Origin of the sequence: Thermus brockianus (genome assembly GCF_021462505.1) — a bacterium.
In the GTDB taxonomy this organism is placed as follows: Bacteria; Deinococcota; Deinococci; order Deinococcales; family Thermaceae; genus Thermus; species Thermus hydrothermalis.
Genome location: NZ_JAKEDV010000002.1, coordinates 216,497 through 271,195 on the forward strand (window position 1 = coordinate 216,497; position 54,699 = coordinate 271,195).

At 67.5% G+C, this 54,699-nt stretch carries 53 protein-coding genes, 2 tRNA genes and 1 riboswitch (2 of these 56 only partly in view); of the genes, 32 read left to right on the top strand and 23 right to left on the bottom strand.

Annotation, left to right across the window (positions count from 1 at the left end; all coding sequences use genetic code 11):
- The 3 genes in view from LXN00_RS03300 to LXN00_RS03310 are tightly spaced (at most 12 nt apart) and all read left to right on the top strand, a layout consistent with a single transcriptional unit that may run on beyond the window.
- Nucleotides 1-1,164 carry the 3' portion of an ATP-dependent helicase gene (locus LXN00_RS03300; RefSeq protein ID WP_234504704.1) on the top strand. 918 nt of this gene lie to the left of the window's left edge, so only the last 1,164 of its 2,082 coding nucleotides appear in the window; its start codon lies off the left edge, out of view; the stop codon is at nt 1,162-1,164.
- A gap of 10 nt (nt 1,165-1,174) precedes the next feature.
- On the top strand, nt 1,175-1,888 hold the full coding sequence (locus tag LXN00_RS03305) for a hypothetical protein (protein WP_234504706.1): 714 nt from the start codon (nt 1,175-1,177) through the stop codon (nt 1,886-1,888).
- 12 nt (nt 1,889-1,900) lie between these two features.
- Nucleotides 1,901-2,659, top strand: a complete 759-nt coding sequence (locus LXN00_RS03310; RefSeq protein WP_234504709.1) for a LamB/YcsF family protein — start codon at nt 1,901-1,903, stop codon at nt 2,657-2,659.
- Between the two features lie 45 nt (nt 2,660-2,704).
- Here the strand turns inward: LXN00_RS03310 and LXN00_RS03315 are convergent.
- Nucleotides 2,705-2,798 (bottom strand) — tRNA-Ser (locus LXN00_RS03315).
- A 56-nt stretch (nt 2,799-2,854) separates the two neighbouring features.
- Here LXN00_RS03315 and LXN00_RS03320 point away from each other — a divergent pair.
- From LXN00_RS03320 to LXN00_RS03335, 4 genes are read left to right on the top strand one after another with little or no spacing between them, the layout of a single operon-like run.
- Nucleotides 2,855-5,326 (top strand): CBS domain-containing protein, encoded by a 2,472-nt coding sequence (locus LXN00_RS03320; RefSeq protein WP_234504719.1) that lies wholly within the window; start codon nt 2,855-2,857, stop codon nt 5,324-5,326.
- The gene (locus tag LXN00_RS03325) at nt 5,304-5,909 is read left to right on the top strand and encodes a site-2 protease family protein (protein ID WP_234504723.1); all 606 of its coding nucleotides are present in this window, start codon (nt 5,304-5,306) and stop codon (nt 5,907-5,909) included. Before LXN00_RS03320 ends, LXN00_RS03325 begins: the two co-directional genes overlap by 23 nt.
- Nucleotides 5,906-6,565 (top strand): site-2 protease family protein, encoded by a 660-nt coding sequence (locus LXN00_RS03330; protein WP_234504724.1) that lies wholly within the window; start codon nt 5,906-5,908, stop codon nt 6,563-6,565. Before LXN00_RS03325 ends, LXN00_RS03330 begins: the two co-directional genes overlap by 4 nt.
- Nucleotides 6,566-6,574: 9 nt before the next feature.
- Nucleotides 6,575-6,793 (top strand): hypothetical protein, encoded by a 219-nt coding sequence (locus LXN00_RS03335; protein ID WP_234504727.1) that lies wholly within the window; start codon nt 6,575-6,577, stop codon nt 6,791-6,793.
- On the opposite strand, the gene nfo is transcribed toward LXN00_RS03335, so the two are convergent.
- From nfo to ileS, 5 genes are read right to left on the bottom strand one after another with little or no spacing between them, the layout of a single operon-like run.
- Nucleotides 6,737-7,588 carry an endonuclease IV gene (nfo, locus tag LXN00_RS03340; RefSeq protein ID WP_234504729.1) on the bottom strand — a complete coding sequence of 284 codons (852 nt, stop codon included), beginning with the start codon at nt 7,586-7,588 and terminating at the stop codon, nt 6,737-6,739. The two genes, LXN00_RS03335 and nfo, sit on opposite strands and share 57 nt — an antisense overlap.
- Nucleotides 7,585-8,079: a septal ring lytic transglycosylase RlpA family protein gene (locus tag LXN00_RS03345; protein ID WP_234504731.1), complete on the bottom strand. Its 495-nt coding sequence runs from the start codon at nt 8,077-8,079 to the stop codon at nt 7,585-7,587. The genes nfo and LXN00_RS03345 overlap by 4 nt, the downstream gene beginning before the upstream one ends.
- Complete coding sequence (locus LXN00_RS03350; RefSeq protein ID WP_234504733.1) at nt 8,080-9,117, bottom strand: M24 family metallopeptidase; 1,038 nt, start codon at nt 9,115-9,117, stop codon at nt 8,080-8,082.
- A 15-nt stretch (nt 9,118-9,132) separates the two neighbouring features.
- On the bottom strand, nt 9,133-9,687 hold the full coding sequence (locus LXN00_RS03355; protein ID WP_234504735.1) for a Uma2 family endonuclease: 555 nt from the start codon (nt 9,685-9,687) through the stop codon (nt 9,133-9,135).
- A gap of 4 nt (nt 9,688-9,691) precedes the next feature.
- On the bottom strand, nt 9,692-12,823 hold the full coding sequence (gene ileS, locus LXN00_RS03360) for an isoleucine--tRNA ligase (protein ID WP_234504737.1): 3,132 nt from the start codon (nt 12,821-12,823) through the stop codon (nt 9,692-9,694).
- Between the two features lie 406 nt (nt 12,824-13,229).
- Here ileS and fsa point away from each other — a divergent pair, with 406 nt between their 5' ends.
- From fsa to pdxT, 8 genes are all read left to right on the top strand, one after another.
- Nucleotides 13,230-13,901, top strand: a complete 672-nt coding sequence (gene fsa, locus LXN00_RS03365) for a fructose-6-phosphate aldolase (RefSeq protein WP_234504740.1) — start codon at nt 13,230-13,232, stop codon at nt 13,899-13,901.
- Entirely contained in the window at nt 13,898-15,178 is a 1,281-nt protein-coding gene (gene rho / locus LXN00_RS03370; RefSeq protein WP_234504743.1) for a transcription termination factor Rho, read from the top strand. Before fsa ends, rho begins: the two co-directional genes overlap by 4 nt.
- 174 nt (nt 15,179-15,352) lie before the next feature.
- Nucleotides 15,353-16,483, top strand: coding sequence for a peptidoglycan DD-metalloendopeptidase family protein (locus LXN00_RS03375; protein WP_234504746.1), 1,131 nt, complete (start codon nt 15,353-15,355; stop codon nt 16,481-16,483).
- Between the two features lie 93 nt (nt 16,484-16,576).
- Complete coding sequence (gene pdxS, locus LXN00_RS03380) at nt 16,577-17,458, top strand: pyridoxal 5'-phosphate synthase lyase subunit PdxS (protein WP_234504749.1); 882 nt, start codon at nt 16,577-16,579, stop codon at nt 17,456-17,458.
- A 1-nt stretch (nt 17,459) separates the two neighbouring features.
- The gene (locus tag LXN00_RS03385; protein ID WP_326491122.1) at nt 17,460-17,819 is read left to right on the top strand and encodes an ArsR/SmtB family transcription factor; all 360 of its coding nucleotides are present in this window, start codon (nt 17,460-17,462) and stop codon (nt 17,817-17,819) included.
- A 31-nt stretch (nt 17,820-17,850) separates the two neighbouring features.
- Nucleotides 17,851-19,905 (top strand): heavy metal translocating P-type ATPase, encoded by a 2,055-nt coding sequence (locus LXN00_RS03390; protein WP_234504750.1) that lies wholly within the window; start codon nt 17,851-17,853, stop codon nt 19,903-19,905.
- Nucleotides 19,906-19,912: 7 nt separating this feature from the next.
- Nucleotides 19,913-21,151 carry a Na+/H+ antiporter NhaA gene (gene nhaA / locus LXN00_RS03395; RefSeq protein WP_234504752.1) on the top strand — a complete coding sequence of 413 codons (1,239 nt, stop codon included), beginning with the start codon at nt 19,913-19,915 and terminating at the stop codon, nt 21,149-21,151.
- Between the two features lie 7 nt (nt 21,152-21,158).
- Nucleotides 21,159-21,737, top strand: coding sequence for a pyridoxal 5'-phosphate synthase glutaminase subunit PdxT (pdxT, locus tag LXN00_RS03400; RefSeq protein WP_234504755.1), 579 nt, complete (start codon nt 21,159-21,161; stop codon nt 21,735-21,737).
- On the opposite strand, the gene asnS is transcribed toward pdxT, so the two are convergent.
- The 5 genes from asnS to hisS are packed head-to-tail and all read right to left on the bottom strand — an operon-like array spanning nt 21,734 to nt 27,787.
- Complete coding sequence (gene asnS, locus LXN00_RS03405; RefSeq protein ID WP_234504757.1) at nt 21,734-23,050, bottom strand: asparagine--tRNA ligase; 1,317 nt, start codon at nt 23,048-23,050, stop codon at nt 21,734-21,736. The genes pdxT and asnS overlap by 4 nt on opposite strands.
- Before the next feature lie 12 nt (nt 23,051-23,062).
- Entirely contained in the window at nt 23,063-23,875 is an 813-nt protein-coding gene (locus LXN00_RS03410; protein ID WP_234504759.1) for an HAD family hydrolase, read from the bottom strand.
- Nucleotides 23,875-24,768: a PhzF family phenazine biosynthesis protein gene (locus tag LXN00_RS03415; RefSeq protein WP_234504761.1), complete on the bottom strand. Its 894-nt coding sequence runs from the start codon at nt 24,766-24,768 to the stop codon at nt 23,875-23,877. The genes LXN00_RS03410 and LXN00_RS03415 overlap by 1 nt, the downstream gene beginning before the upstream one ends.
- Nucleotides 24,761-26,506 carry an aspartate--tRNA ligase gene (aspS, locus tag LXN00_RS03420; protein ID WP_234504763.1) on the bottom strand — a complete coding sequence of 582 codons (1,746 nt, stop codon included), beginning with the start codon at nt 26,504-26,506 and terminating at the stop codon, nt 24,761-24,763. The genes LXN00_RS03415 and aspS overlap by 8 nt, the downstream gene beginning before the upstream one ends.
- A 24-nt stretch (nt 26,507-26,530) precedes the next feature.
- Entirely contained in the window at nt 26,531-27,787 is a 1,257-nt protein-coding gene (hisS, locus tag LXN00_RS03425; protein WP_234504769.1) for a histidine--tRNA ligase, read from the bottom strand.
- A 47-nt stretch (nt 27,788-27,834) separates the two neighbouring features.
- Here hisS and LXN00_RS03430 point away from each other — a divergent pair, with 47 nt between their 5' ends.
- Entirely contained in the window at nt 27,835-28,164 is a 330-nt protein-coding gene (locus tag LXN00_RS03430) for a hypothetical protein (protein WP_234504770.1), read from the top strand.
- A 445-nt stretch (nt 28,165-28,609) separates the two neighbouring features.
- Here LXN00_RS03430 and LXN00_RS03435 read toward each other — a convergent pair whose 3' ends face one another.
- The 5 genes from LXN00_RS03435 to LXN00_RS03455 form a co-directional block, all read right to left on the bottom strand.
- Complete coding sequence (locus tag LXN00_RS03435) at nt 28,610-29,635, bottom strand: ABC transporter ATP-binding protein (RefSeq protein WP_234504785.1); 1,026 nt, start codon at nt 29,633-29,635, stop codon at nt 28,610-28,612.
- On the bottom strand, nt 29,605-30,282 hold the full coding sequence (modB, locus tag LXN00_RS03440) for a molybdate ABC transporter permease subunit (protein ID WP_234504797.1): 678 nt from the start codon (nt 30,280-30,282) through the stop codon (nt 29,605-29,607). The genes LXN00_RS03435 and modB overlap by 31 nt, the downstream gene beginning before the upstream one ends.
- Nucleotides 30,283-31,149, bottom strand: a complete 867-nt coding sequence (gene modA / locus LXN00_RS03445) for a molybdate ABC transporter substrate-binding protein (protein WP_234504802.1) — start codon at nt 31,147-31,149, stop codon at nt 30,283-30,285.
- Nucleotides 31,141-31,265: riboswitch (molybdenum cofactor riboswitch) on the bottom strand. (Overlaps the previous gene by 9 nt.)
- The gene (locus LXN00_RS03450; RefSeq protein ID WP_234504805.1) at nt 31,266-31,883 is read right to left on the bottom strand and encodes a uracil-DNA glycosylase; all 618 of its coding nucleotides are present in this window, start codon (nt 31,881-31,883) and stop codon (nt 31,266-31,268) included.
- Nucleotides 31,880-32,248, bottom strand: a complete 369-nt coding sequence (locus LXN00_RS03455; RefSeq protein WP_039458950.1) for a hypothetical protein — start codon at nt 32,246-32,248, stop codon at nt 31,880-31,882. The genes LXN00_RS03450 and LXN00_RS03455 overlap by 4 nt, the downstream gene beginning before the upstream one ends.
- A gap of 82 nt (nt 32,249-32,330) precedes the next feature.
- On the opposite strand from LXN00_RS03455, the gene LXN00_RS03460 reads away from it, so the two are divergent.
- From LXN00_RS03460 to murJ, 9 genes are all read left to right on the top strand, one after another.
- A complete protein-coding gene (locus LXN00_RS03460) occupies nt 32,331-33,389 on the top strand; it encodes a hypothetical protein (RefSeq protein ID WP_234504806.1) in 1,059 nt (352 codons plus the stop codon).
- 4 nt (nt 33,390-33,393) lie between these two features.
- The gene (locus LXN00_RS03465) at nt 33,394-33,990 is read left to right on the top strand and encodes a DUF3108 domain-containing protein (RefSeq protein WP_234504808.1); all 597 of its coding nucleotides are present in this window, start codon (nt 33,394-33,396) and stop codon (nt 33,988-33,990) included.
- A gap of 7 nt (nt 33,991-33,997) precedes the next feature.
- Nucleotides 33,998-35,236: a histidinol dehydrogenase gene (hisD, locus tag LXN00_RS03470; protein WP_234504810.1), complete on the top strand. Its 1,239-nt coding sequence runs from the start codon at nt 33,998-34,000 to the stop codon at nt 35,234-35,236.
- Nucleotides 35,233-36,030: a helical backbone metal receptor gene (locus LXN00_RS03475; protein WP_234504812.1), complete on the top strand. Its 798-nt coding sequence runs from the start codon at nt 35,233-35,235 to the stop codon at nt 36,028-36,030. The genes hisD and LXN00_RS03475 overlap by 4 nt, the downstream gene beginning before the upstream one ends.
- Nucleotides 36,031-36,536: 506 nt before the next feature.
- A complete protein-coding gene (locus LXN00_RS12710; RefSeq protein WP_326491123.1) occupies nt 36,537-37,403 on the top strand; it encodes a S8 family serine peptidase in 867 nt (288 codons plus the stop codon).
- 35 nt (nt 37,404-37,438) lie between these two features.
- Nucleotides 37,439-38,590, top strand: coding sequence for an LCP family protein (locus LXN00_RS03485; RefSeq protein WP_234504816.1), 1,152 nt, complete (start codon nt 37,439-37,441; stop codon nt 38,588-38,590).
- Between the two features lie 18 nt (nt 38,591-38,608).
- Nucleotides 38,609-38,696 (top strand) — tRNA-Leu (locus LXN00_RS03490).
- 30 nt (nt 38,697-38,726) lie between these two features.
- On the top strand, nt 38,727-39,809 hold the full coding sequence (locus tag LXN00_RS03495) for a hypothetical protein (protein WP_234504818.1): 1,083 nt from the start codon (nt 38,727-38,729) through the stop codon (nt 39,807-39,809).
- Entirely contained in the window at nt 39,799-41,286 is a 1,488-nt protein-coding gene (murJ, locus tag LXN00_RS03500; protein WP_234504820.1) for a murein biosynthesis integral membrane protein MurJ, read from the top strand. The genes LXN00_RS03495 and murJ overlap by 11 nt, the downstream gene beginning before the upstream one ends.
- Here the strand turns inward: murJ and LXN00_RS03505 are convergent.
- The 6 genes from LXN00_RS03505 to LXN00_RS03530 are packed head-to-tail and all read right to left on the bottom strand — an operon-like array spanning nt 41,234 to nt 47,601.
- A complete protein-coding gene (locus LXN00_RS03505) occupies nt 41,234-43,627 on the bottom strand; it encodes a tetratricopeptide repeat protein (RefSeq protein WP_234504824.1) in 2,394 nt (797 codons plus the stop codon). The genes murJ and LXN00_RS03505 overlap by 53 nt on opposite strands.
- Complete coding sequence (locus LXN00_RS03510) at nt 43,608-45,506, bottom strand: AMP-binding protein (protein ID WP_234504835.1); 1,899 nt, start codon at nt 45,504-45,506, stop codon at nt 43,608-43,610. The genes LXN00_RS03505 and LXN00_RS03510 overlap by 20 nt, the downstream gene beginning before the upstream one ends.
- The gene (locus LXN00_RS03515; protein WP_234504838.1) at nt 45,506-46,336 is read right to left on the bottom strand and encodes a serine/threonine-protein kinase; all 831 of its coding nucleotides are present in this window, start codon (nt 46,334-46,336) and stop codon (nt 45,506-45,508) included. Before LXN00_RS03515 ends, LXN00_RS03510 begins: the two co-directional genes overlap by 1 nt.
- Nucleotides 46,329-47,003, bottom strand: a complete 675-nt coding sequence (locus LXN00_RS03520; RefSeq protein ID WP_234504840.1) for a metal-dependent hydrolase — start codon at nt 47,001-47,003, stop codon at nt 46,329-46,331. The genes LXN00_RS03515 and LXN00_RS03520 overlap by 8 nt, the downstream gene beginning before the upstream one ends.
- Nucleotides 47,004-47,023: 20 nt before the next feature.
- Entirely contained in the window at nt 47,024-47,395 is a 372-nt protein-coding gene (locus LXN00_RS03525; protein WP_234504843.1) for a DUF3809 family protein, read from the bottom strand.
- Complete coding sequence (locus LXN00_RS03530) at nt 47,392-47,601, bottom strand: DUF3248 domain-containing protein (protein ID WP_234504846.1); 210 nt, start codon at nt 47,599-47,601, stop codon at nt 47,392-47,394. Before LXN00_RS03530 ends, LXN00_RS03525 begins: the two co-directional genes overlap by 4 nt.
- Before the next feature lie 115 nt (nt 47,602-47,716).
- On the opposite strand from LXN00_RS03530, the gene LXN00_RS03535 reads away from it, so the two are divergent.
- Together LXN00_RS03535 and LXN00_RS03540 are read left to right on the top strand one after the other, a co-directional pair.
- On the top strand, nt 47,717-49,429 hold the full coding sequence (locus tag LXN00_RS03535; protein ID WP_234504849.1) for an aldehyde ferredoxin oxidoreductase C-terminal domain-containing protein: 1,713 nt from the start codon (nt 47,717-47,719) through the stop codon (nt 49,427-49,429).
- A gap of 3 nt (nt 49,430-49,432) precedes the next feature.
- Nucleotides 49,433-49,852: a hypothetical protein gene (locus LXN00_RS03540; protein ID WP_234504852.1), complete on the top strand. Its 420-nt coding sequence runs from the start codon at nt 49,433-49,435 to the stop codon at nt 49,850-49,852.
- Here LXN00_RS03540 and LXN00_RS03545 read toward each other — a convergent pair.
- Entirely contained in the window at nt 49,800-50,945 is a 1,146-nt protein-coding gene (locus LXN00_RS03545; RefSeq protein ID WP_234504855.1) for a class I SAM-dependent rRNA methyltransferase, read from the bottom strand. The two genes, LXN00_RS03540 and LXN00_RS03545, sit on opposite strands and share 53 nt — an antisense overlap.
- 101 nt (nt 50,946-51,046) lie before the next feature.
- On the opposite strand from LXN00_RS03545, the gene LXN00_RS03550 reads away from it, so the two are divergent.
- The 5 genes in view from LXN00_RS03550 to LXN00_RS03570 are tightly spaced (at most 55 nt apart) and all read left to right on the top strand, a layout consistent with a single transcriptional unit that may run on beyond the window.
- Nucleotides 51,047-51,361, top strand: coding sequence for a V-type ATPase subunit subunit G family protein (locus tag LXN00_RS03550; protein WP_234504857.1), 315 nt, complete (start codon nt 51,047-51,049; stop codon nt 51,359-51,361).
- Nucleotides 51,358-53,316, top strand: a complete 1,959-nt coding sequence (locus LXN00_RS03555) for a V-type ATP synthase subunit I (protein WP_234504861.1) — start codon at nt 51,358-51,360, stop codon at nt 53,314-53,316. The genes LXN00_RS03550 and LXN00_RS03555 overlap by 4 nt, the downstream gene beginning before the upstream one ends.
- Nucleotides 53,317-53,329: 13 nt before the next feature.
- Nucleotides 53,330-53,629 carry a F0F1 ATP synthase subunit C gene (locus LXN00_RS03560; protein ID WP_003046223.1) on the top strand — a complete coding sequence of 100 codons (300 nt, stop codon included), beginning with the start codon at nt 53,330-53,332 and terminating at the stop codon, nt 53,627-53,629.
- 55 nt (nt 53,630-53,684) lie between these two features.
- Complete coding sequence (locus LXN00_RS03565) at nt 53,685-54,251, top strand: V-type ATP synthase subunit E (RefSeq protein WP_234504864.1); 567 nt, start codon at nt 53,685-53,687, stop codon at nt 54,249-54,251.
- 3 nt (nt 54,252-54,254) lie between these two features.
- Nucleotides 54,255-54,699: the start of a V-type ATPase subunit gene (locus LXN00_RS03570; RefSeq protein WP_234504866.1), read on the top strand. The gene runs 527 nt beyond the window's last position; the window shows 445 of its 972 coding nt (coding positions 1-445); it begins with the start codon at nt 54,255-54,257; its stop codon lies off the right edge, out of view.

Below are 54,699 nucleotides of genomic sequence, written 5' to 3' on the forward strand. Positions count from 1 at the left end.
ACCCTAAGGCCGGTGAAGCGGGGCGGGGAGCCCGTGCGGCTTTTCCGCGCCCAGGACGCCCGGGAGGAGGCCCGCTTCGTGGCCGAGGAGATCCTGCGCCTGGGACCCCCGTTTGACCGCATCGCCGTCCTCTACCGCACCAACGCCCAAAGCCGCCTCCTGGAGCAGGCCCTGGCGAGCCGGGGGGTGGGGGCGCGGGTGGTGGGGGGGGTGGGCTTCTTTGAGCGGGCGGAGGTGAAGGACCTCCTGGCCTACGCCCGCCTGGCCCTCAACCCCTTGGACAGCGTGAGCCTGAAGCGCATCCTGAACACCCCGCCCCGGGGCATCGGCCCCGCCACGGTGGAAAAGGTGGCCCGCCTGGCCCAGGAAAAGGGGCTTCCCCTCTTTGAGGCCCTGAGGGCGGCGGAAGGGGTCTTGGCCCGCCCCGAGCCCGTGCGCCACTTCGTGGCCCTCATGGAGGAGCTCATGGACCTGGCCTTTGGCCCGGCGGAGGCCTTTTTCCGCCACCTCCTCCTCGCCACCGACTACCCCGCCTACCTCAAGGAGGCCTACCCCGAGGACCACGAGGACCGCCTGGAGAACGTGGAGGAGCTTCTTAGGGCGGCCAAGGAGGCGGATAGCCTCATGGAATTCCTGGACAAGGTGGCCCTGACGGCCCGGGCGGAGGAGCCGGGGGAGGCGGAGGGGAAGGTCTCCCTCATGACGCTCCACAACGCCAAGGGCCTGGAGTTCCCCGTGGTCTTCCTGGTGGGGGTGGAGGAGGGGCTTCTGCCCCACCGGAACTCCTTGAACACCTTGGAGGGCTTGGAGGAGGAGCGCCGCCTCTTCTACGTGGGGGTTACCCGGGCCCAGGAAAGGCTTTACCTCTCCTACGCCGAGGAGCGGGAGGTCTATGGCCGCACGGAGGCCTCAAGGCCAAGCCGCTTCCTGGAGGAGGTGGAGGAAAGCCTTTACCAGGTGTACGACCCCTACCGGAACCCCAAGCCCGTCCCGCCCCCCCACCGGCCCAAGCCCGGGGCCTACAAGGGCGGGGAAAAGGTGGTCCACCCCCGGTTTGGGCCCGGGGTGGTGGTGGCGGCCATGGGGGACGAGGTGACGGTGCACTTTGAGGGGGTGGGGCTCAAGCGCCTTTCCCTCAAGTACGCCGACCTGCGCCCCGCCTAGGAGGTAGCCCGTGTGGCCCCCCTACCACAGGACCCGCCCCCTGGCCTTCCTCCACCGGGGGGATGCGGCCTTTTTTGACCCCTTGGTGGCCGAGGTGGTGTCCCTGCGCCTTCCCCTCTTCCCCTACCCCATGGAGGCGGAAAGGCCGTGGGAGCTTTTGCCCTGCCTCCTGCCCCTGGGTTTTGCCGGGATGGTCCTGGCGGAGGGGGTTTCCCCGCCGGAGGGGGTGCGCCTCGAGGCGGAGGCGGAGGAGGCGGGCCTGGTGGACCTGGTGGCGGTGGGGATGGGGGGGCTTTGGGGCCAGTACACGGAAGGGGTGGCCCTGGAGCGCTTGCTCTCCGCCCGCTTCCCGGGGGCCAAGGGGCTTTGGCTCGGCCCCTTGCGCCCTTCCTTGGCCCCTTTCCTCCGCCCCTTGGCCCAGGTTTCCGTGGCCGCCCCAAGCTTCGCCGAAGGGGACGCCTTCCTCGCCCGCCTGCCCCAAAGGGCCCGGGGGCACGTGGCCTTGAGGCGGGAAGAGGTGGAGGCCTTGGCCTTCAGGTCGGACCTCCTCCTTTACGCCGGGGGCGGGCTTCCCCTGGGGCTTCTCCAGCCCTTCCACGCCCTTTTGGCCCTGGTCCCCCTGGAACCCAAGGCTTTTGAGCGGGTCCAGGCGGTCTACGGCCGAGAGGACCTTTGGGCGGAGCGGGTGAAGGCGGTGTTGGCGGGGCTTGGCTACCCTCCCTGATAGGCTAAGGGCATGGCGGGTTGGGTGGACCTGAATGCGGATGCGGGGGAGTCCTACGGGGTCTACACCTACGGGCACGACCGGGAGCTTTTCCCCTTGGTGACCTCGGTGAACCTGGCTTGCGGCTTCCACGGGGGAAGCCCGAACCGCATGCGGGAGGCGGTGGCCCTGGCCAAGGCCCACGGGGTGGCGGTGGGGGCCCACCCCGGCTTTCCCGACCTGGTGGGCTTCGGCCGCCGGGATATGGCCCTAAGCCCCGAAGAGGTCTATGCCGACGTCCTCTACCAGACAGGGGCCCTTTACGCCTTCCTGCGGGCGGAAGGCCTTCCCCTGCACCACGTGAAGCCCCACGGGGCCCTTTACCTCAAGGCCTGCCGGGACCGGGAAACGGCCCGGGCCATCGCCGAGGCGGTGAAGGCCTTTGACCCGGGGCTTCCCCTGGTGGTCCTCCCCGGCACGGTCTACGAGGAGGAGGCGAGGCGGGCGGGGCTTAGGGTGGTCCTCGAGGCCTTCCCCGAGCGGGCTTACCTGAAAAACGGCCAGCTTGCCCCCCGATCCCTCCCCGGTTCCTGGATCACCGACCCTAAGGAGGCGGCCCGCCGGGCGGTGCGCATGGTCCTGGAGGGCAAGGTGGAGGCCCTGGACGGGGGAGAGGTTTCGGTGCGGGCCGACACCCTGTGCATCCACGGGGACAACCCCAACGCCCCCCAGGTGGCGCGGGCGGTGCGGGAGGCCTTGGAGGCGGAGGGCGTGGCGGTGCGGGCCTTTTGAGCGAGGGAATGGAGCTGAAAGCCCCGGCCCTTTGGCCGGGGTCTTTGGCGGAGAGGGCGGGATTCGAACCCGCGAGGCAGGTTTAAGCCCGCCTACACGATTTCCAGTCGTGTCCCTTCAGCCACTCGGGCACCTCTCCAAGTGCCGACCTTGAGTCTACCAAGGCCCATTCCCATCGTCAAGTAATCTTAGGACGTGCGGGTGGTGGTGGCCCACGAGAACCTGGACTTTGACGCCTTGGGCTCCATGGTCCTGGCGGGGAAGCTCTTCCCGGGAAGCGTCCTTGCCCTGGTGGGGGGCCTCGAGGGGCCCCTAAAGGACCTCGCCCCCCTTTTGGAGGACCGGCTGGACCTGGTTTCCGCCGCCGAGATCCCCTTGGACAAGGTGTCCGAGGTGGTCCTGGTGGACAACGCCCGCCCCGAGCGCATCGGCCCCTTTAGGGCCCTGGTGGGGAGGGTGCCCTTCCTCGTCTTTGACCACCACCCCAAGGCTCCCGGGGACGTGCCCGCCGTGGGGGGAAGGGTGGCGGCGGTGGGGGCCACGGTGAGCCTTCTCCTTCCCCTCCTCCTGGAAAGGGGGCTTGGCCTCACCCCCTTGGAGGCCACCTTGGCCTACGCCGGGGTGTGGGAGGACACGGGGGGGTTTAGCTTCCCCTCCACCACCCCCATGGATCTGGAGGCGGGCCGCCTTCTCCTGGAGATGGGGGCGGAGGCTTGGCGGGTGAGGGAGTGGGTCAGGCCCCACCTCTCCGAGGAGGCCCGGAGCGTGCTGAGGGCGCTCTTAAGGAGCGCCCGCGTGTTGGAGCGGGAGGGCTTCCGCCTCCTCCTCGCCGAGGCCAAGGAGGAGGGGTACGTGCCCGCCCTTGCCCCTTTGGCCCACACCCTCTTGGACCTCCACGAGGCGGACGGGGTGCTCCTGGTCCTCCGCCTGGGGCGGGAAACCCTGCTCATCGCCCGGAGCAAGTCCCGGCTGGACGTGGGCCGCTGGCTGGGGGAGGTGGGGGGTGGGGGGCATCCCCGGGCGGCCTTTGCCCGGGTGCGGGGGGTTAAGGGGGCGGTGCGGCGCCTCCTCCAAAGCCTTCCCCGCCACCTGGAGCCCGAGCCCACCCTAGAGGAGGCCATGACGGCCCCCGTGGAAACCCTGGCCCCCACCTCGGTGCGGGAGGCCCTCCGCACCCTGGAGGAAAGGGGCTACGGGGCCATGCCCGTGGTGGTGCCCGAGGGGGAAGGGGTGAGGGTCTTGGGCTTGGCCCGGCGGCGGGACCTGAAGAAGGCGGAGCGGCTGGGCCTTGGGGACCACCCCGTGGAGGGGTTTTTGGCCCGGGCGGTGGTCCTCCCCCCGAGGACGCCCCTTTCCCAGGTGGAGCATCACCTGAAGGAAGGGGGAGGGCGGGTGTTGGTGGGGGAACGGGTGGGGGAAGGGTGGCGGCTTCTTGGCATCTTCACCCGCACGGACCTCTACCGGAGGCGGCCCCTAGGGGAAAAGCCCCTGGGGGAGAGGATTTTGGAGGCCCTTCCCGAGGGGGCGAGGCGGGTCCTGGAGGCCCTAAGGGAGGCCTTTCCCCAGGGCCTTTACCTAGTGGGCGGGGCGGTGCGGGATGCCCTTTTGCTGCGCTCGGGGCCGGATATAGATGTGGTCCTGGAGCCGGGGGTTCGGGTGGAGGCGGTGGCCCGCTTCTTGGTGGAGCGTTTTGGGGGTAGCTTCTCCCTCCACTACGCCTTTGGCACCGGGCGGGTGCGGCTTCCCTTTGGCCTCGTGGTGGACCTGGCGGAAAGCCGGGAGGAGGTTTACCCGTTCCCCGGGGCGCTACCCAAGGTTCGCCCGGCCCCCATCGCCAAGGACCTGGAGCGGCGGGACTACACCGTGAACGCCATGGCCCTCTCCTTGGCCACCCGGGAGCTTTTGGACCCCTACGGGGGGCTAAAGGACCTCGAGGCCCGCCTCCTCCGCCCCCTCCACCCCCTTTCCTTCGTGGAGGACCCAAGCCGCATCGTCCGCGGGGCGCGCCTTGCGGCCCGGCTTTCCTTCCGCTTCGCCGAGGAGGCCCTAAAGGCCCTTCCCCCAGCCCTTCTCCCCGAGGTCTTGAAGACGGCGAGCCAAAGCCGCCTACGGGACGAGCTCCTTCTGACCCTGGAGGAAGACACCTTTTACCAGGCCCTGGCCCTCTTGGAGGGGTTGGGCGCCCTAAGGCCCCTGTACGGCCTAAGCCTCCCTCCAAAGGAGCCCTTCGCCCGGCTCAAGCCCCCTGAGGGGCCCCACCCCGAGCGCCTCCTCATAGAGGCGAGGCTTCTGGTCCTCCTCTTCTTTCAGGAAGACCCCCTGGCCCGGGCCCAGGCCCTTGGGCTTTCCCGGAGGCTTCGGGAGGGGCTTGCCCTCCTCCTGCGGGTTCGGCGGGGGGAGGAGGTGGAGCGGGAAGCCTTGGCCAACGAGCCCTTGCGAAGCGCCTTCCTCGCCCTTTTCCCCGAGCGGGAAGCGTGGCTTTTGGAAAGGCCCAGGACCCTTCGGGGCCGGGACCTCTTGGAGCTTGGCCTGAAACCGGGCCCCAAGGTGGGGGAGATCCTGCGCCGGGTGGCGGAGGCCCGGGCCCGGGGCGAGGTGAAGACCTTTGAGGAGGAGCTGGCCCTGGCCCGTAGACTGATAGGGGATGGGACTCTTTCCGCTCCTTAACGATCCGCCCGTTTTTGTTTTGGCCTTCCTCTTGGGGGCCTTGGGCCTCATGCTCCACAACCTGGCCCAGGCCTGGCTCGCCGACCGCTACGGGGAGGTGGCCCCCAGGCGCTACGGCTTCCTCTCCCTGGACCCCAGGGTCCACCTGGAGCCGTTGGGGCTTGTCCTTCTCGTCCTCCTGGGCTTCGGCTGGCCCCGCTTCGTGCCCACGGGGCTTCCTGGGCGGAAGGGGGCCTTGGTGGCCCTCATGGGGCCCTTGGGCTTCTTTGGGGCCGCCTTCCTCTATGGGCTCCTTTCCCGCTTCCTCCCTTACCCCTTTGGCGAAGGTTTCCTGGTGGGGGAGCGCCTCATGCTCCTCCACGCCGCCATCTACCTCTTCCCCGTGCCCCCCTTGGACGGGGCCAAGGCCCTTTACGCCGTGGGCGGGCCGGAAGCCCGGCGGTTTTTAGACCAGCTCGCCAGCTACGGGCCCTTGGGGTTTATCCTCGTTTTCTTGGTCCTCTCCTACACGGGGGTAACGGGGGCGGTGGTCCAGGGGCTTAGCGGGCTTCTCGGGGGCCTTTACCGGCTACTGGGTTTATGATCGCCCTCTTCCAGCAAGATCCCCTGGCCTTCTTGCTAGCCTTCGCCGCCTTGCTCTTTAGCCTTTCCCTCCACGAGTGGGGGCACGCCTACGCCGCCTTCCGCTTTGGGGACGATACCGCCAGGCGCTTGGGCCGCCTCAGCCTGAACCCCCTAAAGCACCTGGACCCCTTGGGTACGGCGCTCCTCTTTCTGGTGGGTTTTGGCTGGGCGAAGCCTGTGCCCGTCAACCCCTTAGCCTTCCGCACCTACCGGCTTGGCCTTTTCGCCGTTTCCGTGGCGGGGATTGTCCTGAACCTCCTCCTCGCCGTTCTCTTCGCCCTCTTGGTGCGGGGGCTTTATGCCGTGGACCCTTGGGCCGTGGCCCTGGCCTTCCGGGGGGAGGGGGGTGGGGCGGTGGGGGTGTTGGCGGTGGCCTTCTTCTACGCCAGCTCCGTCAACCTGGTCCTGGCGGTCTTCAACCTCCTGCCCATACCGCCCTTGGACGGCTCCAAGATCCTGCAAAGCCTCCTGCCCCTTTCCTGGCACCCCCTCTTTTGGCGGCTGGAGAGCTACGCCTGGCTTTCCTTTCTGCTCCTCCTCACCGTGCTTCGGGGCCCGGTGCAGGAGGTGTTGCGCCTTGCCCGCAGGGTGTTTTTCGGGTTTTTCTTTGGTTAGACTTTTCCCATGCGGACCTTAAGCCTCGTCCTGGTGGTCTTGGCGCTCCTTCTCCTTCTGCCCGCCCTCCTTCCCCTGCTGGGCTGGCTCAACTGGATGGTCCTCCCCTTGGCCCTCCTGGGGGCGGGGCTTGGGGTGCTCTCAGGGGAGGATAGGGCCTGGAAGCTTGGGCTACTGGTGGTGGCGGTTTCCGCCCTGCGCCTCCTCTTGGGCGGGGGCCTCCTCTAGCCAGGCGCGGAGGACCTTTAGGTTCCAGGCGTCCTCCTCTGGGCTTCTTGGGGTTTCCAGGACGAAAAGGCGGCCTTCTAGCCTGGGGTCCAGGAAAACCCCTTGGAGCCCTTCGCCGATTTTCCCCTGGAGGAGGTGGGCGTGGTGGTCTATGCGGCTTCCCAACTCCCCCACGGAGTCGTTCAGGTGGACCACGAGCACCCGCTCCAGGCCCACCGCCTGGTCCAAGGCGGTGAGGACCCCTGCGGGGTCCCCCTTCACGTCGTACCCGGCGGCGAAGGCGTGGCAAGTGTCCAGGCAGACCCCCATGGGGGTGTCGGCGATGAGCCAGGCGAGGTCTTCAAAGCGCGCCCCCACCTTTTCCCCGCCCCCGGCGGTGTTTTCCAGGAGGAGGGTGGGGCGGTCCTTGACCCCGGCCAGGCGGAGGGCCTTAAGCGCCCCTTCCTTCACCCGCCTGGGGTCCCCGGAGCTGGGGTGGACCACCACGTACTCAATTCCCAGGAGGCGGGCCTTTTCCAGGTCGTCCGCCAGGCTCATCACGCTCTTTTCCCATAGCTCCCCCTCGGCCCCCAGGTTGACCAGGTAGGAGGCGTGGATCACGGCGGGAAGGTCCGCCAACTCCTTGAGGGCCCGGAAGGCCTCCACTTCGCTTGGGGAGAGGGTACGGGTCTTCCAGCTCCTTGGGCTTTTGGCGAAGATCTGGAAGCAGGAAAGGCCCAAGGCCATGGCCTCCTCCACCGCCCCCGCCACACCCTTCTTCCCGGCGATGGAGAGGTGGAACCCGTAGCGCCTCACGGGAGCACCTCCAGCCTTACCCGGGTGGCGGACAGGGCCCCGATGGCCTTGGCGGCGGCATAGGAGAGGTCTATGATGTACCGGCCGCCAAAGGGCCCCCGGTCGTTGATGCGCACCACCACGCTCCGCCCGTTTTTGAGGTTGGTCACCCGCACCCTTGTGCCGAAGGGAAGGGTGGGGTGAGCGGCGGTGAGGGCGTGCATATCGTAGATTTCACCGCTTGCCGTGCGCTTGCCGTGGAAGCCGGGGCCGTACCATACGGCGAGGCCCTCTTGGTAGGGGCGGCCGGCGGGGGTGGTGGCCTCCTTAGGGCTTACCCGGAGCACCTGCCCCGGGTGGATGAGGTCCGAGGAGAGGCCGTTGAGGCGCTTAAGCTCCGCCACGCTTAGGCCGTGGGCCTTGGCGATGCGGAAGAGGGTGTCCCCCTTTTGGACCGTGTAGGTCTGGGCCAGGCTAACCCCGAGAAAGAGGAAGAAGGCCAGGGGGCGCACCTATACCTCCTGCCATCCCCGGGGGAAGCGGGAAAGGAGCTCCATGCCGTCCTCGGTGATGAGGACGAGCTCCTCAATCCGCACCCCACCCAGCCCCGGGAGGTAGACCCCGGGCTCCACCGTGACCACCATGCCGGGCTCCAGAACGTCCTCGGTATACGGGGAGAGGCTAGGCCCCTCGTGCACGGCAAGCCCCACCCCGTGCCCCAGGGAGTGGACGAAGTAGCGGTCCAGGCCGTACCGCCCAAGCTCCTCCCGGGCGAGGGCGTCCACCTCCTTGCCGGTGCGGCCGGGTTTTAGGGCCTCGAGGGCCCTTTCCAAGGCAGAAAGCACCGCCTGGAAGGCGGTCTTTAGCTCTCCCTCCACCTTCCCCAGGGCGAAGGTGCGGGTCATGTCCGAGTGGTACCCCGCCAGCTTGGCCCCGAGGTCCAAGGTGACGAGCTCGCCCGCCCTCAAGGGCTTTTCCGAGGCCCCAGCGTGGGGAAGCGCCCCCCGCACCCCCGAGGCCACGATGGGGGGGAAGGCCACGCCCTCCGCTCCCCGCCGCCTTAGGAAAAACTCTAGCTCCAAGGCCACCTCCCGCTCCTCCACCCCTGGCCTCAAGAGGGAGAGGGCGTGGGCCAAGGCCTCTTCCGCCAAGGCTTGGGCCTTCCGGATGGCCGCCACCTCCTCGGGGGTTTTCTTGAGGCGGAGGCGCTCCACCACCCCCTTGGTGGGCACCCATTCCGCCGGGGAGAGTTCCCGGAGGCGCTCCAGGGCAGCGTAGGGGAGGTGTTCCGCCTCAAAGCCCACCCGGCCCCTTAGGCCCTGAAAAAGCGCCTCCTTTTCCTCCCGCCGAAGAACCTTGGCGGGGATGCGGCTTTCCCGTCCCGCCTCGGGGTAGCGGGGGTCGGTGAGGAGGAAGGCCCCTTCCTCGGCGATGAGGACCTGGGCGTCTTCCGGGTGGGGGAAGCCCGAGAGGTAGCGGACGTTCTCCGGGCGGGTGACGTAGAGGGCGTCAAGCCCTAGGGGCTCTAGGAGGTTCCTGAGGTCCTGCACGGGGGTACTATACCATCACTCCCCCAAGCGCACGCCCTCGTACAGGGCGGCCACCTCGAGGGTCACCGGGGGGCAGGAAAGGGTGAGGGCGTCCCCCGGTCCCAGGGCCAGGTAACGGAAACCCCCTCCCTCGCGTAAGTAGGCCTCCAGGGCCACCCGTTCCGTGTGGACCAAGAGGTAGGCGGTTAGGCTCTGAAGGCGAAGGTAGTGCCAAAGCTTTTGCCCTCGGTCCAGCGCCTCCGTACTGGGCGAAAGGATTTCCACCAGGAGGCAAGGGGCTTCCTCGTAGAGGGGGGAGGAGGAGGGAGCGCAGACCACCATGAGGTCGGGGTAGAAGACGGTGTCCTCGGCGACCTTTAGCCTGCGGTCCGCTGCGCAAGCCTCGCACCCCTGGGCCAGGGCGGACGGGGCGAGCCGGAGGAGGAGGCGGGTGAGGAGTTGGTTGTGGGCCCGCCCGGCCCCGGCCATGGCCCAGAGGGAGCCTTCCACCAGATGGTGGCGCCAAGGACTTGCCTCTTCCAAGCGGAGGTAGGCCTCGAGGTCCAGCCCTTTGCGGGCGGGCCCGCCCATGGCCTCAGTTTACCCGCTCCAGGCTAAAGCGCGCCCTGCCCTCCTCGTCCGCCACCTCCGTGGTGTACCCGGGGAAAAGCCCCTCGCCGAACGCCCGGGCCAGGACCTCCTCGGCGATCCAGGCCCCGTGGCGCCTTAGAGCCTCTTGGTAGGGGCCTTCCGCCTCGTAGCCCACGCGGATGCGGTCGGAAACCTTTAGGCCCATTTCCTTGCGGGCCTGTTGCAGGTGGCGGATGAGGTCGCGGGCGAGGCCTTCCAGGCGAAGCGCCTCCGTCACCTCCACCCTAAGGGCCGCCACGTACCCCTCCTTTTCCAGGGCCTCGTACCCCTCGGGGGCCTGGGCCTCTAGGAGCACCTCCTCGGGCAGGAGGGTGAGGGTTTCGCCCTCCACCTCGAGGGGGATGGCCGCGCCCTTTAGGGCCAGGGCCGCCACCCGCTCTCCCTCCCGCTCCAGGGCTTCCCGGATCTTGGGGACAAGCCTGCCGTACTTGGGGCCCAGGGCCTTCAGGTTCGGGAGGACGCGGTAGGTGAGGACCTCCTCTCCCGGCTCCAGCACCCGCACCTCCTTGACGTTGAGCTCCTCGGCGATTTCCTCGGCGAAGTGCTTAAGGCCTTCCCGCTCCAAGGGGGTGGGGGCGGTGACGAGGAGGAGGGGAAGGGGAATGCGGGTCTTCACCCCGCTTCTCGCCCGGGCCGAGCGGGCAAGCTCCACCACCCGGATCACCGCCCGCATCTTGGCCACGAGCTCCCGGTCCCAAAGGGCCTCCTCCACCGGGGGCCAGTCCGTGAGGTGGACGCTCTCTTCCGCCCTCGGGTCCACGCTCCGGGCCAGGTTCTGCCAGAGCACCTCGGCGAGGTAAGGGGTGAAGGGGGCGGAGAGTTTGGCCACGGTGAGGAGGGCCTCGTAGAGGGTAGCGTAGGCCGCTTCCCGGTCCAGGGCGTCCTCGTTTTTCCAGAAGCGGCGCCGGTTCCGGCGCACGTACCACTGGGAGAGGTCCTCCACCACGAAGTCCCGGATGGCCCGGCTCGAGGTGGTGGGGTCGTAGGCCTCGAGGGCCTCCGTCACCCGGTGCTTGAGCTCTTGGAGCCGGGCCAAGAGCCAGCGGTCCATCTCGGGGCGGGCCGCGGGCGGGGGCGGGTTTCTGAGGTCCGGGCGGTCCAGGTTGGCGTAGGTGACGAAGAAGCTATACACGTTCCAAAGGGTGAGGAAGTAGTCCCGCACCGTTTCCCGCACCAGGTTGGGGCCGAAGCGCCGGTCGGCCTCGGGCGGGGCGGAAACGTAGATGTACCACCTGAGGGCGTCGGCCCCGAACTCCCTCAGGATGTCCCAGGGGTCCACCACGTTCCCCTTGGACTTGGACATCTTTTGCCCCTTCTCGTCCAGGATGAGGCCGTGGCAGATCACGTTCTTAAAGGCGATGGAGCCGAAGAGCATGACCCCGAGTTGGTGGAGGGAGTTGAACCAGCCCCTTGTCTGGTCAATGCCCTCGGAGATGAAGTCGGCGGGGAAGCTTTCCCGAAACTCCTCCTGGCCCTCAAAGGGGTAGTGCAAGGAGGCGAAGGGCATGGCCCCGGAGTCGTACCAGACGTCAATCACATAGGGCACCCGCCGCATGGTCCCCCCGCAGGCGCACCTGAGCTCCACCCGGTCCACGTGGGGCCGGTGGGGGTCAAAGGGCTCGGGAAGGGGGGTTGTGGCCCTCTCTCTGAGCTCCTGGAAGCTCCCGATGGCCTCCTCCTTGCCGCAGGTCTGGCAGACCCAGATGGGCAGGGGCGTCCCCCAGTAGCGGTTGCGGCTTAGGGCCCAGTCCACCAGGTTCCTGAGCCACTCCCCGTACCGCCCCTCCTTGATGTGGGGGGGCACCCAGTGGATCTCCTGGTTTTTCTTGAGGAGCTCCTCCTTGAAGAGGGTGTTGCGGATAAACCAGGTTTCCGTGGCGTAGTACATGAGGGGGGTGGAGCAGCGCCAGCAGTGGGGGTAGTTGTGCAGGTAGGGCTCCTCCTTAAAGAGGAGGCCCCGCCCCTTTAGGTCCTTGAGGATGGCCCGGTTGGCCTCGCGGAAGAAGAGGCCTTGGAAGGGCTCCACGAGAAGCCTCCCCTCCTCGTCCACGGTCTTGAGGAGGGGGAGGCCGTAGGCCCTGGCCGTTTCCAGGTCCTCGGCGCCGAAGGCGGGGGCTTGGTGAACGATGCCCGTGCCGTCCTCCCGGCTCACGTACTCCGCCAGGACCACGAAGTAGCCCTTGTCCAGCCCTTGGGGGTAAGGGGGGGTGTAGGCCAGGCCCTCCAGCTCCTTGCCCAAAAAGGTCTTGAGGACGGGGGCTTCCTCCCCGAGGAGCTTCCGGCCCAGGCCTTCTTCCAAAATAAGGACCTCCTCCCCCACCTGGAAGGCGGCGTAGGTGAACTGGGGGTGGACCGCCGCCGCCACGTTCCCGGGCAGGGTCCAGGGGGTGGTGGTCCAGACGAGGAGGCTTCCTTGGGAGAGGCCAAGCCGGGCGGGCTCCTTCAGGGGCAGGCGCACGTAGACGGAGGGGTCTTGGATCTCCTTGTAGCCCAGGGCCACCTCGTGGGAGGAGAGGGGGGTGCCGCAGCGGGGGCAGTAGGGCACCACCTTGTGGTCCCGGTAGAGGAGGCCCCGGTCAAAGAGGTTTTTTAAGCTCCACCAGATGCTCTCAATGTAGGTGGGTTGGAGGGTGGCGTAGGCGTTCTTCAGGTCCACCCAGTAGGCGATGCGCTCGGTGAAGGCCTCCCACTCCTTCTCGTAGGTGAAGACGGACTCCCGGCAGGCCTGGTTGAAGCGTTCAATGCCGTAGGCCTCAATCTCCCGCTTGCTTTTGAGGCCCAGCTTCTTCTCCACCTCCAGCTCCACGGGAAGCCCGTGGGTGTCCCAGCCCGCCCGGCGGGGCACGTAGTAGCCCCGCATGGTCTTGTAGCGGGGGAAGAGGTCCTTGTAGCTCCGGGCCTGGGCGTGGCCCACGTGGGGCATGCCGTTGGCGGTGGGGGGGCCTTCGTAAACGGTGTAGCGGGGGCCCCCTTTGCGTTTTTCCACGCTCTTCTCAAAGATCTTCTCCCGCTTCCAGAAGGCCAAAATCTCCTCTTCCAGCGCCGGAAAGTTGGGTTCGCCCACTTCCTTGAACATGCCCACCTCCTAAAAAGACGCCCGCGCCGTAAGGCGCGGACGAAAGCGCTAAGGCTTCCGCGGTACCACCGCGCTTCCTGAGGAAACCCTCAGGCCCTCGTTTGGGCGCTATCACGGGCGCCACCCGGCGGGCATTACTCGGGGCGTGCCCTTTCCTCCCGCGGCTCCGGGGTGATCTTCCCACCTTCCCGCACCACCGGGCTCCCACCGTCCCCGGCTCGCTTGGGGCTATTGGGAAGGGGTACTCTCCCCATCCTCGCCTTTACAACCTCTGCCCCCTGGGGTAAAATCCCCCACTGGCGGCTAAGGCCATGCTAGCAGCCTTTCCCCTCCCTTGACAACGCCCCGCAGAGGTCTGCTAGACTCAGGCTAAGCCGGTTCGTTTCCCGCACACAAGGAGTGCGCCATGGAGCTTTACCTAGACACCGCCAATCTGGAGGAGATACGGGAGATTGCCGCTTGGGGGGTCCTCGCAGGGGTCACCACCAACCCCACCCTGGTGGCCAAGGAGTTCGCCGCCCGGGGAGAGCGCCTGAGCGAGGAAGGCTTAGTCCAGCACCTTCGCGCCGTGGCCGAGGCGGCAGGGGGCCCGGTATCCGCCGAGGTGACGGCCCTGGAGGCGGAGGCCATGGTGGCGGAGGGTAGGCGCCTAGCCGCCATCCACCCCAACATCGTGGTGAAGCTACCCACCACCGAGGAGGGCCTTAAGGCCTGCAAGCGGCTTTCCGCCGAGGGCATACGGGTGAACATGACCCTCATCTTCTCCGCCAACCAGGCCCTTTTGGCGGCGCGGGCCGGGGCGGCGTACGTGAGCCCCTTCCTTGGCCGGGTGGACGATATCTCCTGGGACGGGGGGGAGCTGCTGCGGGAGATCGTGGAGATGGTCCAGGTGCAGGACCTTTCCGTGAAGGTCATCGCCGCCTCCATCCGCCACCCCCGGCACGTGACGGAGGCCGCCCTGCTCGGGGCGGACATCGCCACCATGCCCCACGCCGTTTTCAAGCAACTCTTGAAGCACCCCCTCACGGAGATCGGCCTCAAGCGCTTTATGGAGGACTGGGAGAAGGTTAAGCCATGAGGAGAAAAGCGGAAACCCCCGAAACCCCCCTAACCTACCAGGAGCTTTCCAGCAAGATCCTGCCGGAACTCCACCTTTTGGCCCAGGAGGCGGGGATTGAGAACTACAAGCGGATGAAGAAGGACCAGCTCATCATGGCCCTCTTGGAGCGGCAGACGCAAGGGGAGGGCCTGCAGCTGGTCAAGGGCTACCTGGAGATTAGCCCCGACGGCTACGGTTTCCTTACGGAAAACCTTTACAACCTCGAGTCCCGGGTGGCCATCGTTTCCGCCGGACTCATCCGTCAGTACGCCCTAAGGAGCGGGGACTACATCGTGGGCCGGGTGCGCCCGCCCCGGGAGAACGAGCGCTACGGCACCCTCCTCAAGGTGGAGGCGGTGAACGACCTAGATCCCGAGGCCGCCAAAAACCGCCCCCGCTTTGACGAGCTGATCCCCCAGTTCCCCGACCGGCAGATCAAGCTGGAAACCACCCCGGACGAGCTCTCCACCCGGGTCATTGACCTCCTCGCCCCCATCGGCCGGGGGCAGCGGGGCCTCATCGTGGCCCCTCCCAAGGCGGGGAAGACCACCCTCCTCAAGAAGATCGCCAACGCCGTCCTCAAGAACGAGCCCGACATCAAGGTCATCGTCCTCCTCATTGACGAGCGGCCGGAGGAGGTGACGGACTTCCGGGAGAGCGTCCAAGGGGCCGAGGTCATCGCCAGCACCTTTGACGAGCCCCCCCAGAACCACATCCGCGTGGCGGAGTTCGTCCACGAGCGGGCCAAGCGCATCGTGGAGGAAGGGGGGCACGTGATGATCCTCCTGGACTCCATCACCCGCCTGGCCCGGGCCAACAACCTGGTGACCCCGCCCACGGGGCGCACGCTCTCGGGCGGTTTGGACTCCGCTGCCCTTTACTTCCCCAAGCGCTTCCTGGGGGCGGCGCGGAACATCCGGGGTGGGGGAAGCCTGACCATCCTGGCCACCGCCCTGGTGGAAACGGGAAGCCGCATGGACGACGTGATCTTTGAGGAGTTCAAGGGCACGGGCAACATGGAGCTCCACCTTTCCCGCCGCCTCGAGGAGCGCCGCATCTTCCCGGCCATTGACATCCTGAAGTCGGGGACGCGGCGGGAGGAGCTCCTTTTGGGCGAGGAGGTGGTGCACAAGATGTGGCTTCTCCGCAAGGTCTTGGCGGACATGGACCCGGCCGAGGCCATGGAGATGCTCCTCGCCCGCCTTGGGCGCACCAAGAGCAACAAGGAGTTCTTGGCCTCCTTGGCGGCCCGCTAGGCGGTTTTCCCCTAGGGGGGCGGGTTTCCCGCCCCCTAGATTTTTGCCCCTTGCGCTTTGGGGGGTGGGGGTTGGTATAATCCCCGCCGAGGTTGGGGTTCCTTTAGGAGGTGAACATTGCGGGTATGGGTAGTATGGTGCTTTCTTGCGGTTCCTGCCTTGGCGTTTTCGTATGTGAAGCCCCTTAGCCCCATTCCCCTGCCGGAGGCCCAGGTGGAGGTGGGGCCGTCCGTGCGCAAAGCGTGGGTGGTGTACACGGTGAAGCCGGGGGATACCCTGGCGGGGCTTGCCTCTCGCTACGGGGTGGACCCCCGGCACATCATGTGGTCTAGCGGGCTTAAGGACCATCGGCTCCAGGTGGGGCAGAGGCTCCTCATCCCCTTGGTGGGGGAGGAGGAAAGGCCTCCCAGGGTGCCACCGGGGGTGGAGGTCTACCGGGTGCGCCCGGGGGACACTCTTCAGGGCATCGCCCGCCGCTTTGGCGTGAGCGTCCTGGACCTGGTTTCCGCCAACCCCTCCTTGGAAAGCCTGGACCGGTTGGTGGCCGGGAGCACGCTTTACGTACCCAAGCGAGCTAAGGGGCTTCTTCTCACCCTGGGCGAGGGGCAGACCCTGGTGGACCTGGCGGCGCGCTTTGGGCTTTCCCCGGTCCAGGTGGCCAAGGCCAACGGGGTGGAGAACCCGGCGGAGCTTAGGCCAGGCGACCTGGTCCTCCTGCCCGGCATCCAGGCCAAAACCACCTATCAAAACCTCCTGGCCAAGCAGGAAGCGGAGCGAAAGGCCCGCCTCGAGGCGGAAAGGCGCCGCCAGGAGGAGCTAAGGCGCCTGGCGGAGGAAAGGCGCAGGCAACAGGCGCTAGCCCAAACCCAGGCGAGGCGCCAGGCCCAGGCGGCGAGGCCCCAGGTGCGCCGGGTGAGCTACCAGGAGGGCGGGATGCGTTGGCCCCTCTCCGGCTTCCGCATCACCACCTACTTCGGCCAGCGGGGGGCCTTCCAGCGCTACCACACCGGCATAGACCTGGCGGCCCCTTACGGCACCCCCATCGTGGCGGCCAAAAGCGGCCAGGTGGAGGTGGCGGGGTGGAGCTCGGTGGGCTACGGCTTCCACGTGGTCTTGGACCACGGGGGCGGGGTGGAAACCCTCTATGCCCACATGTCCCGCATCGCCGTGCGCCCCGGGCAGTGGGTGGAGGCGGGGGAGGTGATCGGCTACGTGGGCTCCACGGGCTGGTCCACCGGGCCCCACCTGCACTTTGAGGTGCGGGTGGGCGGGGTCGCCCGTAACCCCTTGAGCTACCTCCCCTAAGGGAGGGGAAAGGGCCTGGGGGATGGGTCCCCCGGGCTTTGTGCTTTTGGCCGCTTGACCCCACGGGCGGTAAGCTTGAGGATGGAGGGCGGGATGGAGAAGGGAACCTTCCAGATCAAGACGGGCTTCGCCGAGATGTTCAAGGGTGGGGTGATCATGGACGTGACCACCCCGGAGCAGGCGGTGATCGCCGAGGAGGCGGGGGCGGTGGCGGTGATGGCCCTGGAGCGGGTTCCCGCCGATATCCGCGCCCAAGGGGGCGTGGCCCGCATGTCCGACCCCAAGATCATCAAGGAGATCATGGCCGCCGTGTCCATCCCCGTGATGGCCAAGGTGCGCATCGGGCACTTCGTGGAGGCTATGATTCTCGAGGCCATCGGGGTGGACTTCATTGACGAGTCCGAGGTCCTCACCCCCGCCGACGAGGAGCACCACATTGACAAGTGGAAGTTCAAGGTGCCCTTCGTGAACGGGGCCCGGGACCTGGGGGAGGCGCTTCGCCGCATCGCCGAGGGGGCGGCCATGATCCGCACCAAGGGGGAGGCGGGCACGGGCAACGTGGTGGAGGCGGTGCGCCACGCCCGCACCATGTGGAAGCAGATCCGCCACGTCCAGTCCCTGCGGGAGGACGAACTCGTGGCCTACGCCAAGGAGATCGGGGCGCCCTTGGAGCTCGTGCGCTGGGTGCATGCGCACGGCCGGCTTCCCGTGGTGAACTTCGCCGCGGGCGGCATCGCCACCCCCGCCGACGCCGCGCTCATGATGCACCTGGGGATGGATGGGGTCTTCGTGGGGAGCGGCATCTTCAAGTCCGGGGACCCGAAGAAGCGGGCCCGGGCCATCGTGCGGGCGGTGACCCATTACAACGACCCCGAGGTCCTGGCGGAGGTGAGCGAGGACCTGGGCGAGCCCATGGTGGGCATCAACCTGGACCAGCTCAAGGAGGAGGAGCGCCTGGCCAAGCGGGGGTGGTAGGGTGGCGCAGGCGGTGTGCGGGGTTTACGAGATCCACCCTGAGCGGGTGGAGAAGGCGCGCGCGGCCTTGCCCGAGGAGGCGGTGCTGGGGAAAGCCGCCCTCCTCCTTAAGGCCCTGGCCGATCCCACCCGGATGCGGCTTCTTTTGGCCTTGAAGGCGGCGGAAGAGCTTTGTGTGTGCGATTTGGCCCTTCTTGCCGGGGTTTCCGTTTCTGCGGTGAGCCATCAGCTCAGGCTTCTGCGCCAGGCAAGGCTGGTGGCCTTCCGGAGAGAGGGAAAGCAGGTCTACTACCGCTTGGCGGACGAGCACGTGGAACGGCTTCTTGAGGGGGCTTTGGAGCACGCGGAAGAGAACACTTGACTAGCTACTCAAATGATGCTACCCTGGGAACATGGATGCTCACAGGGTTCGCGTGTTCCGGGTGGAGGGTTTGGACTGCGCCGACTGCGCCTTAAAGGTGGAGAAAGCCCTTTCCGGGGTGCCTGGAGTGGTGCAGGCCCAGGTCAGCTTTGCCAGCGGTAAGGCGTATCTGCACCTCGAGGTTCCCGGGGCGGAGAAGGAGGCGGAAAGGGTGGTTTCCGCCCTGGGCTACCGTTTGAAGCCTGAAGGGGACACGACCAGGGGTGTTTTGGGACCCTGGCGCTGGGCCTTGGCTTCCGGAGGGCTTCTCCTGGCGGCCTTTTTGGCTTCGCTCTTCCTCCCCGGCCTAGCCCCTTGGGGCTATCGGCTGGCGGCCTTGGTGGGGGTTTTCCCCCTGGCTCGTCGTGCGGTGGCTGCGTTCCGGCAAAACCCCTTCAGCATGCAAACCCTGGTTACGCTGGCTACCCTGGGAGCCTTGCTCATCGGGGCGGAGGCCGAGGCGGCGGTGGTGGTCTTCCTCTTCCTCGTGGGGGAGGTGCTGGAGGCTTATAGCGTGGCCCAGGCCCGCAGGTCCCTTTACGCCCTTTCCGAGCTTCTTCCCAGGCGGGCCTACCGCCTGAAGGAGGGTGGGGTGGAGGAGGTGCCCCTTAAGGCCTTGAGGGTGGGGGACCTGGTGAGGGTGCCCCCGGGGGAGCGGGTACCGGCCGACGGGGTGGTGGTGTCTGGACAGGCTTCCGTGGAGGAGGCCGCCTTCACCGGGGAGCCCTTGCCTAGGCCCAAGGGGATAGGGGACCGGGTTTACGGGGGCAGTCTGGTGCAGGAGGGGAGCTTGGTGGTAAAGGTGGAGCGCCTTCCCGAGGAGGGCTTCCTGGCGGAGATGGAACGCCTGGCGGAGGGGGCCTTGCTTAAGAAGAGCCAGGCGGAGCGGGTGGTGGATGCCTTTAGCCGCCGCTACACCCCGGCGGTCCTGGCCCTGGCAGGCTTCGTGGCCCTGGTCCTTCCCCTTTTCCGGGGGGATTTCCTGGGGCATGTCTACAAGGCCTTGGGCCTTCTCCTCATCGCCTGTCCCTGCGCTCTGGTGGTGTCGGTGCCTGCGGCCATCGCCGCAGGGGTGGCCCGGGGAGCCAGGGCGGGGGTGCTCTTTAAGAGCGGGGCGGCCCTGGAGCGCTTGGCTGGGGTTCGCTACGTGGCTTTGGACAAGACGGGAACCCTGACCCTGGGAAAGCCCACGCTGGTGCGGGTGGTTACCTTTGGGGTTTCGACGGAGGAGGCCTTGGCCCTGGCGAAGGGGGTGGCGGAGGGTTCCTCCCACCCCTTAGCCCGGGCGGTGCGGGAGGCTTCGGGCCCCAAGGCCTTGCCCTCGGAGGAGCATCGGGCGGTGCCGGGCCTCGGGGCCTTCGCTCGGGTGGAGGGGAAGGAGGTGGGTTTGGTGCGGCCCGAGGCCTGGGACCTGCCCCCGGAAGTAGAGGCCCAGGTGAAGGCCTTGACGGAGGAAGGCTTCAGCCTTTCCCTCTTGGTTAGGGAGGGGGTTCCCTTGGCCCTCTTGGCCTTCCAGGATACCCCCCGCCTCGAGGCCCGGGAAGTCTTGGCCGAACTGCGCCGACTGGGCCTTAAGCCCCTCCTGCTTACCGGCGACCGGGAGACCTCTGCTTTGGCTTTGGGCACGGCCATAGGGCTTTTTCCTGAGGAAATCCGGGCTGGCCTTTCTCCCGTGGACAAGCTCCGCCTGGTGGAGGAGTTGGCAGGTAGGGGTGGCGTGGCCATGGTGGGGGATGGGGTGAACGACGCCCCAGCCCTGGCCAAGGCCACGGTAGGGCTTGCCGTGGCCGAGGGCACGGAAGCGGCCCTGCAGAGTGCAGACGTGGGGCTTCTGAGCCTTGCCGCCTTGCCCCGGGCCTTCCGGCTAAGCCGCCTGACCCTGGGCGTGGTCCGCCAGAACGTGGCCTTGGCGGTGGGGCTCAAGGGGCTTATCCTCCTCACCACCCTCATGGGTTACACGGGGCTTTGGACCGCAGTGCTGGCGGACAATGGAGCACTCGTGTTGGTGACGGCCAACAGTCTGCGTCTTTTGTGGCGCCGGGTATAGTAATCCCATGCCCGTGCGCAGGTATCCCAGGCTACTAGAGCAGTTTCTTGAAAGTGAGGCCAAAGGAGGGCTGGTCCTCTTCTTGGCGGCTCTTCTGGCATTTATACTGGCCAACACTCCGGCGGCCACGGTCTATTTTGGGCTACGAGAAGTTCTGGTGGGTGTTCGTTTTGGCGAGTTTTCATTGGAAAAGCCGCTGCTTCTTTGGGTCAACGACCTCCTCATGGCGTTTTTCTTCCTACTGGTGGGACTGGAGCTTAAGCGTGAACTTGTTTCTGGCGAGCTTAAGAATCCCAGGAGGGCTGGGCTAGCCTTGGCAGGGGCGGTAGGGGGGATGATCCTGCCGGCCTTTTTGTACCTGGCAATCAATCCCAGTCTGCCCGAGGCTCGTGGCTGGGGAGTACCCATGGCCACGGACATCGCCTTTGCCTTGGGGGTTTTGGCTCTGGTACCTCGGGTGCCTCTGGGACTTAAGCTCTTTCTCACTGCCTTAGCCATAGTAGATGACCTGGGGGCGGTTTTGGTGATTGCCCTCTTCTACACCGGGGGCTTAGAATCCCTTCCCTTGATCCTGGCGGTCCTGATCCTGGGTTTTGCTCTTCTGCTCAATCGCCTAGGGGTGTGGCATCTTTGGCCCTACATGCTTCTGGGGTTACTTCTGTGGTATTTTGTCCTCCAGTCAGGTCTTCATGCTACCTTGGCCGGGGTGCTTTTGGCTTTGGCTGTCCCTCTGCGGCGGGCTAGGGCTTTCCAGGGGACTACCTCTGCCCAGGACCCCGAGGAGCTGGAGGGGGAGTTGGAAGGCCTCGAGGAGCAGGTGGAGGAAGCGCAAAGCCCCTTGCACCGTCTGGAACACACCCTTCACCCTTGGGTAGCCTTTGGGGTGTTGCCGGTTTTTGCATTTTTTAATGCTGGGGTTGCCTTGCAGGGGCTGGGGTTTGGTTCCGTGGCCTGGGGGATAATCTTGGGTCTTCTCTTGGGGAAACCTTTGGGAATCTTCTTTGCTTCCTGGCTAGCGTTGCGGTTGGGTTTGGGCGCCTTGCCCGAAGGGGTGAACCTAAAGTCCATTGTGGGTGTGGGCTTTTTGGCAGGCATTGGCTTTACCATGGCCCTTTTCATTGCTGGCTTGGCCTTTGAAGGGGGGATGCTGGACCAAGCCAAGGTGGGGGTACTCTCCGCTTCTCTAGTGGCCGGGTTAGTGGGTGTTCTTTTGGTGCGAGCTTCCCTTGACAGGTCCGAAGCCTAGGTCCAGGATGAGGGGCGTGGTTGGCGTCCTAGCCCTGCAAGGGGATTTCCGCGAGCACAAGGAGGCGCTTAAGCGCCTGGGGATAGAGGCAAAGGAGGTGCGGAAGAAGGAGCACCTGGAGGGGCTCAAGGCCCTCATCGTGCCTGGCGGGGAGTCCACCACCATCGGCAAGCTGGCCCGGGAGTATGGCCTCGAGGAGGCCGTGCGGCAACGGGTGGCGGAGGGGAGCCTGGCGGTTTTTGGCACCTGCGCCGGGGCCATATGGCTTGCCCGGGAGATCCTAGGCTACCCCGAGCAACCCCGCCTGGGTGTCTTGGACGTGGCGGTGGAGCGGAACGCTTTTGGCCGCCAGGTGGAGAGCTTTGAAGAGGACCTCTTCATCCGGGGCTTTTCCGAGCCCTTCCACGGGGTCTTCATCCGCGCCCCGGTCTTCCGCCGGCTGGGGGAGGGGGTGGAGGTGCTGGCGGAACTCCAAGGCCTCCCCGTCTTGGTGCGGCAGGGAAAGATCCTTGCCAGCGCCTTCCACCCCGAGCTCACCCCGGACCTGCGCATTCACCGCTACTTCTTGGAACTCGCTGGCCTCTAGGGCCGCATACGGGTATACATCCGGGGAAAGGGGATGGCTTCCCGCACGTGGGCCAGGCCGCAGATCCAGGCCACGGTGCGCTCCAGGCCGAGCCCGAAGCCCGAATGGGGCACGCTCCCGAAGCGGCGGAGGTCCAGGTACCACCCGTAAACCTCCTCGGGTAGGCCGAACTCCCGGATCTTCCGCCTTAGGAGTTCCAGGTCGTGGATCCTTTGGCTTCCCCCGATGATCTCCCCGTAGCCCTCGGGGGCCAGGAGATCGTCGTTGAGGACGAGCTCGGGGTCTTGGGGGTCCGGCTCCATGTAGAAGGCCTTGATGCGGGCGGGGTAGCGCTCCACGAAGACGGGGCGGTCAAACTGCCGGCTCAAGGCGGCCTCGTGGGGGGCGCCGAAGTCCTCGCCGTAGGGGAGAGGGGGCACCTCGGGGTCCTCCTGGCTCAGGCGGTTCACCAGGGCCACCGCCTCCTTGTAGGTGAGGCGGGGGTAGTTCCCTTGGGCGGCGGGTTCCAGGGCCTTGGGGTCGCGGTCTAGCATCTCCAGCTCCCGCGCCCGCCTCTCCAGCACCCGGGCCACCAGGTAGCGCACCAGCTCCTCCTGGAGGGCCATGTTCTCCTCGTGGGTCATGAAGGCCACCTCGGGCTCCACCATCCAGAACTCCAGGAGGTGGCGCCGGGTCTTGGAGCGTTCCGCCCGGAACGTGGGGCCGAAGGTGTAGACCTTGGCGTAGGCCAGGGCCCCGGCCTCGGCGTAGAGCTGGCCCGACTGGGAGAGGTAGGCCTTTTCCCCGTCAAAGAGCTCCACCTCAAAGAGCTCCGTGGTGCCCTCCACGGCGCTCGGGGTGAGGATGGGGGCGTCAAAGCGCAGGAAACCCCGTTCGCTAAAGAAGTCGTGGATGGCCCGCTCCACCTCGTCCCGGATGCGCATCACGGCGAAGGGGCGGCGGTGGCGGAGCCAGAGGTGGCGGTGGTCCATGAGGAAGTCAATGCCGTGCTCCTTGGGGCCGATGGGGTATTCCCCCTGGGGCAGGCTCACCACCTCCAGGCCCTTTAGCAAAAGTTCGTACCCGCCCGGGGCCCTCGAGTCCTCCCGCACCCGGCCAAACACCTTAAGGGCGGTTTCCTGGGGCAAGTGGTCCGCCTGGGTGAAGACCTCCTCCGGCACCTCCCCCTTCACCACCGTGGCCTGGAGGAAGCCGGTGCCGTCCCGGAGGATGAGGAAGTGGATCTTGCCCTTGGAGCGCTTCTGGTAGAGCCAGCCCCTGAGCTCCACCTCCTGGTCCTTGTACTGGGCGATCTCGTCAATGAAGACCCGCATACGCCCTGGAGTTTACCCGAGGGCGGCCAGGGCTTCCGCCAGGCCGCAGGCGTCCACGGGGGCCACCACCCGCTTGGCCGCCTGCTTTACGCTTAGCGGGGCGTTCCCCATGGCGATGCCGAGGCCCACCGCCTGGAGGACCTCGAGGTCGTTCTCCCCATCCCCCACCATGGCGCAGGCCAGAAGGTCTAGCCCATAGGCCTCCGCCACCAAGCGGGCCCCCAAAAGCTTGCCCACGCCCCTTCGGGTGAGGGAAACGAAGCGCACCCCGGGCATCTTGGGGCTTTCGGCCACGTGGGCGGAAAGCTCCTCGGGCAAGGCATCCAAAAAGGCTCCCAAAGGCGCCTCGGGCCCAGCCAACACCTGGAGGCGTACCAAGGGGCTTGTTAGCCCTAGGAGGTCCGCCCCCTCCGCCTCCACCCCCAAAAGCCTTTGGTGGGCCTCGAGGAGGGGGCTATCCCCTTCCACGAAAAAGCCCCCGTCGGCGGTGTAGCCCTCCAAGGGGAGGGAAAGCCTCCGGGCGAGGCGCACCGCTTTCTTGGCCGCCTCCTCGGGCAAGGCCGCCACGAAAAAGGGCCTCGCCTGGGGCTCGTGGGGGTCTTGGGAAAGGGAGAGGACCACCGCCCCCGACTCAAAGACGTGGAGGCCCTCGGGGTCAAGCCGCCGGGCCAGGCGCAGGGCTTCCCCCCGCCCCGGGCGGCCCGTGAGGAGGGCGAGGCGCAGGCCCCGGGCCTTGGCCGCCTCCACCGCCGGCCAGACGCACGGGGGTACCCCCTCCTTCCCCACCAGGGTGCCGTCCACGTCCACGAAGACCAGGCGCACCATCAGAGCTCGCCCGTGGCCACGATGGCCGCCTCACCCCCCAGCCTCACGGCAAGGGGAACCCCCGTGGGGCTATACTCCACCTCCACCTCCACCATCCCCGGGTTGCCCAAGCGGTGGCCCTGGTAGATGGAAAGGTGGACCCTCCCTTCCCGCTTCGGCACCACCCCCGCCCGGGCCAGAAGCGCCCCCAGGGCGGCGTTGGCCGAGCCCGTCACCGGGTCCTCGGGGATGCCGAGGAGGGGGGCGAAGTCCCGGGCGTAGAAGCTCCTTGGCCCCATGGGGGCGTAGGCGTGGACCGTGGCCACCTCTAGTTTCCGGGAAATCTCGGCCAGGAGGGCCATGTCCGGCTCCAGGGCGTCCACCACCCCCGGGGCCACCAAGGGGACGAAAAGGCTCCAAAGCCCCGTGTAGGCCACCCCGTAGGGCAGGCCCCGGTGGAGGTAGCGCTCATCGGAGCCCAAGGCCTCGAGGACCTCCTTCAGGGCCTGGAAGGGGGGCAGGTCCCGGAACCTCGGGGTGGGCCCCCGCACCCAGGCCTTCCTGGGCTCCCCCGCCTCGTAGGCGATCTCCACCGGGAGGGCTTCCGCTGGGGTGTGGAGGATGAGGCGCTCGGTGCCCTCGGGGGCGAGGCCCAAGCGCACCAGGGCCAGGCCCAGGGCCACGGCGGCGTGGCCGGAAAACTCCACCTCTCCCCCCGGCGTGAAGAAGCGCACGGCGAAGACGGTGCCCTGCCTTTCGGTGAGAAAGGCGGTTTCGGGCTCGGAAAGCCTTTTCGCCACCTGGCGCATCTCCTCCCCGCTCATCCCCCGGGCGTCCAAGACGATGGCCACGCGGTTTCCCGCCCCCGGGGTGGGGGCGAAGGCGTCCACGAGAACGTAGGGGATCCTAGCCATGGCGGATCACCATAAGGCCCAGTTCCCGGAGTTGCTCCTCGGGCACGGGGCTTGGGGCCCCGGTCAAGGGGTCCTTGCCCTCCTTGTTCTTGGGGAAGGCGATGACCTCGCGGATGGAGGGGCTACCGGTCATGAGGGCCAGGAGGCGGTCCAGGCCCCAGGCGATGCCCCCGTGGGGCGGGGCCCCGTAGGTGAGGGCCTCGAGGAAAAACCCAAACTTCTCCCTCTGCTCCTCCTCGCCGATGCCCAGGAGGGTGAACATCTTGGCCTGTAGGGCGGGGTCGTGGATGCGGATGGACCCGCCCCCCACCTCCACCCCGTTCAGGACCAGGTCGTAGGCCAGGGCCCTAACCTGGCCCGGTGCCGTGTCCAAAAGGGGCAGGTCCTCGGGGTGGGGGCTCGTGAAGGGGTGGTGCATGTAGGTCCAAGCTCCCCGCGCCTCGTCCCACTCCAAAAGGGGAAAGTCCACCACCCAAAGGAAGCGGAAGCCTTCCCGGGGCAAGGCCAAGAGGTCGGCCAGGGCGAGGCGCACCTGCCCCAGGGCCTCCGCCGCCACCTTGCGGCTTGCCGCCACGAAGAGAAGGGTGTCCCCGGGCCTGGCTCCCGTGGCCTGGAGGAGGGCTTCCCGCACCGGATCCAAGAACTTGGCCACGCCCCCGGAGAAGCCCCCCTCCTCCACCCGGGCGAAGGCGAGCCCCCCCGCCCCGTGGCGCTTGGCCACCTCTTCCAGCTCGGCCACCTCCTTCCGGGAAAGGGCCTTGGGGGCGGAGAGGGCCTTCACGCTTTCCGCCTGTTGGAAGAGTTGGAAGGGGCTATCCCGGAAGAGGTGGCCCACCTCCTTTAGCTCAAGCCCGAAGCGCAGGTCGGGCTTGTCCGAGCCGTAGCGCTCCATGGCCTCCCCATAGGGGAGGCGGGGGAAGGGGAGGGGAAGCTCTAGGCCCAAGGCCTCCCGGAAGACGTGGGCCATGAGGCGCTCGTTGAGGGTGAGGATGTCCTCCACCTCCACGAAGCTCATCTCCAGGTCCAACTGGGTGAAGTCGGGCTGGCGGTCGGCGCGCAGGTCCTCGTCCCGGAAGCAACGGGCGATCTGGAAGTAGCGGTCCAACCCCGCCACCATGAGCATCTGCTTGAAAAGCTGGGGGGACTGGGGCAGGGCGTAAAAGAGGCCCGGTTGGTGGCGGTAGGGGACGAGGAAGTCCCGGGCCCCTTCCGGGGTGCTCTTGGTGAGGAAGGGGGTTTCCACCTGGACGAAACCTTCCCGGTCCAGGAAGTCCCAAATGGCCTTGATGACCCGGTGGCGCAGGCGCAGGTTCTCCTGCATCCGCTTCCTGCGGAGGTCCAGGTAGCGGTACTTTAGGCGAAGTTCTTCGGAAGCCTCCTTGTCCTCCTCTCCCCGCCAGCCGGCGTCCACCGGGAAGGGCGGGGTCTTGGCCTCGGCCAAGACCTCTAGGGCCTCTAGCTCCACCTCCACCCGGCCCGTGGGCAGGCGGGGGTTGGGCTCAGGGCGGAGGCGCACCCGGCCCTTGGCCCGCACCACCCACTCGGAGCGCACCCGTTCGGCCACGGCGTAGGCGGGGCTATCCGGATGGGCCACGAGCTGCACTAGGCCTTCCCGGTCCCGGAGGTCCAAAAAGATGAGGCCCCCCAGGTCCCGGCGGCGGTTCACCCAGCCCTCCAGGACCACCTCCTCTCCCGCATGCTCTTCCCTAAGGCTTCCGGCGTAGTGGGTGCGGCGCATAATCCCCCCAAGCTTACCAAGTCCTCACGCTAAGGCGGAAAGGAGGAAACCGAGGGCTTCCGTCTGGGGAAGCCGCACCTGTTCCCCGGTGGCAAGGCGCTTTAGGGTTACCTCTCCCGCCCTAAGCTCGTCCTCGCCCAGGAAGCCGGCGAAGGCAGCGTTCCGCTTCAGGGCCTCCTCCACCCCCTTGCCCGGTTTCTTGGGGCTTAGGGCGTACTCCACCCGGAGCCTGGGCCGCAGGCGCTCCGCCAGGTAGAAGGCCTCGGCCACCGCCTCCTCCGTGAGGGGGATGAGGTAGAGGTCGGGGCCCTTTCCCTCGGGCAGGCCGAAGCCCTCCGCCTCGAGGGCCAGGGCCACCCGCTCCACGCCGAAGGCGAAGCCCACCCCCGGCACCCTTGGCCCCCCGAGGAGCTCGGAAAGCCCATCGTACCGCCCCCCGCCCCCCAGGGCGGACTGGGCCCCGATCTCCTCGTGGTGCACCTCAAAGGCGGTGCGCACGTAGTAGTCCAGGCCCCGCACCAAGGCGGGCTCTAGCTCGTAGGGCACGCCAAGCCGGTTTAGGTGGCGTTCCACCGCCTTCAGGTGGGCCAAGGCCTCCTCCCCCAGGAAGTCCAGCATGGGCCGCACCTTGAGCTCCCGCAAAAGGGCCTGGTCCTTCTCGTCCTTGGAGTCCAGGATGCGCATGGGGTTGAGGTCAAGCCGCTCCTGGGAGTCCTCGGAAAGCGCATCCCGATAGGGCCCCAAGACCTCCCGCAGGTAGGCGTTGTACCGGGCCCGGTCCTCCGGATCCCCTACGGAGGAGAGCTTCACGGAAAGGCGCCTTAGGCCCAGCTCCTTGAGGCTTTCGTAGAGGAGCACCACGGCTTCGGCGTCCAGGATGGGGCTTTCCGAGCCCAGGGCCTCGTAGTTCACCTGGTGGAACTGGCGGTAGCGCCCTTTCTGGGGCCTTTCCGCCCGGAACATGGGGCCTGCCATCCAAAGCCGCACGGGCTGGGGCCAGACCTTCATCCCGTGCTCCAGATAGGCCCGCACCATGGCGGCGGTGCCCTCGGGGCGCAGGGTGAGGGAGCGCCCGCCCCGGTCTTGGAAGGTGAACATCTCCTTGCGCACGATGTCCGTGGCGGCCCCTACCCCCTTTTCAAACACCTGGGTTTCCTCAAAGACGGGGGTGATGAGCTCCATGGCCCCCGCCGCCTCGAGGACCCGCCGGGCGGTGGCCACGATGTGCTGGTGGAGCCGAAGCTCCTTGCCGAAAAGGTCCTTGGTGCCCCGGACGGCCATACCCTTCCACTTTACGGGGTAGGAGCCTTGGGTGCTATCCTCTTCTCATGACCGGGAAGGGGAGGGGGTTGTTAGCCCTGCTCTACGTCCTCCTCACCCTCGCCGCCTCCACCGGGGTGGCCCTGCAGCTTTACCTCATGCAGCTGCAGAACCCGGGGTTGCGGGGCGACCTCTGCCAGGCCCCTGGGGAAGAGGCGGTGGTGGAGCACTCCCCCCTCTGCGGCCTCCAGGTGGCCCCGGGCGGCCCGGTGGTGGAAGCCCCTGCCCCGCCCCGCCCCCTGGCGGTGGGCCGGGTGCGGCCCGCGCGGCTACCGGGCTACCCCGCCCCCCTTCCCCAGGTCCTGAGCCCCCGGGCGCCCCCCTTCTGCCGGGCTTAAGCGGACGTGCGGCCTTAGGACCTCGGACAAAAAGGGGGGATGGATGCGGGTGGTGGTGTTCACGCAAAACCTGGCGCTTTACGCCTTGGTGGCGGGGGCGCTTGGCAAAGCGGGTTGGCGGGTTTCCTGGAACAGGGGAGATGGGTTAGCGCTGGCGGACCTGGAGCACCTGGCGCAAGGGGAGGTTTTCCTCTGGCCCACGCCCGGGGGCCTTCGGGCCTATGACCCGAGGCGTTGCGCCTTCCTCACCCGTCAGGACCGGCCGAGCACCCTGCTGGAGGGGCTTAGGGGGCGCTTGGGCCTTGCGCTTTTGCCGGGGGAGAGGGCGGCCCTTGGGGTTTTGGGCCAAGGGGTGGCCCCGGAAGCGAAGGCCCTGGCGGAGGCCCTCGGCATTCCCCCCCATAGGGCCCGGTTTTACCTGAAGGGCTTGCGCCACAAGTTCGGCCTAGCCCTCCAGGACCTCCTCCGCCTCGCCCGGCATCAGGTGCAGGTAACGGGGCTTCAGGGCCACCCGGATTCGCTTGCCGGGCTCGAGGCGGAGCCTTTCCTGCACGTGCCGAGGAAGGAGGAGCACCAGGGGTATGGGCCCAAGAAAGCGCCCCCGGTAGGCCAGGCCCTGGGGGTGAAGGCTTTCTAGAACGCCCTCCAGCACGTTCTCTTGGGGGGGCGGGCGGTCTTCCCGCACCACCATGACCTCCTCCGCCCGCACCCCAAGCCAAACCAGCTCCCCGGGCCGGGCCCAGGGGGGAAGGGGAAGCTTTAGCGGGACGCCTTTCACCACCACGCCCCCTTCCCCCACCCGGGCGGGGAAAAGGTTTTGGTAGCCGAGAAGCCGGGCCACCTCCACCCTTTCGGGGGCGGCCATGACCCCTTCCGGGGGGCCCTCCTGGAGCACCCCCTTCCGCCCCAGCACCACGAGCCAGTCCGCCAGCCCCGCCAAGGTGGGGTCGTGGCTCACCGCCAGGGCGGGGAGGCCTTCTTGGCGGATGAGGGCGATGAGCTCCGCCACCACCTGGTCCTTGGTGAGGGGGTCCAGGGCGCTCGTGGGCTCGTCCAGGAGGAGGAGCTCGGGGTTGCGCGCCAGGGCCCGGGCCAGGGCCACCCGCTGCTTCTGCCCGCCGGAGAGGGCGCTGGGGCGCTTGTGGGCGTGGGCCAAAAGCCCCACCCGCTCCAGGAGGGCAAAAGCCTTGGCCTTAGCCTCCTTTCCCTTTAGGGGAAAGGCCACGTTCTCCCAGGCGGCCATGTGAGGAAAAAGGGCCAGGTCTTGGGGCAGGTAGCCGATGGGCCGCTTCTCTGGGGGGAGGCCCCCATAGGGCGTGCCCTCGGCGGGGAGGAGGCCCGCCAGGGCCTTGAGGAGGGTGGTCTTGCCCACGCCGCTTCGCCCGAGGAGGAGGGTGAAGCCCCGGATGCGGAAGCGCACCTCCAGGGCCACGGGGCGCCTTATCCGGTAGTGGACCTCCACGCCCGCCACCTCCTTTCCAGAAGCCGCACCCCAAGCAGGATGAGGAGGCTAAGGAGGAGGAGGAAGAGGGAGGCTTTGGCCGCCTCGGCGAAGCGCAGGGCCTGGACCAGGTCGTAGAGGTAGATGCTCACCATCTGGGTTTTCCCGGGGATGGACCCCCCCACCATGAGCACCACCCCGAACTCCCCCAGGGTGTGGGCGAAGGCCAGGAGGGTGCCCGAGAGGAGGCCGGGCCAGACCAGGGGGAAGACCACCCGGGCGTAGACCTTTAGCCGGGGCACCCCCAGGGTGCGGGCCACCTCCAGGAGGCTCCGGTCCAGGCTCAAGAAGGCTTCCCGGTAGGCGGTGAGGGCGAAGGGGAGGCTAAAGAGGACGCTGGCGAAGAGAAGCCCCTCCAGGCGGAAGGCCCAGGAAACCCCGATGAGCTTGGTCCAAGGCCCCTCGGGCCCCAGGAAGAGGAGGAGGTAGAAGCCGAGGACCGTGGGGGGTAGGACGAGGGGGAGGAGGAAGACCGCCTCCAACAGGGCTTTTCCCGGGAAGTCGCGGAAGGCGAGGAGCCAGGCGAGGGGGGTTCCCAAAAGGAGGAGAAGCCCTGCGCTCAAGGAGGCCACCAGGAGGGAGAGGCGGAGGGCGAGGAAGAACTCGGGCTCGGGCATCTACTCTCCGGGAAGCAGGAAGCCGTAGCGCCTTAGGATAGCCCTACCCTCTTGGCTTCCCACGAAGCGGTGAAAGGCCAGGACCTCGGGCCTGGCCCTACCTTTGAGGATTACGTAGCTCTGCTCCAGGGCCAGGTGGCTTCCCCAGGGGGGCACCCAGTACACCCCGGGGCCGGAGAGGCTTTCGTGGAGGACCAGGGGCAGGGCCAAGATCCCCGCCCCCGTGGCGGACAGGGCGAGCTGGGCGGTATGGGCGATGTTTTCCCCGTAGACGAACCGGAAGTGGGGTTTGCCTTGGGCCAAGGGGGCGGTGTCCCAGTAGGCCTCCACCCCTTGGGTAAGGCGTTCCCAAGGGATCTCCGCCCAGGAAAGGGCCCGGAAGGGTTTGGAGATCCCGGGTAGGGTCAGGTCCTTGCGCCGAAGGAGGCCGTAGCGCTCAAGAAGGGTGAGGGCGGCTCGGCCGTAAGGAGCGTGGATGGGGTTGGCCAGGGCGAGCTGGGTAACCTTCGGGTCTTTCAGGGCCTCGGGTTTGGGCTTTAGGCCGAGCCGCCGGTCCAGCCAGAGGGCAAGGCGGCCGAGGGCGTAGAGGCGCTGGGTGCCGGGCTCCGCCAGGCCCTTCTCCTCCAGGAGCTTGGGGTAAAGGCTTTCCGCCGAGAAGAAGAGGTCCGCCTCGAGGCCCTGGGCAAGCTGGGCGTAAAGTTTTCCCGAGGAGCCGAAGGTGAGGAGGACCTCCGTTCCCGGGTGGCGCGCCTCAAAGGTACGGGCGAGTTCCCCTAGGGCGTAGGTCAGGTCGCTCGCCGCCACCACCCGCACGCTTTGGGCCAGGGCGCCCATCAGGACAAAGGGGAACCAAATCCAGAAGCGCATGGATTACCTCCTTTGCCACCGCGGCAGGCGGCGGGGTTGCCCCCGCCACCCCGGGGCCCAAAGGCCCGGCCCGGAAGGCCCTGAGGGTCTATCCGGGCTCGGAGGCGGCGTCCATTCTATAGCAAGGGCTCTTGGCTCACCGCCTTGATCTGCCGGCGCTCCTTGGGAGGGAGGGCGTCCAGGGCCCGCTTCACCTCCTGGATGTCCAGCCAGGTGAGGTGCTTGGGGCTTCCGGGGGCGCGGCTTGGGTTCCTAAGGAGGTAGGCGGGGTGGAACATGGGGAAGACCCGGATGCCATGCCACTCGTACCACTTGCCCCGCACCTTGGTGATGGAAACCTTTTCCCCAAGGAAGAACTCCGCCGCCACCGCCCCCAAGGGGACGATGATCTGGGGGGCGATGAGTTCAATCTGCTTCAAAAGCCACTTGTCCGTGCAGATCTTGGCCTCGTCGGGCAGGGGGGTGCGGTTTCCCGGGGGGCGGCACTTGACGATGTTGGTGATGTAGATCTCCTCCCGGCGGATGCCGGCGGCCTCGAGGATGCGGTTTAAGAGTTGCCCCGCCTTGCCCACGAAGGGGCGGCCCGTCTTGTCCTCCTCCTCCCCCGGGCCTTCCCCCACGATCATGAGCTGGGCGTCGGGGTTGCCCTCGCCGAAAACCACCTGGGTGCGGCCCTCCGCCAGGCGGCAGGCGGTGCAGGTCTGGGCCTGGGCCCTCAGGAGTTCCAGGGTCATTGCAGGGACTTACGGGCCTTGCGGGCTTCCCGGCGGATCTTGGGGTCCAGGCCGATCATGAGGAAGAAGTTTTCCAAGGCGTTCTCCTGGCCCTTGATTTCCGGATAGGCGTCCTCCGGGGTGCCGGTGACGAAGGGCAGGGACTTGTAGAGCTCCAGGGCGTACTGGACCACCGCCTCGGGCCCCTCGGCCTCCGCCACCTCCGCCAGCTTGGCGTAGACCTCGCGGCGCGCCTCGGCGTGGCGGCGGAAGACCTCCGGGTTGGGCGTTTCCGGCGCCCGGAGGACATCCTGCTTGGCGATGCGGCGGTAGTGCTTCAAGCCCCGAACGATCTCCTCCGTGGTCAGCGTGATCTTGAACTCCATCCCCGCTCCTTTCCGGCCAAAGGCCCGGCCTTCTTTGGCAGATTATAAGCCTCCTCATGGGGGGGTGCGTATACTTGGGGGGATGGAGGTTTTGGGCGCATATTGGCTAAGGCGCATTCTCGCCCGTATTGGAGCCATTACCGTTTACGAGGGCCAAGACACCCGCACCGGCATGCCGGTGATGGTTCTCCAAGGGGCGCAGGGCAAGCCCCTGGAGGGGGAGGGGCTTCTTCCGGTTTTGCAGGTTCTTCCCGAGGCCTGGGTCCTGGAGTGGCCCATAGGGGCGGTGCCCCTCGCCCAGTACCTGGGGGTGGCGGACCCGGAGCGGGCGGCGCACTGGCTTAAGGAGGTGGCGGCGCTCCTCCTCACCTTAAAGGCCAAGGGATTTTGGCTTGCCCCACCCCCGGAGCTTTTCTTAGTGAAGGGCAAGCGCATCTGGTTAGCGGGGGCGGGCATGGAGGCCTTGGCGGGGGAGCCGGAAGGGGCCTTGGTGGCCCTGGCCCGGGCGCTTTTGGGCGAGCGCTACGCCGAGTTCCCCTTGCGGGACACCCTGGAGCGGCTTGAGCGGAAAGAGGTGGGGCTAGAGGCCCTTTGGGAAGAGGGGTCCATCCCACCCCCTGCGCCCCTGCCCGAGCCGGAGGCTCCAGGCCGCAAGCGCCTTCCCGTGGAGCCCCAAGAAGTAGAGGAAGCGGCGCCCAAGGTGGACGGGGCGGGAGAGGGCCCGCCAGAGCCTCCCCCAAGCCGCCCTAAGGTGATCCGCATAGAGGAGCCCGAGCTTCCCTCCTTCCCCGTGGTGGAACCCAAGCCCGCTTCCCCTTCCCGGAGGGGGGTTCTCCTCCTCTTGCTTTTGGCCTTGGGGCTTCTTGGAGGGGTTATCCTCTTGCTTCCCCGCGGGGGTTCAGGGGGGGCATACGTGATGGAGTTCCGCACCGACCCCCCCACGGAAAAGGCGGAGGTCTTCCTCCTCGAGGCCCCCCCAGGCTCCCGCCTGCCCACAGGCCAGCTCCTCCTAACGGCGCCGGGCCGGGTGGAGTTTGACCAGAAGGGCGTCTACCGCCTGCGCATCCGGGTCCCGGGCCGGGACCCCGTGGACTACCTCCTGGAGGTGCCTGGCCCACCCCTCACCATCAAGGTACGCTAAGGCCATGACCGAGCGCCCCGCCCTTTACCGCTACCGCTATTTCTTCGCCGGGGAGCCCGCTGGGGAAGGGCGCTTGGAGGTGCGCCCGGGGGAAGGGGGCGTGCGGGCCACCCTGACCGCCGAGCTTCTCCTTCCCCTGCCCAAGGTCCGGCTTCGCTGGCAGACGGAAACGGACCCCGAGGGCTACTCCCGCTACTTCGCCGAACGGGTGGAGGCGCGGGAGGCCAGGGTCTTCACCGTGGAGCGCCTGGAGGAGGAGGGGGTGGTCCTGGTGAGCCAGGGCAAGGAGAGCCTGGCCTTGCCCTACCTCACCCCCTACCACGACCCCCTTTCCCTGGTCCTCTACCTGCCCCGGCTATCCCTTCTGCCCGGGGAGGTGGCCCGCTTCCCCATGCCGGGGGGTAGGGCGTACGTGGAGCGGCTTTCGGACCTCGAGGTGGAGGGGCGGCTTCGCCAACACTACCGCCTGCGCCCGGGCCTGAGCCTGGTGGAGCTGGAGGAGGGCTTGCCCGTGCGGATGGCCCAGCAGGTGGGCGACCACGTGTTTGAGGCGGTGCTGGAAGGCGTGGAAGAGGTGAGGAAGCGCCGCCGCTGGGTATAGTGGAGGCATGATTTACCGCGCTGAGGAGGTGAGGGAGCGCTTCGCCCGCCGGGGGTTATCCTTTGACCCCACGGTGGAGGAGATCGTCCGGGGCATCCTCCATGCGGTTCGGGAGGAGGGGGATGCCGCCCTGGACCGCCTGAGCCTGGACCTGGACGGCTACCCCGTGGAGGAGATCCCCAAGAAGGCCTGGCGGGAGGCCTACGATGACCTGGACCCGGACCTCCGGGACGCCTTGGAAACCGCCAAAGAGCGGATTGAGGCCTTCTACCGGGAGGAGGCCCGGGGGGGGTTTCTGAAGGCCGAGGAAGCGGGGGTCTTGGGCCAGCTGGTGCGGCCCCTTACCCGGGTGGGGGTGTACGTCCCCGGGGGGAGCGCCCCCCTCCTCTCCAGCCTCCTCATGGCCGTGGTGCCCGCCAAGGTGGCGGGGGTGGCGGAGGTCTTGGTGGCGAGCCCGCCCCGGGTGCACCCCGGGGTCCTGGCCGCCGCCTGGGTGGCGGGGGCGGACCGGCTTTTCGCCATGGGCGGGGCCCAGGCCATCGCCGCCATGGCCTACGGCACGGGGCGCATACCCCGGGTGGACAAGATCGTGGGCCCGGGGAACGCCTACGTGGTGGCGGCCAAGCGCCTGGTCTACGGGGTGGTGGGCCTGGATGGCCTGGCAGGCCCCACGGAAACCCTGGTGGTGGCGGATGGCTCCGCCTCGCCCAAGCTCCTCGCCGCCGACCTCTTGGCCCAGGCGGAGCACGGGCCCGATTCCGAGCCCTGGCTCCTTTCCCCGGACCTGGCCCTTTTGGAAAAGGTGGAGGCGGAGCTTTACCGGCAGCTTTCCGAGCTTCCCCGGGCGGAGATCGCCAAGAGGGCCCTGGAGCGGGGGGGGCTTGTCCTCACCCGGGACCTGGAGGAAGCCTTTGCGCTCGCTAACCTCTACGCCCCCGAGCACCTCTGCCTGGCCTTGGCCGACCCCCTTCCTTGGCTAGGGAAGGTGCAAAACGCCGGGGGGGTCTTCCTGGGGGAGGGAAGCCCCGAGGCCCTAGGGGACTACATCGCCGGGCCCAGCCACGTAATGCCCACCTCGGGCACCGCCCGCTTCCAAGGGGGCCTTAGCGTGCGGGACTTCCTGAAGGTCATCCCTGTGGTGGGCTTAGGGGATAGGGCGGTGAAGGAGCTTGCCGCCAAGGGGGCGGTGCTCGCCCGGGCGGAGGGCTTGGAGGGCCACGCCCGCTCCTTGGACCTGAGGCGATGAGGCTTTTTCACGAGCTTTTGGGACCCGTGGACCTTCCCGACCATTTCGGGCGCATCGTGAGCCTGGCCCCGAACCTCACGGACGCCCTTTTCGCCCTGGGGGTGGGGGATAGGCTCGTGGGCCGGAGCGCCTTCTGCCACCGCCCGGCCCAGGTCCTCTCCCTGCCCGTGGTGGCCTCCTACACCAAGACCCGCCTGGAGCTCCTGAGGAGCCTTAAGCCCGACCTGGTCCTCCTCTCCACGGGGGTGCAGCGGGAGCAGGCCCTGAGGCTTAAGGAGGAGGGCTTTCCCGTCTACGCCGTGCCCCTCCCCACGAGCCCCTACGGCATCCTGGAAAATCTCTCCACCTTGGGGCACCTCTTGGGCCTCGAGGCCGAGGCCACGGGGCTTGCCCACCGCCTGGCCGAGCGCTACGCCGCCCTTAGGGGCCGGTTTCGCCTGAGGGTCTACTTTGAGATGGACCTGGGCGGGCCCATCACCGTGGGCCGGGGGAGCTACATCGCCCAGGCCCTCCTCCACCTGGGGCTAGAGCCCATCTTCCTGGACGTGCCCCAGGCCTACTTCGCCCCCGACCTGGAGGAGGTGGCCCGGAGGAAGCCTGACCTCTTCCTCTATGAGCCCAAGCCCTGGGGGAAGAACCCCTTGGCCAAGGCCAAGGCCCTGGCCGAGGCGCGGGGCTGGACCTTCCCCGTGGCGGCCACGGACGGGGACGAGCTCGCCCACTACGGGCCCATGTTCTTTGATTTCTTGGAAAAGTTGGCGAGTCGGGTGGAGGAAACCTTAGGGCAGGCTTAAGGCAACGGCAGCAGAGCGGGGGTAGGATGAGGGGCATGAAGGGGCTTACCTTAAGGAGCGGTTTAGCCTTGTCCTTGCTTCTCTTGGGCGCTTGCGTGCAAAGTCCCCCACCCCCGCCTCCACCACAGGCGACCACCTGCACGCCCCGGGCTACGACCCAGACCCTGGCCACCCAAAGCTTGGGAGTGCGGGAGACGCCTCGGGGCCTTGCCGACTTTAGCTACCCCCATGTCCCAGGGGAGCTTTTGGTGCTCACGGATGGCGTTGCTCCCCAGAGCCTTACGGCCCAGGTGGCGGGTGTGGAACCTTTGGAAGCCCTTCGGGGAGGGGTTTTGCGGGTCCGGGTTTCCCCAGGGCAGGAGCGGGTGAAGGCGGAGGCACTCTTGCGGGCAGGAGCCCGGTGGGTGCAGCCGAACTATATCTATGAACCCCTTCAGATATCTGCCCCCTCTGTTCCCAACGATCCGTTGTATCGCAGCGAACAACGCCCCCAACTCAACAACCTCATGGGCCTCGAGTCCGCCTGGGGGAGGAGCACAGGGGACCCCAGCCTGATTATCGCCGTGGTGGATACGGGGTACCTCCCTCACCCGGATATGGAAGGTAGGTGGTATCTCCCTCAAGGTTTCAACCTGGACGTGGCTGATGATGACCAGGACCCTACGGATGACATACCTTCATCAAATGAAAGAGGTCACGGCTTGGCAGTAGCTTCGGTTCTTGGAGCAGCAACCAATAATGCTTTAGACATGGCGGGCGTCACGTGGAAGGGCAAGGTTCTTCCCCTTAAGGTGGCCCGCTCTAGCGATGGGCAGATGACTACTGCCACGGTCAGGCAAGCGGTAGACTTGGCGGTAAACCTAGGGGCAAAAGTCATCAACCTTTCACTGGGTGGGCCCGCTTCCGATAGCGTACTGGAAAATTCGCTGCGAAACGCTAGAAGCCAGGGTGTAGTCCTGGTGGCGGCAGCGGGCAACGATGGGACGGATTGGATACGGTACCCTGCGGCCTCTCCCTCGGTTATCGCTGTGGGTGCCGTGGATAACAGCAAGAACAAGGCCACCTTTTCCAACTGCGGGCCGGAGCTGGACCTTGTGACCCCCGGGAAGGGGGTGCACGTCCTCTTCCCGGGTGGTGAGTCCGACACGCTTTCTGGCACCTCCTTCGCTAGCCCCATGGTGGCGGGTGTGGCAGCCCTTTACATGAGCGCCTATCGGGCAGCGCACGGGGATTGGCCTAGGCCAGATCAGGTGGAGCAATGCCTGATCCAGACAGCAGAAGACTTGGGGCCCCAGGGGCACGACACAGGTTACGGCTTCGGCCTGGTGCGGGCGGACCGGGTGATGGCGGACGCCACCCATTGCTTCCCCTAATCCGCCTCACCCACGGGGGTGTACACTAGCCCTCTGTGCGGCGCTTCTTCCTCCTTGGCCTTCTCGCCCTCCTATTGGCCCTAGGCCTTTGGGCCTACCCCCTTTTGGGGCCCGCGGTGCGCCAGGGGGCGTTGCCCTCCCCGGAGGGCCTAAGGGAGCCCCTCACGCTTCTCGTCTATGGCTCTAGCCCAGAGTACTCGGGCTACCACAAGAGGGCCCCCGAGCGCTTCCGGGGCCTGGCGGACGCCATCCTCCTGGTCCGCCTGGACCCTTGGGCGGGGCGGGTGGTGGTCCTTTCCATTCCCCGGGATACCTGGGTGAGCCTGCCCGGCTACGGGTGGCACAAGGTGAACGCCTATAGCCCCTTGGGGGGGCCCGGGCTCATGAAGGAGGCGGTGGCGGCCCTCACGGGGGTGCGGGCGGAGCGCTACGTGGTGGTGAGCACCGAGGCCCTGCGGAGGGCGGTGGACGCCCTGGGGGGGGTGCGGGTGTGCGTGGAGAAGCCCATGCGCTACCGGGATAGCGCCGCAGGCCTTTCCATTGACCTGGAGCCGGGTTGCCAGGTGCTAAACGGGGCACAGGCGGAAGGGTACCTGCGCTTCCGCAAGGACGCCCTGGGGGACATCGGGCGCATCCAGCGGCAACAGGCCTTCTTCCACGCCGTAAAGGAGGAAGTCCTTTCCCCCAAAGGGCTCCTTCGCCTCCCGCGGGTGGTGGCGGCGGTGGAGCCTTACGTGCAGACCGACCTCACCCGAAAGGAACGGGGGGCCATCCTCGGCTTCACCATGAAGCGCCCCGAGCTCGTGAGCCTCCTCCTTCCGGGGCGCTTCGGCGGGGGAGGTTGGCAGGTGGACCGGGAAGCCTTGGCCGAGCTCCTCGCCCTCTACTTCGCCGGGAAGGGGGAAGGGGGGGAGGCTTCGCTTTCGGGGAAGCTCGTGGCCGTGGTCTACGGGCCTGGGCAGGAGGCCCTGGCGGAAAGGGCGCGGGAGCGGCTTCACGCCCTGGGCCTTAGGGTGCTCCTCCACCCCATAGACCTGGCCCCTTCCCGCACCGAGGTGCTGGAAAACGGGCCTGGCCTCCTGGCGAAGGCCCTTTCCGAGGAGCTCGGGGTGCCTTACCGGATCTCGGGGGAGGCGGTCTTGGGGGCGGACCTCACCTTGCGGCTTGGCGGGGACGCCTCCTTTTGAGTAGGATGGAGCTCGCCCGCCGGGGTGGCGGAACGGTAGACGCTGCGGACTTAAAATCCGCTGGGGGGTTACCCCCGTACGGGTTCGAGTCCCGTCCCCGGCACCACGTCTGGCCCCGGTTCCGGGGCCTTCCTTTATGCTAGGGCTCGTGGGCGTTCTCACCCGCTTTTTGGAAAGGACCATGGCCCAGGCCAGGTACGACCTCCTGGGGCCGGGGCGTTTCGTGGCGGAGCTCCCAGAGCTTGGCCTAAAGGTGGAGGCCTCCCACCTCGAGGCCGCCCGGGAAGCCCTGCGGGAGGCCTTGGAGGCGTGGCTTCTGGAGGCCTTGCGTTCGGGCCTCACGCCCCCTGGCCTCGAGGGGGCCGAAGACCCCGTGCGGGCCCGCTTCTTCGCCCTGGCCGGGGAGATGTGGCGTCTCCTCAAGGAGCCCCCGCCTCCCAAAGAACTCCCCAAGCCCCAAGAGGCGCCCAGGCCCCAGGAGCCCGCTCGGGCGAAGAAGTTCGCCTCCATAGAGGAGTGGCTTAGGGGTCTGGGCATCCAGGTGGTGAAAAAGCCCCAAGAGGATGAGGAGAAGGAGAAGGTCCTCACAAGGCTTTCCCTCTTCCTGGGCGACCGCTACCCTAGCCTAGAGAAGCTTTACGAGCGCCTGAAACAAAGCCTTTCCACCAAGCGCCAGTTTGAGCTCTCCTTGGCGGAGGCGAGCCAGGAGGAGATCGCCAACTCCACCCAGTTCTGCACCATGCTCAAGCAGTACGCCTTCCTCACCAGCTACCACTACAAGAGCGAGGAAAGGCGCATCCGGGCCAAGGCCAGCACCGAGGGCTTTGTGCAGAACTTCCTCACGGGGGGTTGGCTGGAGCGCTACGTGGCCGAGCGGCTTAGGAAGTTCCTCCGCTCCAAGAACCTGCCCCACGAGGTGGCGATGGGCTACCAGGTGACCCTGCCGGGCGGGGACGCCATGGAGCTGGACGTGTTGGTGCGGGTGGGGGACCGGGTCTATTGGTTTGAGGCCAAGACGGGGGACTTCCAGGCCCACATCGCCAAGTACGCCGGGCTCAAAAAGGTTCTGGGCCTTTCCGCCCGGGAAAGCTTCCTGGTCCTTCTGGGCATGGATAAGGGGCGGGCCAAGGAGCTTTCCGCCCTTCATGGCCTTACCGTGGTGAACCAGGCGAACTTCGTGGAGGCGTTCCAGGAGGTCCTGGAGGGCAATGCTGCGTAAGGTCCTCCTGGTCATGGGGGGCACCTTGGCCTCGAGGGTCTTGGGCCTCCTGCGCCAGGCGGTCTTCAACGCCCTTTACCCCGATGCCCTCAAGGACGCCTTCAACGTGGCCTACCGGGTGCCGAACCTCCTCCGGGAGCTCTTGGCCGAGGGGGCGGTGCAAAACGCCCTCATTCCAATCCTGAAAAGCCTGCCCCCGGAAGAGGCCCAGGCCTTCGCCCGCCGCTTCGCCGCCTTCCTCCTCGGGGTGAACCTCCTCGTCCTGGGCCTGGGCTACCTCCTCGCCCCCTTCGTGGTGGAGCTTTTGGTGGCGGAAGGTAGCCACCTGAGGGAGGAAGGGGCCTTCCAACAGGTGGTCTACCTCACCCGGCTCCTCCTCCCCTTCCTCCTGGGTATCTCCATGGCCGCCCTCTTCTCCGCCCTATTGCAGGCGGACGAGCGCTTCCTCCCTTATGCCCTAGGCCCCATCGCCTTCAACCTGGCGGCCATCGGCCTCATGGCCCTCTTCCCTGGGAACCCCACCTTCCTGGGCCTTTCCGTGGCCCTCGGTGGGCTTTTGCAGGCCGCCATCCAGCTTCCCTTCCTGAAGGGGCTCCGCCTGGAGTGGCGCTGGCACCCCGCCCTGGGCACGGCGCTTCTCCGCATGGGGCCCTTCGCCTTCACCACCTCCTTGCGGCAGTTCCTGAACCTCGTCCTCACCAACATCCTCACCCGCTACCCCCCGGCGGCGGTCACGGGGTTTTACAACGCCGAGGTGGTCTTCCAGATGGCCCTGGGCCTCCTGGCCACGAGCCCGGCCATCGCCTACTTCCCCCGGATGAGCGCCCTGAAGGGAAAAGAGCTCGCCCGCTTCCTGGAAGCCCCCATCCGCCGCTTCGCCCTGCTCCTTTCCTTGGCGGGTGGGCTTTTGGTGGGGTTGGCTCCCTTCGTCGTGGTCCTCCTCTTTGGCCTCTTCGGCCCCCTTACCCCGGAAAACCGGGCCTATAGCGCCCAGGTCCTCTCCGCCATGGGCCTGGCGGTGCTCCCTTGGGGGGTGAACACCTTCTTGCTCCGGGGCCTCTACGCCTTAGGACGGGTGCGGGAGGCGGTGGGGGCGAGCGCCTTGGTCTTCCTGGCCAATACCTTGGGCTACTGGCTCCTTAGGGACGCCGGGCTTTTCCTCCTCAACCTGGCCACGGCCTTGGCGGGGTGGCTCGGCTTGGCCCTCTACCTCCGGCTCCTCGCCCGGGAGGGGGTGAGGGTTGGGGCTTTGCCCCGCTATTTGGGAAAGGCTTACCTGGCGGGGCTTTTGGCCGCACTGCCCGGCCTAGGCCTTGGGGTCTGGGTCCGGGCGGAAAACCCCTTGGCCGCCTTTGGGTCCTTGGTCCTGGGCGGGGCGGCGGGGGTTGGGGTGTTCGTCCTGGTGGGGAGCCTATTGGGCCTGCCTATTCGGGAAGCCCTTGCCAGGCTTCTTTCAGCCGGAAATAGAGGGGCTTGAGCCTTAGGGCGAAGGCGGGCTCCTCCCAGGTGGGCCAGGTAAAGCGGATGGGCTTTCCCCCGGGCAAAAGAAGCCCGATGCCCGCTATGGGAAGGGGCTCGGGGGCATACCAAGCCAGGCGCTGGCTTGGGTCGGCCACGAGGAGCATGCCCCAGGGGAGGCGGAGTTCCAGGAGGCCTCCTTCCCCCAAGGCGTAGTCCGCCGTGGGGTCCCGCGCCCCCGGGGGGTCCTGGCCCTCTTTGAGGCGGCCAAGCTCGTAGACCACCCTGGGGTAGTCGGTGCCGTCCCGGCCCGTGCGGCGGCGGTTGGGCTCCAGGAGGAAGGGGACGAAGGGGCCCTCCCCGGGCTTGGTGGGGCCCCGGAAGAGGAGAAACTCGGTTCCGTTACGCCCCAAGTCCCTTTCCTCAAAGGGATAGTAGCCTTTCTCCACGAGGAGCCTTCTCCCTTCGGCGCCCACCTCCAGGAAGAACTCCGCCCCAAACCCCTCCGCCACCCCCACGCCCCCGGGCACCGTATCCAGGTAAAGGCGCAAGGGTAGGGGCCCCCGGTAGAGGAGCCAGAGGTACTCCGCATCGGCGTGGGCTTTTAGGAAGCGTCCCTCCTCCCGGAGCAAAAAGGGCACACCCTCCCACTCTTCCCCTTTGCCGTCCAAGCGGAAGCCCCCCTTGGCGGTGGCGGCGAGGAGGCCGTAGTTCTCCTCGGGGTCCAGGAGGTTGTGCCAGAAGGGGTCGCGTTCGGAGGCCTCCCACTCCATAAAGAGCCAGTTGCGCTTGAACCACTCGTCCATAAGGGCGAAGACCAAAGTGCCTGCCATTCCGGCGGCTTCTGCCTCCTCAAGGAGGCGGAGTAGGCCCTCCGCCTGGGCTTCTTCCGAATGGCCGCCGTGGTGCCGGCCCTCGGGATTGAAGTGGGCGATGCCCCGGCTGGTGGGGAGACCGATTTCCCCAATGAGGACGGGTTGGTCTCCGTGGTGTTGGCGGAGCGCCTTTAGGTAGCCGTGGTACCGGGATGGGCCAAAGGGCCCTTGGCTTTGCGCGTAGGAGGGGTCTAGGTTCATGAAGTCAGGGTAGTAGGGGTAGGCGTGGTAGTTGGCGAAGGTGGTGACGGGGCTACCGGGAAGGGGGCGGATTTTGGCCATATCCAGGCTTACTTCGTCGTTGTTGAACTCCCGGACCACCCCTTCTTCCGGTACCCTTTCGCCTCGAGCCCGCCTCAGGGCCGCCTCCTCCTCCCGGGTGCTTTCCGTGGGATGGTGGAGGGGGTCCAGGGTGGGCCAGTTGGAAACGGAAAGGGGCCGCACCGTCCCGTAGGTTTCCCACTCGTAGACGGCGAGCCGGTCCAAGACCTCGGCCAGGTAGGTCTCAAAGGGGCTTGCCCCGGGGAGGGCTTCCAGGAAGCGACCCCGGTAGGTTCTCCCGGGGTGCCTCCGGTTGTAGGCCGCCACGGAGTAGGGCTCAAACTCCCGCCCCACCAGGAGGCCCAGGGTCCAGGGGGATACGTCGGCGGTGTAGTCCCCGTGGGCGTGGCCCGGGCGTGGGGGGCGGCGGAGGTTGCCGTGGAGGGCGTCCAGGACCTCCCGCCCCTCCAGGAGGAACTTCTCCAGGAAGGGGCCTTCCCAGTCGGGATACCCCTCCTCCTCGGGAAGCTCCGTCCAGACCCCTTGGAAGAGGTAGAGGGGGCGGTCTTCGTGGAGGCGGTTGTGGTGGAGGAGGGCGCGGTAGAAGGCGGGCGGGAGCAGGGTGTAGGTGCGCACGGCGTTGGCCCCCATGGCGGAGAGGAGTTCCAGCCAGGCCCGGTAAAGCGCCTCCTCCTCGGGGAACTCGGCGGGGAAGCCGCCGGGGAGGGCTACCCCTAGGTTCACCCCCCGCACCCGGAAGGGCTTGCCCGCCACAAAGAAGCGCCCTTCCCGGGCGGCGAAGGGAGGGGGGGCCTTGCGGGCCTTGGGGCTTGGGGGTGGGGGTGGGGGCAGGGTCTTGAGGAGGGCTTCCGCCTCCTTGTAGCCCTGGCGGGAGGCGGCGAGGAGGGCGCTTCGCGCCCCTTCCAGGTCCCCTAGGGCGCGAAGGGCCAACCCAAAGCCGTAAAGGGCCTCGCCTCCCCCCTTCAGGAGGCCCACCAGGCGGCTAAAGGTGAAAAGGGCCTCCTGGAAGCGGCCGAGCCGGTACTGGGCGAAGCCGGCAAGGAGGAGCGCTTCTTCCGGGGGGTCGTGGTCCTGGAGGAGAGGGGAAAGCGCCTCCAAGGCGGCGGCCATCTCCCCCCGGGCGTAGAGGGTGCGGCCCTCCTCCAGGGGTTGGGCCAGGGCAAGGCCCAGGAAGAGGAGGAGCTTAGCCGCCCTGCGCCGCACGGCGAATGGCCTCCACCGCCTCGGGGTTTTCCAGGGCGGAGAGGTCCCCGGGGTCCTGGCCCAGGTAGGCGGCCCGCACCACCCGGCGCATGACCTTGGCGTTCCGGGTTTTGGGGAGGTCGGGGACGAAAAGAACCCGTTCGGGCTTGAGGGGCTTGCCCAAGGCCTCGGCCACCTTCTCCGCCACCGCCTCCGCCAGCTCCGGGTCTGGGGCGATGCCGGGTTTGAGCACGGCGAAGAGGACGATGGCCTCCCCCTTCACGGGGTGGGGCACCCCGATGGCGGCCGCCTCCTTGAGGGCGGGGTGGTTTAGGGCCGCCGTCTCCACCTCCGCCGGGCCTACCCGCTTGCCCGCCACCTTCAGGGTATCGTCGCTCCGCCCCAGGATGAAGTAGTGCCCCTCCTCGTCCAGGAGGGCGAAGTCCCCGTGGACCCAGACGCCGGGCACCTTGGCGAAGTAGGTGTCCAGGTAACGGGCCTCGTCCCGCCAGAAGCCTTTGGTCATGCCAGGCCAGGGGGCGAGGACGGCGAGTTCCCCCACCTGGCCCTTCACCGGCCTTCCCGTCTCGTCCAGGACGGCGGCCTTCATCCCGGGTACGGCGGTGTTGAACCCCATGGGCTTGATGGGCCTTAGGAGGACGTTCCCCAGGATGCCCCCCGAGATCTCCGTGCCCCCGGAGTAGTTGACGATGGGCCGCTTCTCCTCCCCCACCACCCGGAAGAACCAGAGGTAGGGCTCCAGGTTCCAGGGCTCCCCCGTGGAGCCCAAGACCCTTAGGGAGGAGAGTTCGTGGGCTTTGATGGGCGCTTCCCCAAAGGGGATGAGGGCCCGCACCAGGGTGGGGGAGAGGCCCAGGTGGGTGAGGCGGTGGGCCTCCACCATCCGCCAAAGCCTTTCGGGGCCGGGGTAGTCGGGGGCCCCGTCGTAGAGGAAGACCGTGCCCCCGAGGATGAGCCCCCCCAGGATGGCCCAAGGCCCCATCATCCAGCCCAGGTCCGTGAACCAGAAGAGGCGGTCCTCCTCCCGCAGGTCAAAGAGGAGGGCCATGTCCAAGGCGGCCTTCAGGGGGAAGCCGGCGTGGTAGTGCACGGTGCCCTTGGGCCGGCCCGTGGTCCCGGAGGTGTAGATGAGCATGAAGGGGTCCATGCTCTCCATCGCCTCCGGGGGGGAGGCCGTACCGCCCAGATGGGCGTAGTCCGCCTCGCTTCCCTCCAGGGGAAGGCCGAGCCGCCGCACCACCAGGAGGCGTTCCGTGCCCGAAAGGGCCTGGGCTTTCCGGGCCTCTCCTAGAAGCTCCACCCTTCTTCCCCGCCGGAAGAAGCCGTCCTGGACGGCGAGGAGCCTGGCCTCGGCATCCTTTAGGCGGATGGCGGCGGCCTCGGCGGCGTACCCGGAGAAGATGGGGATGGCGATGGCCCCAAGCCAGCAGGTGGCGAGGAGGAGGGTGGCCGCCTCGAGGCCCATGGGCATCCAGATCCCCACCCGTTCCCCCCGGCCCACCCCGAGCGCCTTAAGCCCCGCCGCCACCCGGGCCACCTCCGCCCTCAGTTCCCCGTAGGTGAGGGGGCGCACCTGGCCGTCCTCCGTCTCGTGGAGGAGGGCCAGGCGGTCCTCCGGGTGGCGGAAGACGGCGTCCACCAGGTTAAGCGTTCCCCCCACGAAAAAGCGGGGGAAGGGGAAGCCCCCTTCTACAACCCTTTCGTAGGGCCTCCGCCACGGGATGCCCAGGTGGGCGAAGAACTGGCGGTAGAAGTCCTCCGCCTCCTCCACGCTGTAGCGGTAGAAGGCCTCGTAGTCCGGGAAGCCCAGGGCCTCCATGAAGCGGTAAATCCGGGTGTTCTGGGCTTCCTTAGGGTCTGGGTACCAGACGGGTTCCATCACTTCCTCCAAAAGGGAAAGCGCTTGGGCTTGGGGGGCTCCTTAGGCTCCGTGGGCGGGCCTTGGGGGTGGCGGAGCACATCCAAAAACGCCTTCAGGTCCAGGCGCTCCTCGGGGTTCTTGGCGAGGAGGCGCCTCAGGGCCCGGTCCAGCCTGGAGGGGAGGCTCGTGGGGGGTGGGGGCAGGAGGAGGTGGGCCTGGCGTAGCTCTTCCAGGGTTTCCCCCTTGAAGGGGCGCCTGCCGGTGAGGAGCTCGTAGGCCATGACCCCGAAGGCGTAGGCCTCGCTCTTGGGGCTTGGACGGCTACCCAGGAAGAGCTCGGGGGCCAGGTAGTGGGGGCTTCCGGCGTACTCGGGGCTCGGGTCCTCCAAGGGGCGCAGGGTGCCGAGGTCGCCCAGCTTGTAGTGCTCCCCCTGGACGAAGACGTTGGAGGGCTTCACGTCCTGGTGCAAAAAGCCCTTCTCGTGCAGGTACAAAAGGGCCTCCCCCACCTGCAAAAGCGCTTTTACCGCCTCCTCCCGGGGCAGGGGGCCGCGGTGGAGGCGTTCCTCTAGGGTGCCCTCCTCCAGGTACTCCAGGGCCAAGAAGGCCTCCTCCCCCAAGGGCACCCCCGCCAGCCCCCGCACCAGGTGGGGGTGCTTGAGGGAGAGGGAGAAGGTCACCTCCCGGGCGAAGCGCTCGGAAAGCCTGGGGTCCTGGCGCACCTCCTTTTTGGGGAGCTTCAAGGCCACCTTCCCCAGGCCAGGGGCCTCCGCCAGGTAGACCTGGGCCGTCTGGCCCAGGCCCAGGAGCATGAGGAGGCGAAAGTCCTTGCGCTTCAGGCTATTCAAGGACCAAGACCCCTCCCGGCTTCAGGGCGTGCCCCTCCACGCCCCGCTCCCTGGCCTTTTGGGCGAAGGCTTCCCCGTCTTGCTGGATGGGGGGGAAGGTGTTGTAGTGGATGGGCACCACCTTCTTGGGCTTGAGGAGGTCCAGGGCCTTCAGGGCGTCCTCGGGCCCCATGGTGAAGTGGTCCCCGATGGGCAAGAAGGCGAGGTCCAGGCCCACTTCCCCGATGAGGCGCATGTCCGAGAAGAGGGCGGTGTCCCCGGCGTGGTAGATGCGCTTACCCCCAAGCTCCAGGATGACCCCCATGGGCATCCCCCCGTAGGTGCCGTCGGGGAAGCTGGAGGAGTGCCAGGCGGGGGTCCACTGGAGCCGCCCGCCCTCAAAGCGGTACGTGCCCCCGATGTTCATGGGGACGCTCTTGGCCCCGTGTTTCTCGGCGTAGGTGGCGATCTCAAAGGTGGAGACCACCACCCCGCCCTTCTTGGAAAGGGCCACGGCGTCTCCGAAGTGGTCCCCGTGGGCGTGGGTCACCAGGATGAGGTCGGCCTGGACCTCGGCCACGGAGGCCGCCGCCAGGGGGTTGCCCGTGAGGAAGGGGTCTATGATGACCTTGGTTCTGCCGTCGGAAAGCCAGACCGCCGAGTGGCCCAGGTACCGGATTTCCAGCATAGCCACCTCCTTTAGGGGCACTATACCGGAGAAATGGCCTGGGCGGAAAGGGCACGCTCCAGCTGGCGGTGGAAGAGGGCTTCCAGGATTTTGGCAAAGGCCCGCTCGCCCCAGCTTTTTCCCTCCGGCAGGACCAGGGTGAGCTCCAGCTCCAGTTCCCACCCCCCTGGGGCCCCGTTGACCGAGCCCTCCACCCGGAGGGAGGGGGGAGGGAGGGGCAGGGCCAGGAGGCGGTTCCCTTCCACCCTCGAGGCGAAGGGGAGGACCAGTTCCCCGAGCACCGGGTTGTCCTGGCGCAGCACCCCACGGAGCTCCGGGCCCTGGAAGTGGACCTCGAGGGGAAGCCCCTGGGGCGGGGTGCCGTTTAGGTGAAGCCGGAGCCTGGCCTTCATCCCTCCACCCACTCCACCCGTACCCGGCCCTCCTTTAGGAGGCGGGCCACCTCGGCATCGGGAACGTTGAGGAGCCGGGGAAGCTCGCGGAAGCGGGGCGTGGCCGAGGCCAGGCCCACCCGCACGATGAGCACGTCCTCCTCCTCGGCGCGGCCGATGCGCCACACCAGGTGCTGGCCGAGGAGGTCCAGGAGGTCCTTCTCCACCCCTATAGCCTACCTCCTTATACGGGATAAGGAAGTAGGGGCACGGAAACGTGGGGAGGGCTTGGGCGGTACAGGCGTCCAGACGTGTAGACTCGCCTTAGGGACGGAGGGCAAGATGTGGCGGTCGCTTTACCTGGACCTTTCGGCGAAACGGGCCCGTTGGCAGGAGGTCCCCCCCGAGGAGGTGGCGTGGGGCGGGCGGTACCGCACGGGGAGGATCCTTTGGGAGCGGGAGGCCTACCGCTTTGACCCCCTTTCCCCGGAAAACCCCTTGGTCTTCGCCATAGGCCCCCTGGCGGGCACGGGGTTTTCCAACGCCAACCGCACCAGCGTGGGCACCCGTAGCCCCCTCACCTTAGGCATCAAGGAGGCCAACGGGGGCGGCACCTTCGGCTACGCCCTGGGGCAGCTCAAGGTGGCCCACCTGGTCCTGGAGGGGCAAAGCCCCGAGTGGGTGGTGGTGCGCCTTACCAAGGAGGGGGAGGTCTTCTTTGACCCGGCGGAGGGGCTCCTGGGCCTGGGGAACTTTGAGGCGGCAAGGAGGCTTTTCGCCGCCTACGGCCAAAAGATCGCCTTCGCCCTCTTGGGGCCCGTGGGGGAGTACTTGGGGCTCCTTGCGGGCATCGCCTTTTCCGATATAGACGGCCGTCCCTCCCGCCTTGCCGCCCGGGGCGGGGTGGGGGCGGTCATGGGGTCCAAACGGGTTAAGGCCATCGTGGTGGAGGTGCCGGGGAGGGTGGAGGTCTTTGACAAGCCCAAGGTCCTGGAGGGGGTGCGCCGCTACGCCAAGCTCCTCCGGGAAGACCCCCTGGTCATGCAGTTCTACAACGCCATCGGCACCATGGGCATGGCGGACTTCCAAAACGCCTTTGGGGGGCTTCCCGTGCGCAATTTCCGCGAGGGGCGCATGGCCCCTCCGGAGGCCTTCCGCATGGGCGGGCAGTACATCGCCCCCCTCAACAAGGCCCGGGGAGGCAAGCACACCCACGCCTGCATGCCGGGGTGCGTGATCCAGTGTTCCAACGTCATCGTGGACGAGAAGGGGGAGGAGGTGGTCTCCCCTATGGAATACGAAACCATCGGCCTCCTCGGCACCAACTGCGGCCTTTCCGACCCGGACCAGCTGGCAAGGCTCAACCGCCTGGCCAACGACCTGGGGATTGACACCATTGAAACCGGGGCAAGCCTCGCCCTCTACATGGAAAAGGGCCTGGCCGACTGGGGGGACTACGCCTTCATGGAGGCCAAGCTCAAAGCCCTCTACGCCCCAAGCGAGGAGGCGCGCCTTCTCGCCCAGGGCACGGCGCGGCTTGGGGAGGCCTTGGGGGTGGGGCGCATCCCCGTCATCAAGCGCCAGGCCATCAGCGCCTACGACCCCCGGGTGGTGGAGGCCACGGGCATCACCATGATGGTCACCGCCCAGGGGGCGGACCACACGGCGGGCAACGCCCCCCGCCTGGAAACCCGGGCCATGAAGCCTGAGGAGATCCTCGAGGCCAGCTACCAGGCCCAGGTGAACGCCGCCGCCAACGACAGCCTGGGGCTTTGCGTCTTCGGGGGGAGCGTCACCAACAAGCAGGTGGCCTTCATGGTGGAAAGCATTAACGCCGCCCTCGGCACCCGCCTTACCCCCGCCTTCTGGCAGGAGCTTGGGGAGGAGGTCTTGCGGCTAGAGCACCGCTTCAACCACCAGGCGGGCTTCACCCACGAGGACGACCGCCTCCCCGCCTTCTTCTACGAGGAGCCGGTGCCGCCCAAGAACTACACTGCCCGCTTCCGCCCTGAGGACCTCTCCCCCCTCTACGCCAGGCTCCACGGGGAGGGGTAGCCCGTGCGGGAAAGGCCTCTTTGGGAGGCTTCTTTCGCCGGGCTTTCCCCCCTCGCCTTCTACGGGGGGATAGGCCTTCTGGCCGGGGCCTGGGCCCTGGGGGAGGCCCCGGGGTGGTTTTGGCTCCTCCTCTACCCCTGGTGGCGCCTCCGCCTCGGGTGGCGGGTTTGCCTTTACCCCGGGCGCCTCGTCCTCAAGCCCCCCTTGGGCCTGGCCCGGACCGTGCCCTGGGAGCGGGTGGCGGGGGTGGAGGTGGGCCTTTGGCCGGGGGGGCCTTTGGCCCGGGCCAGGAAGGCCCTTTTCCTCCTCTTGGAGGACGGGGAGAACCTCCCCTTGCCCCTCCCCGAGCCCGAGGCCCTGGCCGAGCGCCTCAGAGCACTTCTAGAAGGGCGAACTTCAGGTAGTGGGTTTCCGGATGGTTGAGGAGGACGGGGTGGTCAAAGCCCTGGCCCCGCTTCTCCAGGACGCGGAGGGTGCGGTGGGCGTCCTGGGCCGCCTCCCGGAGCATCTCGTAGAAGAGGGGTTCGGTGAGGTGGTGGCTGCAGCTCGCCGTGGCCAGGATGCCCCCCTCCTTGAGGAGCTTGATGGCCCTCAGGTTCACCTCCTTGTAGGCCCTATAGGCCCGCTCCACGTCCTTCTTCCCCTTGGCGAAGGCGGGAGGGTCTAGGACGATGAGGTCAAACCGCTCCCCCGCCTTCTCCAGACCCCTCAAGTAGTCAAAGGCGTTGGCCTCCACCGTTTGGAGGCTTAGGCCGTTGAGGCGGGCGTTTTCCTGGGCCCGCTGGAGGGCTTCCGCCGAGGTGTCCACGCTGATGACCTCCTTGAAGCCCAGGGCCAGGTGGAGGCCGAAGCTTCCGGCGTAGCTGAAGACGTCCAGGGCCCTTTCCCCCTGAAACGCCTCCATGAGGATGCGGTTGTCCCGCTGGTCCAGGTAGGCCCCCGTCTTCTGCCCCTCCAGGAGGTCCACCAGGTAGCGCACCTTCCCTTCCCGCACCGCCACCTGCTTGGGCACCTCTCCCAAGAGGGGGCGGACGTAGAGGGAAAGCCCCTCCAGTTCCCGGCTCTTGGCGTCGTTCTTCGCCAGGACGCTTTTGGCCAGGGGCCTAAGCCTTTCCGCCACCTGGGGCAAAAGGGCTTCCCAGGCGTGGGCCGTGGCCTGGACCACGGCGTGGCCGGCGTAGTAGTCCACCACGAGCCCCGGGAGGAAGTCCCCCTCGGCGTGGCTCAAGCGGAAGCCCCCTTCGGGCTCCCTTTCCAGGTGGGGCAGGCGGCGCTTTATGGCGCGGTCCAGGTTCTCCAGGAGGGCTTCCACCGGGTCCAGGGCGGGCCGGAAGCGGAAGGCCCGCACGGTGAGGTCGCTTTGGGGGTTGTAGAGGGCCAAGGCCAGGAAGCGCTTGCCCCAGTAGACGGGGTAAAGCCCCGGCGTGTCGGGCCCCGAAACCACATCGCGGCGGAATACCCATAAGTGGCGGGCTAGGAGGCGGGCGGCCCCGCGTTCGTTGACGAGAATCCTCACCGCTTCAGTATACTTAGGCGGGGTTGGTTGACGCTTGCCCCCGTGGCCGGTATCATGACCGGCGGGCGCACTTTGCGCATGTTTTCACATAAGGAGGGGCGATGGGAGGCCTGGGACTTATCAAGACCCTAGCGGAGAAGGAGAAAGAGCTCCTTGCCCGCCTCGAGGCCGCCAAGAAGGAGGCGGAGGACCTCCTTAAGCGGGCGGAGGCCGAGGCCAAGGCCCTCCTGGAGGAGGCGGAGGCCAAGGCCAAGGCCTTGGAGGCGGAGTTCAAGGAAAAGGAGGCCAGGGAAACCGAAGCCCTCCTGGCCCAGTACCGCAAGCGGGCGGAGGCCGAGGCCCAGGCGGTGAAGGAGAAGGGCATGGCCCGCCTGGAGGAGGCGGTGAGCCTGGTGCTCAAGGAGGTCTTGCCGTGATCGCTCCCATGGAGAAGCTGCTCCTAGCCGGGCCCAAGGGCCGGGCCAAGGAGCTTCTCCATAGCCTGCAGCAGGCGGGGGTGGTGCACCTGGAAACCCTCCGGGTGGCGGAGCTTGCGGAGTACAAGCTTTCCCCCGAGGAAAGGGAAGAGCTGAGGCGCTGGGAAGGGGTGGCGGCGGGGGCCGAGCACACCCTTACCCTCCTAGGCCAGGAGGTGGCGCCTTCCCGGCCTTTCCCGGAGGGCCTCGAGGCGGCGGAGAAGGCCCTTGCCCCCATCCAGGGGCATGCGGAAGGGCTTTCCCGGCAGATGCAGGAGCTTGAGGAGGAGCTTTCCCTGGCCCAGGCCTACCTGGAGCCCTTGGAGAAGCTCGCCGGTTTGGCCCAGGGCTTGGACCAAAGCCCCTTCCTCCGGGTGATCCCCTTCCTCCTCACGGAAAAGGAGTTGCCCTTGGTGGAGGAGGCGCTCCAAAAGGCCTTGGAAGACCGCTTCCTCCTGGCTAGCGAGCCCTACGCCAAGGGGCTTGCTGCCCTTTTGGTGGTGCACCGCCGGGACCTGGAGGCGGCCAAGGCCGCCCTCTCCCGGGCCGGCATCGCCGAGCTCCGCCTGCCTGGGGCCTACGGGGAGCTTCCCCTTTCCCAGGCGGCCCGCAGGCTTAAGGAGCGGGCGGAGGCGGCGCCTAGGGAGCTATCCGAGGTGCGCCAGGCCCTGGCCAAGCTGGCCAAGGAGGCCACCTCCACCCTGCAAAGCCTCTGGACCCGGGCCAAGGACGAGGTGGCCCGGCTGAAGGCCCTAGAGGAGTTGGCTTCGGGCCGCTTTGGCTTCGCCCTTTTGGGCTACGTGCCCGTGAAGGCCAAGTCCAAGGTGGAGGAGGCCCTGGCCCGGCACAAGGAGGGGGTGGTCTACGCTTTTGAGCCGGTGGACGAGCACCACGAGGCGGACCGCATCCCCGTGGCCTTGGACAACCCCCCTTGGGTCAAGCCCTTTGAGCTTTTGGTGAGCTTCCTGAACACGCCCAAGTACGGCTCCCTTGACCCCACCCCGGTGGTCCCCATCTTCTTCCCCTTCTGGTTCGGGATGATCGTGGGGGACATCGGCTACGCCCTTCTCTTCCTCCTCCTTGGGCGCTGGCTTTCCGGGTTCGTGAAGCGGAACGAGCCCCTGGTCATTGACCTCTTCGCCCTCAGGCTCAAGCCCCAGGTGATCGGCAAGCTCGTCTACATCCTCAACTGGATGGTCTTCTGGACGGTGGTCTGGGGCTTCATCTACGGGGAGTTCTTCGGCACCTTCCTGGAGCACCTGGGGGTCTTCGGCACCCCCGAGCACCCGGGCCTCATCCCCATCCTCATCCCCCGCATTGACACCGCCAAGACCGCCAACCTCCTCATCCTCCTCTCCGTGGCCTTCGGCGTGGTCATGGTCTTCTTTGGGCTCATCCTCAGGGCCTACCTGGGGCTCAAGCACCGCCACATGGCCCACTTCTGGGAAGGGGTGGGGTACCTGGGCGGGCTTGTGGGCATCCTGGCCCTGGCCGCCTCCTACCTGGGGAACCTGCAGGCGGGGTGGCTTGCGGGCCTCATGTACCTGGGCTTTGGCGTCTTTTTGCTAGCGGTCCTCATGAGCCGCATCTGGCTCATGATCCCGGAGATCTTCACCCAGGCGGGGCACATCCTCTCCCACATCCGTATCTACGCCGTGGGGGCCGCAGGCGGCATCCTGGCGGGCCTTCTCACGGACGTGGGCTTCGCCATGGCGGAGCGGATGGGCCTTTTGGGGGCGCTTTTGGGCATCGTGGTGGCGGGCGTCTTGCACCTCCTCATCCTCCTCCTCACCACCTTGGGGCACATGCTCCAGCCCATCCGTCTTATCTGGGTGGAGTTCTTCACCAAGTTCGGTTTCTACGAGGAGAACGGCAGGCCATACCGGCCGTTCAAAAGCGTCCGCGAGACGCAGTAAAGGGAGGGTAAGGATGAAGAAGCTGCTCGTTCTGGTTTTGGTAGCGGTGTTCGGCGCGTTGGCTTTGGCGGCGGAGGAGGCGGCGGCCTCCGGAGGCTTGGACCGGGGTCTCATCGCCGTGGGCATGGGGCTCGCCGTGGGCCTAGCCGCCTTGGGCACGGGCGTGGCCCAGGCCCGCATCGGGGCCGCCGGCGTGGGGGCCATCGCCGAGGACCGGGGTAACTTCGGTACCGCCCTCATCTTCCTGCTCCTGCCCGAAACCCTGGTGATCTTCGGTCTCCTCATCGCCTTCATCCTGAACGGCAAGCTCTAAGGGGCTTCTTGGGCCCTGCCCCAACGGGGGCAGGGCTTTTTCCCAAGGAGGGAAGATGTCTAAACTGGAAGCCATTCTGAGCCAGGAGGTGGAGGCGGAGATCCGCGCCCTTCTGGAGGAGGCCAAGGCCAAGGCGGAAGCCTTGCGCAAGGAGGCAGAGGCCAAGGCCGAGGCCCTTCTGGCCGCAAGGAAGCGGGCCCTCGAGGCCCAGTACCAGGCCGCCCTGCGGCGGACGGAAAGCGCCGGGGAGCTCCTTCTGGCCACCGCCCGCACCGAGGCCAAGGGGGAGGTGCTGGAGGCGGTGCGGGCCAAGGTGCGGGAGGCCTTGGCGGCCCTGCCGGAAAAGCCCGAGTGGCAGGAGGTCCTGAGGAAGCTCGCCTTGGAGGCCCTTTCCGCCTTGCCCGAGCCCAAGGGCTTGGCCTCCCACCCGGAGAACCTACCCCACCTGGAGCCCTTGGCCCGGGAAAGGGGCCTGGAGCTTACGGCCGACCCCGCCCTGCGGCTTGGGGTGCGGGCCTTGGGGAAAGAGGGCAAGACCCAGGTGGAAAACACCTTGGAAGGCCGCCTGGAGCGGGCGTGGGACGCCCTTTCCGCCAGGGTGGCCGCGGTGCTTTGGGGCTAGGCCATGGCGGATGACTTCGCCTACCTAAACGCCCGGGTGCGGGCGAGGCGCCAGAGCCTCCTGAAGGAGAGCTTCTTCCAGGAGGCCTTGGACCTGGCCTACCCCGAGTTCCTCCGCCTCCTTTCGGAAAGCGTCTACGGGGCGGAGCTTGCGGGGCAGGGCCTTCCCGATGTGGACCGGGCGGTGGGGCGTACCCTGGCCCGGCTGGTGGGGGACCTGCCCGGCCTCGTCACCGGGGAGGCCCGGGAGGCGGTGCGCCTGCTCCTGCTCCGCAACGACCTCACCAACCTGCAGGCCCTCCTGCGGGCCAAGGCCACGGGCCGCCCCTTTGAGGAAATCCTCCTCCTGCCGGGGACCCTCAAGGAGCCCCTTTGGCGTCAAGCCTACGAGGCGCAGGATCTCCCGGGCATGGCCCAGGTCCTCTCCGTTCCCGGCCACCCCTTGGCCC

Excerpts from the sequence above, each read along its gene's own strand:
- LXN00_RS03310 (WP_234504709.1), top strand. The coding sequence starts at position 1,901 with ATGGCGGGTTGGGTGGACCTGAATGCGGATGCGGGGGAGTCCTACGGG.
- LXN00_RS03325 (WP_234504723.1), top strand. The coding sequence starts at position 5,304 with ATGGGACTCTTTCCGCTCCTTAACGATCCGCCCGTTTTTGTTTTGGCC.
- LXN00_RS03330 (WP_234504724.1), top strand. The coding sequence starts at position 5,906 with ATGATCGCCCTCTTCCAGCAAGATCCCCTGGCCTTCTTGCTAGCCTTC.
- LXN00_RS03335 (WP_234504727.1), top strand. The coding sequence starts at position 6,575 with ATGCGGACCTTAAGCCTCGTCCTGGTGGTCTTGGCGCTCCTTCTCCTT.
- LXN00_RS03355 (WP_234504735.1), bottom strand. The coding sequence starts at position 9,687 with ATGGGCGGGCCCGCCCGCAAAGGGCTGGACCTCGAGGCCTACCTCCGC.
- ileS (WP_234504737.1), bottom strand. The coding sequence starts at position 12,823 with ATGTTCAAGGAAGTGGGCGAACCCAACTTTCCGGCGCTGGAAGAGGAG.
- fsa (WP_234504740.1), top strand. The coding sequence starts at position 13,230 with ATGGAGCTTTACCTAGACACCGCCAATCTGGAGGAGATACGGGAGATT.
- rho (WP_234504743.1), top strand. The coding sequence starts at position 13,898 with ATGAGGAGAAAAGCGGAAACCCCCGAAACCCCCCTAACCTACCAGGAG.
- pdxS (WP_234504749.1), top strand. The coding sequence starts at position 16,577 with ATGGAGAAGGGAACCTTCCAGATCAAGACGGGCTTCGCCGAGATGTTC.
- LXN00_RS03390 (WP_234504750.1), top strand. The coding sequence starts at position 17,851 with ATGGATGCTCACAGGGTTCGCGTGTTCCGGGTGGAGGGTTTGGACTGC.
- nhaA (WP_234504752.1), top strand. The coding sequence starts at position 19,913 with ATGCCCGTGCGCAGGTATCCCAGGCTACTAGAGCAGTTTCTTGAAAGT.
- pdxT (WP_234504755.1), top strand. The coding sequence starts at position 21,159 with ATGAGGGGCGTGGTTGGCGTCCTAGCCCTGCAAGGGGATTTCCGCGAG.
- asnS (WP_234504757.1), bottom strand. The coding sequence starts at position 23,050 with ATGCGGGTCTTCATTGACGAGATCGCCCAGTACAAGGACCAGGAGGTG.
- LXN00_RS03410 (WP_234504759.1), bottom strand. The coding sequence starts at position 23,875 with ATGGTGCGCCTGGTCTTCGTGGACGTGGACGGCACCCTGGTGGGGAAG.
- LXN00_RS03415 (WP_234504761.1), bottom strand. The coding sequence starts at position 24,768 with ATGGCTAGGATCCCCTACGTTCTCGTGGACGCCTTCGCCCCCACCCCG.
- aspS (WP_234504763.1), bottom strand. The coding sequence starts at position 26,506 with ATGCGCCGCACCCACTACGCCGGAAGCCTTAGGGAAGAGCATGCGGGA.
- hisS (WP_234504769.1), bottom strand. The coding sequence starts at position 27,787 with ATGGCCGTCCGGGGCACCAAGGACCTTTTCGGCAAGGAGCTTCGGCTC.
- LXN00_RS03430 (WP_234504770.1), top strand. The coding sequence starts at position 27,835 with ATGACCGGGAAGGGGAGGGGGTTGTTAGCCCTGCTCTACGTCCTCCTC.
- modB (WP_234504797.1), bottom strand. The coding sequence starts at position 30,282 with ATGCCCGAGCCCGAGTTCTTCCTCGCCCTCCGCCTCTCCCTCCTGGTG.
- modA (WP_234504802.1), bottom strand. The coding sequence starts at position 31,149 with ATGCGCTTCTGGATTTGGTTCCCCTTTGTCCTGATGGGCGCCCTGGCC.
- LXN00_RS03450 (WP_234504805.1), bottom strand. The coding sequence starts at position 31,883 with ATGACCCTGGAACTCCTGAGGGCCCAGGCCCAGACCTGCACCGCCTGC.
- LXN00_RS03455 (WP_039458950.1), bottom strand. The coding sequence starts at position 32,248 with ATGGAGTTCAAGATCACGCTGACCACGGAGGAGATCGTTCGGGGCTTG.
- LXN00_RS03460 (WP_234504806.1), top strand. The coding sequence starts at position 32,331 with ATGGAGGTTTTGGGCGCATATTGGCTAAGGCGCATTCTCGCCCGTATT.
- LXN00_RS03465 (WP_234504808.1), top strand. The coding sequence starts at position 33,394 with ATGACCGAGCGCCCCGCCCTTTACCGCTACCGCTATTTCTTCGCCGGG.
- hisD (WP_234504810.1), top strand. The coding sequence starts at position 33,998 with ATGATTTACCGCGCTGAGGAGGTGAGGGAGCGCTTCGCCCGCCGGGGG.
- LXN00_RS03475 (WP_234504812.1), top strand. The coding sequence starts at position 35,233 with ATGAGGCTTTTTCACGAGCTTTTGGGACCCGTGGACCTTCCCGACCAT.
- LXN00_RS12710 (WP_326491123.1), top strand. The coding sequence starts at position 36,537 with ATGGGCCTCGAGTCCGCCTGGGGGAGGAGCACAGGGGACCCCAGCCTG.
- LXN00_RS03495 (WP_234504818.1), top strand. The coding sequence starts at position 38,727 with ATGCTAGGGCTCGTGGGCGTTCTCACCCGCTTTTTGGAAAGGACCATG.
- murJ (WP_234504820.1), top strand. The coding sequence starts at position 39,799 with ATGCTGCGTAAGGTCCTCCTGGTCATGGGGGGCACCTTGGCCTCGAGG.
- LXN00_RS03510 (WP_234504835.1), bottom strand. The coding sequence starts at position 45,506 with ATGGAACCCGTCTGGTACCCAGACCCTAAGGAAGCCCAGAACACCCGG.
- LXN00_RS03520 (WP_234504840.1), bottom strand. The coding sequence starts at position 47,003 with ATGCTGGAAATCCGGTACCTGGGCCACTCGGCGGTCTGGCTTTCCGAC.
- LXN00_RS03525 (WP_234504843.1), bottom strand. The coding sequence starts at position 47,395 with ATGAAGGCCAGGCTCCGGCTTCACCTAAACGGCACCCCGCCCCAGGGG.
- LXN00_RS03535 (WP_234504849.1), top strand. The coding sequence starts at position 47,717 with ATGTGGCGGTCGCTTTACCTGGACCTTTCGGCGAAACGGGCCCGTTGG.
- LXN00_RS03550 (WP_234504857.1), top strand. The coding sequence starts at position 51,047 with ATGGGAGGCCTGGGACTTATCAAGACCCTAGCGGAGAAGGAGAAAGAG.
- LXN00_RS03560 (WP_003046223.1), top strand. The coding sequence starts at position 53,330 with ATGAAGAAGCTGCTCGTTCTGGTTTTGGTAGCGGTGTTCGGCGCGTTG.
- LXN00_RS03565 (WP_234504864.1), top strand. The coding sequence starts at position 53,685 with ATGTCTAAACTGGAAGCCATTCTGAGCCAGGAGGTGGAGGCGGAGATC.